Source organism: Grimontia marina, from assembly GCF_900060185.1.
Lineage (GTDB): Bacteria > Pseudomonadota > Gammaproteobacteria > Enterobacterales > Vibrionaceae > Enterovibrio > Enterovibrio marinus.
Window position 1 is genome coordinate 1 of the sequence record NZ_FIZY01000002.1, and the last position, 57,671, is coordinate 57,671.

42 protein-coding genes, 1 other RNA gene and 2 pseudogenes (1 of these 45 running past the window's edge) are annotated in these 57,671 nt (G+C 47.0%); 31 read left to right on the forward strand and 14 right to left on the reverse strand.

All coding sequences use genetic code 11. The features are described 5' to 3' along the window. Positions 1-539, forward strand: a 539-nt coding sequence (locus tag GMA8713_RS01595; RefSeq protein ID WP_062705098.1) for an IS3 family transposase, incomplete at its 5' end; no start/stop codon positions are given. A 6-nt stretch (positions 540-545) separates the two neighbouring features. Here the strand turns inward: GMA8713_RS01595 and GMA8713_RS01600 are convergent. The 5 genes from GMA8713_RS01600 to GMA8713_RS01620 all read right to left on the reverse strand — a co-directional run bounded on the left by GMA8713_RS01600 (position 546) and on the right by GMA8713_RS01620 (position 12,934). After that, positions 546-9,221, reverse strand: a complete 8,676-nt coding sequence (locus GMA8713_RS01600) for a calcium-binding protein (protein ID WP_062705100.1) — start codon at positions 9,219-9,221, stop codon at positions 546-548. Positions 9,222-9,317: 96 nt separating this feature from the next. Next, positions 9,318-10,013, reverse strand: coding sequence for an imm11 family protein (locus GMA8713_RS01605; protein WP_062705102.1), 696 nt, complete (start codon positions 10,011-10,013; stop codon positions 9,318-9,320). Further along, positions 10,013-10,585, reverse strand: coding sequence for a toxin-activating lysine-acyltransferase (locus GMA8713_RS01610; protein WP_062705104.1), 573 nt, complete (start codon positions 10,583-10,585; stop codon positions 10,013-10,015). Before GMA8713_RS01610 ends, GMA8713_RS01605 begins: the two co-directional genes overlap by 1 nt. A 282-nt stretch (positions 10,586-10,867) precedes the next feature. Continuing rightward, entirely contained in the window at positions 10,868-11,848 is a 981-nt protein-coding gene (locus GMA8713_RS01615; RefSeq protein WP_062705107.1) for a S1 family peptidase, read from the reverse strand. A 123-nt stretch (positions 11,849-11,971) separates the two neighbouring features. Next, positions 11,972-12,934 (reverse strand): serine protease, encoded by a 963-nt coding sequence (locus GMA8713_RS01620; RefSeq protein ID WP_062705351.1) that lies wholly within the window; start codon positions 12,932-12,934, stop codon positions 11,972-11,974. Positions 12,935-13,240: 306 nt separating this feature from the next. On the opposite strand from GMA8713_RS01620, the pseudogene GMA8713_RS01625 reads away from it, so the two are divergent. From GMA8713_RS01625 to GMA8713_RS26520, 3 genes and pseudogenes are all read left to right on the forward strand, one after another. Continuing rightward, a pseudogene (locus tag GMA8713_RS01625) lies at positions 13,241-13,438 on the forward strand (helix-turn-helix domain-containing protein); the annotation flags it as partial. Between the two features lie 131 nt (positions 13,439-13,569). After that, a pseudogene (locus tag GMA8713_RS01630) lies at positions 13,570-13,749 on the forward strand (CBS domain-containing protein); the annotation flags it as partial. Between the two features lie 67 nt (positions 13,750-13,816). Then, positions 13,817-14,407, forward strand: coding sequence for an acyl carrier protein phosphodiesterase (locus GMA8713_RS26520; RefSeq protein WP_084387640.1), 591 nt, complete (start codon positions 13,817-13,819; stop codon positions 14,405-14,407). A 165-nt stretch (positions 14,408-14,572) separates the two neighbouring features. Here the strand turns inward: GMA8713_RS26520 and aceA are convergent, their stop codons facing one another. The 3 genes from aceA to GMA8713_RS01650 all read right to left on the reverse strand — a co-directional run bounded on the left by aceA (position 14,573) and on the right by GMA8713_RS01650 (position 19,120). Continuing rightward, the gene (gene aceA, locus GMA8713_RS01640) at positions 14,573-15,877 is read right to left on the reverse strand and encodes an isocitrate lyase (RefSeq protein WP_062705114.1); all 1,305 of its coding nucleotides are present in this window, start codon (positions 15,875-15,877) and stop codon (positions 14,573-14,575) included. 42 nt (positions 15,878-15,919) lie between these two features. Beyond that, positions 15,920-17,527 (reverse strand): malate synthase A, encoded by a 1,608-nt coding sequence (aceB, locus tag GMA8713_RS01645; protein ID WP_062705116.1) that lies wholly within the window; start codon positions 17,525-17,527, stop codon positions 15,920-15,922. Positions 17,528-18,223: 696 nt separating this feature from the next. After that, a complete protein-coding gene (locus GMA8713_RS01650) occupies positions 18,224-19,120 on the reverse strand; it encodes a hydrogen peroxide-inducible genes activator (protein WP_062705118.1) in 897 nt (298 codons plus the stop codon). A 129-nt stretch (positions 19,121-19,249) separates the two neighbouring features. Between GMA8713_RS01650 and GMA8713_RS01655 the strand changes: the two genes are divergently transcribed. From GMA8713_RS01655 to GMA8713_RS01670, 4 genes are all read left to right on the forward strand, one after another. Next, positions 19,250-19,852, forward strand: a complete 603-nt coding sequence (locus GMA8713_RS01655) for a peroxiredoxin C (protein WP_062705119.1) — start codon at positions 19,250-19,252, stop codon at positions 19,850-19,852. Positions 19,853-20,132: 280 nt separating this feature from the next. After that, the gene (locus GMA8713_RS01660; RefSeq protein WP_062705121.1) at positions 20,133-20,867 is read left to right on the forward strand and encodes a copper homeostasis protein CutC; all 735 of its coding nucleotides are present in this window, start codon (positions 20,133-20,135) and stop codon (positions 20,865-20,867) included. A 112-nt stretch (positions 20,868-20,979) separates the two neighbouring features. After that, positions 20,980-21,801: a polyphosphate kinase 2 gene (gene ppk2 / locus GMA8713_RS01665; protein ID WP_062705123.1), complete on the forward strand. Its 822-nt coding sequence runs from the start codon at positions 20,980-20,982 to the stop codon at positions 21,799-21,801. Between the two features lie 270 nt (positions 21,802-22,071). Then, on the forward strand, positions 22,072-25,158 hold the full coding sequence (locus GMA8713_RS01670) for a M66 family metalloprotease (protein WP_062705129.1): 3,087 nt from the start codon (positions 22,072-22,074) through the stop codon (positions 25,156-25,158). Between the two features lie 141 nt (positions 25,159-25,299). On the opposite strand, the gene GMA8713_RS01675 is transcribed toward GMA8713_RS01670, so the two are convergent. Together GMA8713_RS01675 and GMA8713_RS01680 are read right to left on the reverse strand one after the other, a co-directional pair. Then, positions 25,300-25,650, reverse strand: coding sequence for an RnfH family protein (locus GMA8713_RS01675; RefSeq protein ID WP_062705130.1), 351 nt, complete (start codon positions 25,648-25,650; stop codon positions 25,300-25,302). Further along, positions 25,643-26,074, reverse strand: a complete 432-nt coding sequence (locus GMA8713_RS01680; RefSeq protein WP_062705132.1) for an SRPBCC family protein — start codon at positions 26,072-26,074, stop codon at positions 25,643-25,645. Before GMA8713_RS01680 ends, GMA8713_RS01675 begins: the two co-directional genes overlap by 8 nt. 206 nt (positions 26,075-26,280) lie before the next feature. Here GMA8713_RS01680 and smpB point away from each other — a divergent pair, with 206 nt between their 5' ends. From smpB to GMA8713_RS01700, 4 genes are all read left to right on the forward strand, one after another. Further along, positions 26,281-26,766 (forward strand): SsrA-binding protein SmpB, encoded by a 486-nt coding sequence (gene smpB, locus GMA8713_RS01685; RefSeq protein ID WP_002536901.1) that lies wholly within the window; start codon positions 26,281-26,283, stop codon positions 26,764-26,766. 46 nt (positions 26,767-26,812) lie between these two features. Continuing rightward, positions 26,813-27,180, forward strand: a transfer-messenger RNA (tmRNA) gene (ssrA, locus tag GMA8713_RS01690). A 234-nt stretch (positions 27,181-27,414) separates the two neighbouring features. Further along, positions 27,415-27,660 (forward strand): type II toxin-antitoxin system antitoxin HipB, encoded by a 246-nt coding sequence (gene hipB / locus GMA8713_RS01695; RefSeq protein ID WP_062705134.1) that lies wholly within the window; start codon positions 27,415-27,417, stop codon positions 27,658-27,660. Beyond that, positions 27,660-28,967 carry a type II toxin-antitoxin system HipA family toxin gene (locus tag GMA8713_RS01700; RefSeq protein WP_062705135.1) on the forward strand — a complete coding sequence of 436 codons (1,308 nt, stop codon included), beginning with the start codon at positions 27,660-27,662 and terminating at the stop codon, positions 28,965-28,967. Before hipB ends, GMA8713_RS01700 begins: the two co-directional genes overlap by 1 nt. 81 nt (positions 28,968-29,048) lie before the next feature. Here the strand turns inward: GMA8713_RS01700 and GMA8713_RS01705 are convergent, their stop codons facing one another. After that, on the reverse strand, positions 29,049-32,180 hold the full coding sequence (locus tag GMA8713_RS01705; RefSeq protein ID WP_062705137.1) for a DUF3427 domain-containing protein: 3,132 nt from the start codon (positions 32,178-32,180) through the stop codon (positions 29,049-29,051). A 127-nt stretch (positions 32,181-32,307) separates the two neighbouring features. Beyond that, a complete protein-coding gene (locus tag GMA8713_RS01710) occupies positions 32,308-34,029 on the reverse strand; it encodes a class I SAM-dependent methyltransferase (RefSeq protein WP_062705139.1) in 1,722 nt (573 codons plus the stop codon). 277 nt (positions 34,030-34,306) lie between these two features. Here GMA8713_RS01710 and GMA8713_RS01715 point away from each other — a divergent pair, with 277 nt between their 5' ends. The 6 genes from GMA8713_RS01715 to GMA8713_RS01740 all read left to right on the forward strand — a co-directional run bounded on the left by GMA8713_RS01715 (position 34,307) and on the right by GMA8713_RS01740 (position 44,116). Continuing rightward, positions 34,307-36,052 (forward strand): S41 family peptidase, encoded by a 1,746-nt coding sequence (locus GMA8713_RS01715; protein ID WP_062705143.1) that lies wholly within the window; start codon positions 34,307-34,309, stop codon positions 36,050-36,052. A gap of 447 nt (positions 36,053-36,499) precedes the next feature. Then, complete coding sequence (locus GMA8713_RS01720) at positions 36,500-37,018, forward strand: Hcp family type VI secretion system effector (protein ID WP_062705145.1); 519 nt, start codon at positions 36,500-36,502, stop codon at positions 37,016-37,018. 156 nt (positions 37,019-37,174) lie between these two features. Continuing rightward, entirely contained in the window at positions 37,175-39,241 is a 2,067-nt protein-coding gene (locus tag GMA8713_RS01725) for a type VI secretion system Vgr family protein (protein WP_062705147.1), read from the forward strand. Next, positions 39,229-40,038, forward strand: a complete 810-nt coding sequence (locus tag GMA8713_RS01730; RefSeq protein WP_062705149.1) for a DUF4123 domain-containing protein — start codon at positions 39,229-39,231, stop codon at positions 40,036-40,038. Before GMA8713_RS01725 ends, GMA8713_RS01730 begins: the two co-directional genes overlap by 13 nt. Positions 40,039-40,041: 3 nt before the next feature. Beyond that, positions 40,042-43,044, forward strand: a complete 3,003-nt coding sequence (locus tag GMA8713_RS01735; RefSeq protein ID WP_062705150.1) for a hypothetical protein — start codon at positions 40,042-40,044, stop codon at positions 43,042-43,044. Next, complete coding sequence (locus GMA8713_RS01740; RefSeq protein ID WP_062705152.1) at positions 43,025-44,116, forward strand: SEL1-like repeat protein; 1,092 nt, start codon at positions 43,025-43,027, stop codon at positions 44,114-44,116. The genes GMA8713_RS01735 and GMA8713_RS01740 overlap by 20 nt, the downstream gene beginning before the upstream one ends. 228 nt (positions 44,117-44,344) lie before the next feature. Here the strand turns inward: GMA8713_RS01740 and GMA8713_RS01745 are convergent, their stop codons facing one another. Both GMA8713_RS01745 and GMA8713_RS01750 read right to left on the reverse strand, forming a co-directional pair. Next, complete coding sequence (locus GMA8713_RS01745; RefSeq protein ID WP_062705154.1) at positions 44,345-45,601, reverse strand: type II toxin-antitoxin system HipA family toxin; 1,257 nt, start codon at positions 45,599-45,601, stop codon at positions 44,345-44,347. Further along, entirely contained in the window at positions 45,598-45,927 is a 330-nt protein-coding gene (locus GMA8713_RS01750; RefSeq protein WP_062705353.1) for a helix-turn-helix domain-containing protein, read from the reverse strand. Before GMA8713_RS01750 ends, GMA8713_RS01745 begins: the two co-directional genes overlap by 4 nt. Positions 45,928-46,069: 142 nt before the next feature. Here GMA8713_RS01750 and GMA8713_RS27215 point away from each other — a divergent pair, with 142 nt between their 5' ends. From GMA8713_RS27215 to GMA8713_RS01815, 13 genes are all read left to right on the forward strand, one after another. Continuing rightward, positions 46,070-46,357, forward strand: coding sequence for a hypothetical protein (locus GMA8713_RS27215; RefSeq protein WP_062705156.1), 288 nt, complete (start codon positions 46,070-46,072; stop codon positions 46,355-46,357). Between the two features lie 378 nt (positions 46,358-46,735). Then, positions 46,736-48,100 (forward strand): type II toxin-antitoxin system HipA family toxin, encoded by a 1,365-nt coding sequence (locus GMA8713_RS01760; protein ID WP_062705355.1) that lies wholly within the window; start codon positions 46,736-46,738, stop codon positions 48,098-48,100. Further along, on the forward strand, positions 48,097-48,570 hold the full coding sequence (locus GMA8713_RS01765; RefSeq protein ID WP_062705158.1) for a helix-turn-helix transcriptional regulator: 474 nt from the start codon (positions 48,097-48,099) through the stop codon (positions 48,568-48,570). Before GMA8713_RS01760 ends, GMA8713_RS01765 begins: the two co-directional genes overlap by 4 nt. 172 nt (positions 48,571-48,742) lie before the next feature. Next, positions 48,743-48,985 (forward strand): type II toxin-antitoxin system Phd/YefM family antitoxin, encoded by a 243-nt coding sequence (locus GMA8713_RS01770; RefSeq protein WP_062705160.1) that lies wholly within the window; start codon positions 48,743-48,745, stop codon positions 48,983-48,985. Positions 48,986-48,989: 4 nt separating this feature from the next. Next, positions 48,990-49,289, forward strand: a complete 300-nt coding sequence (locus GMA8713_RS01775) for a type II toxin-antitoxin system RelE/ParE family toxin (RefSeq protein WP_062705162.1) — start codon at positions 48,990-48,992, stop codon at positions 49,287-49,289. A 228-nt stretch (positions 49,290-49,517) separates the two neighbouring features. Further along, the gene (locus GMA8713_RS01780) at positions 49,518-50,279 is read left to right on the forward strand and encodes a DUF2927 domain-containing protein (protein ID WP_062705163.1); all 762 of its coding nucleotides are present in this window, start codon (positions 49,518-49,520) and stop codon (positions 50,277-50,279) included. A gap of 368 nt (positions 50,280-50,647) precedes the next feature. Next, positions 50,648-52,246 (forward strand): S8 family peptidase, encoded by a 1,599-nt coding sequence (locus GMA8713_RS01785; RefSeq protein ID WP_062705165.1) that lies wholly within the window; start codon positions 50,648-50,650, stop codon positions 52,244-52,246. 333 nt (positions 52,247-52,579) lie between these two features. Continuing rightward, positions 52,580-54,877: a hypothetical protein gene (locus tag GMA8713_RS01790; RefSeq protein ID WP_062705167.1), complete on the forward strand. Its 2,298-nt coding sequence runs from the start codon at positions 52,580-52,582 to the stop codon at positions 54,875-54,877. Further along, positions 54,877-55,236 carry a hypothetical protein gene (locus GMA8713_RS01795; RefSeq protein ID WP_062705169.1) on the forward strand — a complete coding sequence of 120 codons (360 nt, stop codon included), beginning with the start codon at positions 54,877-54,879 and terminating at the stop codon, positions 55,234-55,236. Before GMA8713_RS01790 ends, GMA8713_RS01795 begins: the two co-directional genes overlap by 1 nt. A 191-nt stretch (positions 55,237-55,427) precedes the next feature. Further along, a complete protein-coding gene (locus tag GMA8713_RS01800) occupies positions 55,428-55,727 on the forward strand; it encodes a hypothetical protein (RefSeq protein WP_062705170.1) in 300 nt (99 codons plus the stop codon). A 251-nt stretch (positions 55,728-55,978) separates the two neighbouring features. Further along, positions 55,979-56,665 carry a CDP-alcohol phosphatidyltransferase family protein gene (locus GMA8713_RS01805; protein ID WP_062705172.1) on the forward strand — a complete coding sequence of 229 codons (687 nt, stop codon included), beginning with the start codon at positions 55,979-55,981 and terminating at the stop codon, positions 56,663-56,665. Beyond that, positions 56,658-57,590 carry a phosphatidate cytidylyltransferase gene (locus tag GMA8713_RS01810; protein ID WP_062705174.1) on the forward strand — a complete coding sequence of 311 codons (933 nt, stop codon included), beginning with the start codon at positions 56,658-56,660 and terminating at the stop codon, positions 57,588-57,590. The genes GMA8713_RS01805 and GMA8713_RS01810 overlap by 8 nt, the downstream gene beginning before the upstream one ends. A gap of 2 nt (positions 57,591-57,592) precedes the next feature. Then, positions 57,593-57,671, forward strand: the 5' portion of a protein-coding gene (locus GMA8713_RS01815; RefSeq protein WP_062705176.1) for a lysophospholipid acyltransferase family protein. The gene runs 569 nt beyond the window's last position; only the first 79 of its 648 coding nucleotides appear in the window; the start codon lies at positions 57,593-57,595; the stop codon falls past the right edge of the window.

Here is a 57,671-nt window from a genome sequence, read left to right on the forward strand (position 1 = left end):
ACAAAGCACACAAGGTTTATCCCTACCTGCTGCGTGATATCGATGTCACTTATCCAAACCAAGCTTGGGCGATTGACATCACGTACATCCCCATGGCGAAGGGGTTCCTGTATCTGGTGGCCATTATCGACTGGTATAGCCGCAAAGTACTGGCTTGGCGCTTGTCGAATACGATGGATACAAGCTTTTGCATTGAGGCTCTCGAAGACGCACTGCAACACTACGGGCCGCCCGATATCTTCAATTCAGATCAAGGCAGCCAGTTTACTAGCGCTGAGTTTACTCAGAGATTAATCGACCATGATGTACGGATAAGCATGGATGGGAAAGGACGCTGGGTCGACAACGTGTTCATCGAGCGATTATGGCGTAGCTTGAAATATGAGGAGGTTTACTTAAAAGCCTATACCACCCCCCGAGAAGCTGAACTTGAAATCGGCCACTACATGGTGTTCTATAACGAAGAGCGTAACCATCAGGGACTCAATGACCTTACTCCTGATGAAGCCTACTTCGGCAGGCAAAGATACGCAGCATGAGCGGGATCAAACACTTAAAAAATTAGCTTGTGTGTCCAACCAATGGGGTCCACTTCTCTTACCATCTAAGTAGTCATCACCTTCAAAGCCAATAATGACATCATCATTTGAGCTCCCCTTAATTTTATCATTATATTTTGTCCCTTTCCCGATAACACTTTCAAATAAGAACGCTTTATCCCAAACTGTTCCATCACTGAAGGCAACTTTATCAATGCCATCTCCGTCTCTATCGTATTGAAGGCTCAAGCTACCTTCTTGAGATGTAAAACTCAGCGTAATATCAGTTCTATCCAAAATCGGTTGGGATATTTCAATCTCATCAGGTGAAAAGCCAAATAGCTCTAATGTATTGATGCCAGCTGTATCTCTGATGATGTCATGGCCGTCCCCCCGACTATAACGATACACATCATTACCGCTACCACCACTTATATCATCATCACCCTTACCACCTTGAATAAGGTCATCAAACCTACTGCCTGTGATATAGTCATCGCTATCACTCGCTTGATTCTCCATTAGCTGTGCAAGCGCTTCTTGTCTTGTCCATTCAACGCCATCAGCAAATTTTAAGATTGTGCCGCTGCCGATATTTTCTATCGTTAATCTGTCTCCAGTACGTGGGAACTCAAAAACTAGGTTAGAAGACGAAAACTGCTCATCGTTTAAATAGGCATAGCGGACGACGACCTCTGTAGAGTTAAGGTCACTAAATGTTATGACATTAGCTTTATAGCTGTATCTAAAAGCAACCGTATCAATTCCATCACCGGCTTGAAAAGCGTATTCAGTATCTGCCGAAAAATAAGACCAATCATTACCTCGTCCTGGAGAAATTTCATAAGGAAGCGTTTGTCCGTCAAGGTTAATTCTGTTTGAAGTAGCCCAATTTTCCTCTCTTAAAATCCTAAACAGTACTTCGTCTAGGCTAAGGGTCTCTCCATCTTCGAATACAAATGATTCAATGCCGTGTTGACCACCATATTCTGCTCCAGACAAAACAGCCAATGTTTCATTGGATTCTTTAAGGGTTATCAGTAGATTCCCTTCAACGGCACTAAAGCTAACATCGTGGCGTCTAATACCCGGTGAGAAGATGACTTGATCAACACCACCGCTATCAAATATTGAGTCATGACCCGAACCATAGCCATAGTGATATTTGTCATTCCCCAAGCCGCCTTCAAGTGTATCGGAACCTGCTCCACCGTTTAACACGTCATCTCTATCATCAAAGCCGCTAATGTTGTCGTGGCCATCGCTTCCTGAAAGCATGCTGAGACGTATATCTTCCAGTGTCGCTGATGTTCCATCTGAAAATTCAAACAGCTCCACTTGTCGTGTACTTAAACCCTCTTTAATAGTGAGAACACTCTCACCATCGCCCAGATCGAGTAATAGGTCGTTGTCGATACGACGGACAATCAAGGAATCAAGCGTAATCCCCTTACCAAATACGATACGGTCAACACTGCCATTGAATGGCGATTCAGATTCAATAACCTCGTCAAAATCATAGCCAATACTAAAAGCATAAATATCAGAGTCGGAACCACCGATTAGCGTATCATCACCCTGTCGACCATCCAGCACGTTCGGTGCATCAACAATCCCTGTAATCGTATTATCACCGCGGTTTCCTCCTACTATTTGTAGAAGTTCTTCCACATCAGCAATAGACAGTGATGTGCCATCAGCAAAAAGGAATTGCTCGATTCCATCTACGGTATCTCGAAATTGATTTCGAATTCTCAGGGAGTCCTCAAAGCCAGAGAGTGTAATAACAAGGTCATCACCATCTTTACTGAAGGAAACAATATCGCGGCTGATTAAGCTACCAAACTGAACTTTGTCATTCTGCTCTCTCTCGAAGCCTTCCCTTCCGTACCACCAAGAGCGTACTTGCGTATCGACAATAACATCGTTGCCATAGCCAACATCAAACACATAAGTATCGCCACCACTTGCACCGATTAACGTATCATCTCCCCCTTTACCATCGATACGCTCTCCAAAATCACTGCCTTCAAGTATTTCAGAGCCAGACGTTCCTATCCGGTCGATGAATTCAGGGTTAAGCTGTTTAAAGTCGAGGCTTACATCACTAAATTCAAAAGTTTCAACAGCAAAAACCTGCCTGTCGCTTCTCACATATTGGTTTTCAAAAGTGATTGATTGACCCGTTTCTCTAACAGTGAAGATAAGATCAAGGGCAGTACGTGACACAACAATGTCACCATTGAATGAAAGCCCATCAAATATGGCTTTATCGGCACTTCCGGAAGCATCAAAGACAACATCCTGCCCATCGCCTCTCTCGAATATGTATGTATCGTTGCCTTCTAATCCCTCTAGTCTGTCATTCCCTTTACCGCCCCTGAGTATTTGTGAAAAATCAAAGCCAACAATACGATCATCACCCGTGGTTTGAGACTGATCGACATAATGTTGCAGAAGTTCAAAATAATCCCATTCCGTGCCATCAGAGAACCGAATTGATTCGATAAGATTAATATGGCCTTGGAAAGCCTGATATTTAGTAAACTCGGAGAGTACAACGCCTTGTGTACCGTCGGAACCGGCTATCGACAGCGTTAGCGTGTCAGAGTAGCCCTCACGCAAAAAGTCTATATCAGCCCAAGTGTGGTCACTAAAACGAAGCTGATCGCCTTTACCTCCCCCAAAAAGCTTGATGCTTAAATCGCCATCCTTAACTTCTTCAAGATCATCGCCTTCATTATAAATATAGGTATCTGCACCAGCCCGCCCAATGAGCAGATCATTACCTTTTCCACCGGTTAAACGGTCATCAATATCAAACCCATAGATAGCATCTTCACCATCCGATACTGCATTAGCCACCACTTCTCGAGCTAACTTTGCGAAATCTATTGAAGAGCCATTTTCAAACAGAATCCGCTCTATCGATGTGGAGCTGACAAAATCAAAATCGAAACTCGCAAACTCATCGATGCCCGCCACAGAACCATAAGACTTAGCAAATTCATCCAGATTTAATCTTGCGCCATCAAATTGGCCTTTGATAACAATGGAATCAGAAGTCAGGTTACCTTCACTGTCCTTTAAAGTGATATGTAAGTCAGTACTTTCACCAAATCGCTCAAGATGCAAATCTCTCCCAGAGATATCACCTTTGAACTGAATAAAATCTAAGCCCGCCTTGAATGGGTTCATTCCTTTTGAATTATCTTCATCGATGACATCTTGGCCATGGCCGCGTTCAAAAAGGTATATATCGCCCCCCGTACCACCTCGCAATACGTCGTTGCCTTTTCCACCGATGAGGACGTCAAGCGCGCCAGAACCAACAATGACATCATCAGTATCTTGTGGATCCGCAGTACGGTAGGCAATGGAAAATGAATCCCATACCACACCATTTGCAAATACAATGGCGGTCGTTTCAGTATCTTGTGTTCTTCGGCCAAAGGACGGATTCAGTTCACCAAGAAAATGGTTCCGGACAGTCAGGCGACTATCTGATACGAGAGATTCTATGATCAGATCTTGCCCATCACGGGATACGGATACTTGACTGGATGTTAGCTCGGTAAAGCGAAGTTCATCAGCCTCACCAAAATCGATATCTTCGATAACGATGTCGTTAAAGGTTTCTCCAACAAAATACACATCCCTGCCGGCACCTCCTTTGAAGCTGGTTCCATCACCAGAAAGAATGATGAAATCAGAACCACTAGTCCCAATAAGTTCGTTTTCACTTTCAGAGAGCGTTGCAATCTGTGTTTCATCAACCTGTAGAGCATTTAAAACAGTTGATAATTCAACGCCTAATGGAACTGCCTCATATACTGGTAACACCATTTGTGTGACCGTACGCTGGTCGATTTCAACACTCCCGTCAGTATGTTCGAAATCCGAATACACCTGCCAAAGAATCTCGTTCCACCCTTGGAGGTATTCGTAAACTTCTTCTTTGTGTTCTGGAGTGCCAAACTCATAATGTTGAGGCGCTTTTTCAAAAATAGCTTCAAACATAGGCGTCAACAGATAATCTGAAGTAGGCTTAAACACATCTTCTTCAGCTATAAATTCAACACCTTCAAAGTATTCTTTTAGCCCTCCTTGAGCCGCTAGACGAACGGCCAATGCACTACCCACCTTCATGTAGGTATCCATCAACTGAGCAAGCGTGTCTAACATCGGTGAAATAGCACTTTGATACTCAGTTTTAGACAAACTCCCACTACCATCGTCAACATCATTAATGGAATAGTTTAAAATGCCGGAAGAACTAATATGGGCGTTCAACATTTCGGTTTGAAAATCAACACCCAACAAAGATGTCGCAAATTGGAATTGGCCAGGAGACAGAAGCTCAACGCGGTAAGAACTATCTAAAGATGAATTGACCTCATCAATCGAGTCAAAATCAATCTCATAATTTCGGAGGTTAAACCCATTACTGTCTCCGTGATAAAACTGAAGCTCTAACGCCCTATCAAGGTGACGAGACCATACGAAGAAAGAGCCGTCTTCATCATTGACTTGAACCGTGTAATCAACAGCAATACCGTCGATAACATAAACACCGATATTTTCTACAGACACACCTGCAAGTGGGTTCACGCCAATCGATTCAAGGTTCCAAGACTGTCCTTCTTCTTTGGGAAGAGCCAAAATATCATCAGTGCTCGGTGATACAATCACTTGACCGTCGTCATCAATGATTGGACGACCGCTTGCTAATACCCAGTGGCCATGCTCGTTTTTATAAGCAAAATCATCCACAACCAAGTGATCATTTACAATCGATGTCAGATAAGGCGCTTCATCCCGATAAGAAAGAACATTGCTACGTGAAACTGGTGACCAAGATAACTCAACACTCCACGACTTATCAGATCCAGTATGTTGTGACAGCACATCTTGAAGTGAGACTCTTTCAATCGCTTGACCTGATTCATTTAGAACTGAACCACCGCTTTCAAGATACCAATACCCCCCCAATTCATCCTCTGTATAAACAGCTCGGTCGAGAAGCTGCGTGCCACTTTTGTCAACCAGCACCGCAACCAGCTCTTTAGAGGTATTCAGCGCTTGTCCCCAATGACTCAATATATCTGCAGATTCATCAAGCAAACCTGATAATGAAGGAGAAGTAATATTAGCGCTTTGAGAAGCAATTAATTGCGAAAGTTCGAAATCATTTTGTGCTGCAATAGCAAGATTCGTGACATTTCCAAAGCCCTTAACATCAATAGACTGAGTTGCCCAAAGCGGTGCTTGTGTGGTGACTGAATACTCAGTGTCAGAATCGTTTACAGCTAAAGAAACCTCAAAGGCGTTTGACGACAACCCATCAACAAAAATAACTTCAGTTACAGAAACAATGTCATTACCTTGAGGCGTTGACTTATTTATATAAGAAGGATTGAGGTTAATAGATACAACACCTAAGGATTCAAGAGTATAGAGTTCTGTAGTATTAGATTTTCCATCTTGATTGATATCTCTCCATATGCGAAGTTCTGCGTAAACACTATCTCTTATATCTATCAGTCCATTTTGATCGTCATCATGATTAGAAAGCTGTTCGAATCCAGATCTTGCCGCTGAGCCAATTATTTCATCTGCATCTTGAATCAATCCATCATTATTTACATCAGTAACAATGATTCCATCATCTGGATCAATCCACGCAACCCTTTCAGAAAAAAGATCTGAATCTATGTCAAAATAAATATCAACATCATTAATTTTACTTGTCTCTAGTCCATCACCATCCAAATCTAAAACAATTGGATTAATGAAATCATCTAAATAGTAAACTTCATTCTCTTCATTTTCAGAGTTATTTCCCTCACTGGATCCCCCACTCTCTCCAGAGTCATCTTGAGACCACTTAGTGCTTTCAAGTAGCTGAAGTGAAGCAGCGATGACTCCAAGAAGCTTGTCTTCAACTGATTTTATAGAAGCTAATCCACCCAAAATTCCTGGTGCAATCATGCTAACAAGAGAGAAATATGGGTTGGCATTTTTAAAGATCATTCCCATATCGCCAATAGCTTCATCACGAATACCGCCAGACTCATCAAAAAATGCGCTAGAAAATACAGCAGCTCCTGGTGATTGGTAGTCTTGTATGACAAGGCTACCCTCATTAGAGTGGCCATTATGAGTATTGGGAATATCTTCATCAATGGCGTCACTGAACAACTGAAGGAGGTTTGTTACATATAGATTTTCACCATCGTATGTATAAGTGATAAAAGGAAGAAAATTATCAAAATATATAGGGCTAGTATATGTAGCTAATGCGGTTGCTCCTCCCAACAAGCTGTTTGCAACAGAGAAACCACCATAGAGCGCAGGAATATCATTTGTCCCCCCAACTAACGGAAAACCAAAAAACTTTAAATGGTCATATTTATCTGCATCCATAATATGGGTATTAGGCCAGTACCAAAAAATATCTGAATGCGCTTCTCCGGATATCTCATTACCATTACTGTCAAGACCATCTATAGTATCGCCATATATTTTCGCACCAGTAGTAGTACTGAAAATCCAGTCTTTACCTTCTCCACCAATAATTTGGACACTATCTTCTTCGCCAAAAAAGGAAAATATAATATCGTTTCCTTTACCACCATCTAGCTTTTGTATAAGATCTTGCTGCGCTACTGCACGGGTATCCTCTTCTAGGTAGCCTCTGATTGGATCGCCACCAATATATTCACCTTGTAACCGTTTTTCAGGCATCCAGCCTAAAATAATATCATCACCACCTGCGCCTTTTATTTCGCCATATCCACTATGAAGAAGTAAGTTGTTTTGCTCATTACCTGTAATCTTTGCCGCATCATATCCCCAGCCCCAGATGGTACCCATCTCTTCAGTTGCAACAATTTCAGCAGCTTGCCCGCCTGTCAATACGGCACCAGGTGCTTCTATCCCAAATAATTTCGTTGGAATGCTTTGGGTAAATCCAACCACCTCTGAGGCAATACTCTCTAGCGGCACATAAACTTCTATCGCATCCAAAAAGCCCAAAATACTTTGATGCGCTGCTAATCCCCAGCTATCTGTTTCATCTCTATGGACTTCAATATAAGTCCTGAGATAATCTTTCAATCCCACATATATTTCAGAAGTACCTAATACTGCAAATGATGCCCAACCTACTGGTCCAGATATAGCACCGATACCAGCCAGTGCTATACCTGTTACCGCTGAAGTCAACATCATATAACCGAAATCGGCACTCAACTTGGCACTATTTTCTTCAACGAAATCTTCGAACTCTACTCCTTCTTCCTTGAGTAATTGGTACTGGAAATAAATAAGATAAGCATCGAAAGCCATAGAGCCCAGTGTGCCACCTTTGGATAAATCGAGGTGGTTAGTAAATCCAAATGATTTGTTAACATCCGCAGTATGTTTTAGGGTTGCTTCATCACCATAATTCAATACAATTTTTGATGTTTCAGAAATGACAATATTAGTATTATTTTTACTATTCTCCAAACCATCCTTTACTACACCATCTGTTCTTATCCTATTAGTAAGATCAGCAATGTTATTGGGTAAAGGCTTTCCACTTGGTATATCAAGTTTTTTTAATGACTCTAGATAACTATCAGAAAGCTTCGAAAAATCACCATTTTTTTTAGCTTCTTGTATGCTTAGATGTAATTCATCAGGATCAGATATAATTGACCGAAAAGTATTCAATGCCATAATATCAGCTTGGTACTTAATCCGGTAATCTTCATCTGGTGATGAAATAAAGTCACTATCCTCTGGCCTAGCTTTATATCCATAAGAACTACCATCAGAGTCAATAGCGTCATTAAAAAACAGCTTATCATTGGGAAGCTCTTTTTTATTAACGCCAGCTTGAAAAGAAAGTAGCGCATTATCAAAATTTAAACGATAACTTCCATTATCTTCTATGGTGAAGTCAGCTCCACCATCAATTTTATTTATAGTCCAAGTAGAGTTAACACTGTTATAATATTCAGAAATTGACTCCCCCTCTAATCGAGGATCATCCTTCCTTAAGAGCAACAATGACTTGGTACTATCACCTTCAATAACTCCTCCATCTTGGAGCGCCATATATGCAAATTTATTAATACCTAATTGTGCTTTCGCCCAATATTCTATTTTTAATTTTTCGCCATTTCTCTCAATTTCTTCCGCTTGTTCAAAAGTAATAATGCCATTATTTTCATAGCGAATTTTTCTCTCCATAAAGTCAATATATTCGCTCTCAAAACGTATACCTTTCTCCTCTATTTCACTGACCAATTCATTCATGTATTGATTATATTGATCATGCTGTCCTGAGTGTGCTGCCGCTTGAACAAGAAGAGAGTCTTTATATTGTGACGCTAATGCTGCGCCGTTTATACGAAAGTCGGCATGATCATATCGATAGGCCGAATCGACATCCTCCGACATGATGTATTTATAGAAACTATCATAATGGTCTAAAAATACTTCATTTGGTGTTAGGTGATGCAGTTGAACGACGAAATCCCTTCCAGTAGTTTTTTCACCAGAAAGAGTAAAATATTCCTCAGCACTAATCTCTTTTTGCCCAGTCATGATCATGCTGTGCTTGGGAAGCTTTGAACTATGAATAGTACTCTTGTTAAATTCAAGGAGTTTTTTTATCTCTTCATCAGTCATTTTTTAATTCCTGAAAACATCAATTTTGAACGTAGGAATTCTCACCTATTTAAAGATGTAACTCCAATGAAATGTATTAAAAGCTTGGTGAGAGAGCTATACTTCTTTTAAAGTAAACCTTGTCGAAAAATCATCAATTTGTCTGCTGGAAAGTATTTCAAGAAATGCATCTGAAATGAATATATTTGAACGAAACCTTGCATCAGCCCATGCCAGATGGCCCTTAATCACATCTTTTTTGACGGCATTTCCATCGCCAGGCTCCAACATTAGCGTAGAATTTTCCGGGTCTGCTTTTTTCATAAAAACGATCCGTGTCGAGTTTAAGTCAATCGCATCCAATATCACCATAGGCCACCAAAAGTAAGCCTGGCCCACCACATCTCCTTTTTCGTCTACAACAACCAAAGGAGAAAGTTGATGTTTTTCAGGCTCCAGTTCCATCAAACACGCCGCAAATCGCTCACTGATAATCGCTGAGGGGAAATCAGCGAAATTATGTGGGGTGAAATCATAGGGGGGAGCCCCCTCTCTGGAAATGACCTTCTGAGGTAATTTACTCTCAGGAATCTCTTTTGCAAAAGCATTGATATGTGCGTCAATACGTGTCAGCTTGGCATTCGTTTTTTCTCCCCCTAACTGTTGCGCGGTATGATAAATTGCGCGGGCTTCTCTCGATGCTTCTTTGCCAAACGCCTTCAACGTCGCCTCGTCGTGTTCTAGGAACCTAGGAATAAATGAGGGGGTAGATTTATCAAGCCAGCGATCAGACTTGTAAAGGGTGGCAGCCATTAATGTAATTCCTTCTCTTTTCTCTTGGTTGGCATTGCGCCCATACCTTCAAGTACAGACGGTTCAACCAATTTTGCCACTAATGGATGAATTTTTAGATCCCCTTCTTTCACTACTTGCTTAAAGTTGCGGATCACCTTCGCTGTTGCGTCCTTGTTGGGCGCGATAACATCGAATAGCCAGTTAATCTCTCCGCTGTTCCAGTCTTCCGACTTTAGTCGAACGGGGTAAGTACCACCCTTGATTTGGTCACGGATTTTGGCATCGACCTCTTCAGACACACTGGCCCAAATCGCCATGCCGACCAAGTCCTGCAGTTCGTCTTCTTTTTTCTCACCGGGGTAAGCAAGAGCGATACGGTTTTGAACGAGAGGGTCTAATACTAGGTGCTGGAGATCTGCAATGGTTTGGTGACGGTAGCGAGGCAACATCATCATGGTCATTGCAATCTTGCCAAATGATTCGCGGATTTTCGTTCGCATTTCCTCAACAGCAGCGAGGACTTCGGGGGAAGGCTTTTCTTGATTTTCGGCATTCAGGGAGGCTTCGTTTTTATTCTCAATATCGCTCATAACTACATCCTTATACATCGAGCATGGCATAATGAATCCAATTGAATACCTATGCCTTTATTTCTAACCAACATGTATAAGTTCGTTCATTTTCCTGTATAAAACAAACACTAGTTAGTTTCACCTGCTCTCTCTGTGATCTTAACATTAGTTTATTATTGATAAGACAAGACCTTAAAAAACAAGTTGAATATAATGCTTTATTTCAATAACAAGAATTGTCTTATTCAATAAACAAAAAAGCCAACCCGAATAGGTTGGCTTATTCAAATAACAATTACACTATCTTTTTTTAAAAATACGAAATAGAAACACTAAGCAAAGTAGAAGAGGATTTACTCCACCCCCTCCCCCTCCAGAATTGTTTTCAGCAGTGGCGAGCGCGAAGATATCTTCGGCGAAGCTAACACTTGGTGCACTGTAGCCTCCGTCCATGTTGGCATCAATCCAAGAGAAATAGGTACTCACCTGTGTAAAACCATCCTCCGCATTTGGACTTGCACAGCCATCATCTCTGCTTGAGAAACTAACAAGTCCTGCGAGTCGATATCCGCGGTCTGCATCCGACGCGTTGCTTGGATTTTGCCATACAAGCGGGCCTCCGGAGTCCCCAGAACAAATACCTTCAGTGGTAGTATTGTTTGCACAGACATACGCGTCTGAGAATGCTTGCGACACACTCCCATTACTAAACGTTGTCCAAGAGCAACTACTGTCAGGGACACCTGTTAACGCCACCATCTTAAGAGACTGGCTTCCTGCCCCCCCTGTTCTTGTTGCACCCCATCCCGAGGAAACAAGGTTATCCAGTTTAGGTACTTGAAACTCGTTATCCATCTCACTTTGATTTTCTGCCATCAAAAGAGGAATAGATTTGGCGTTAGAGGGAAGCGATCCAGCAAGTTTCAAAATAGCAATGTCAGCGGTTAAATTCGCATTGTTGTAGTCAGGATGCACCTGAATATTAGCAACCGGAATAGGACTTCGCGGAGAGCTTAAATCCGTAAAGCCCGCAAGTACAGATATGTCGGACGCAAAAAGTCCTTCAACGCAATGCGCGGCCGTTAAGACATAGTCATTCGAAATGATAACGCCCCCACATCCACTTGAGGGAATATCAATATATACCTGCCAAGGTAACGCACTAATATTGGCATTGTTGCCACCTACTATGTGTGGCTGCCTTACGTTTTCTTCAGATGCATGACTAAAATTAGACAACGCCGCCAAGGCAAAAACTGCGAATCCCTGCTTTAATTTCATCCTATTCACTTCAAGATAAATATAAACACAGGTTACACAATAACGTATTGGTTTGTAGATTTCGGCTAAAAGCTAATACAGTGGCATTAGTATTCTCAAATATGAATCAAAATGGCCTTATATTTACTTTGCTCGTCTAAAGAGACAAAGAGCCATACTTATTATAAAAAATATTGGAACACTCCCTCCCCCGCCAGAGCTTTCAGTCGCTGTCGGAGACTGACTCGCACAGCTCCCTCCCTGACAACTAGAAATCCAGTCAGTGTAACTAGCAACCTGGGTGAATACGTCTGGAGCAATTAGAGATGCGCACTGTGAAGCGACACCAAAGCTCACCACACCAACCAAGGTGGCTCCACCATCAGCATCACCCGCGCGGGATGGGTCATACCAAATCAATGGGCCGCCGGAATCCCCGTTACAGGACCCGACGCCATTTGCCTGAGCACAAAAGAATTTGGACTGGTAATCAGAAATACCGGTCAGAGTAGAGCCCCAAGCTGAAGCGCAACTAGCGTCAGTTACGGCAGAGACTGTCGCTTTTTGGAGCCTATTTGTACTTTGAGAGCGGCCTTTGTCGGTAAAACCCCACCCCGTTAACTGCATATCATTGTTGTTGAGGTTCCCCGTGGCATCGACGGCAGCTTGAACTGTGTGATTCGGTAACATAACGCTTGACGCGTTTGGGTGAATATCAGAAGAAAGTTTGATCAATGCAATGTCATTTTGGAGCGTTTTTTTGTCGTAGCCGATGTTGACATAGATAGATTCAACAGAAGATTGGAAGCTGGAGAAGTCTGCTCCGTTGATTTCCGCTGTGCCTGTGTAGACCGTGACCGAGCTGGCTGATACCAAAGAAAACGGGTCATCATCGCCGTTAGTATCAAGGCAATGCGCTGCCGTCAGAATCCACCGACTGGAAATGACAACACCACCACATGTGTATTTACTTGTCCTAATAAATGCCTGCCATGGCGCATCACTAATGGAAGCATCTGCCCCACCAACTACACGGGGTTCAGGTTCTAAGGCGTACCCCGAAAAAGAGATCAGAAATACCAGTGTCGCTATCAGTTTCATTCGCATTATCTTCACCCCTACAAACAAAAAGGTATTGCTGGACGCCATTGCGCCCCGGTGCGTTGCTACTGCTTGAAACAACCTTGGTATCATTCAGAAGTTCCGGGTGGAAGCTTGAATGTCGTCGCCTACACTCCCTGCCTTTTTAGCTATATTTGACATATAGGCTTACTTTAGTGTGTATATGGAGGCAGAATATTTATCGTATATGACATGATGAGTAGCGACCTCATCACTCTCACTTCTAAGAATAAGACACTTCCAGCAATTTGAAAAAACGAAATAAACAGATTAATACAATCGGAAAGATCGATGAATGAATTCCCTTCTCTCAAACAGCTCCACTACTTGGTCACACTGCATGAGACGCGCCATTTCGGAGAGGCGGCCAAACAGTGTTTCGTCAGTCAGTCTGCACTACGTTCCGGCATTCAGAACCTTGAAGATGTGGTGCCTCGAAGTCGTGAAATCTTGGCACGTAGTCAGGATTTAATGGAGCTGGCGCAAGTCAGTTAAGGCCCGATGCAAGGCAAGCTGCGCGTGCAGTTAGCCAACTATTACAGGTCGTCAGTGTGCTTGGACAGGAAGGATGCAACACCTTCTGGAGACGCTTGCATGCCAGCCTTACCTTTTTCCACTGTGCCGGTCTCAAAGAGGCTGCGCTATATATGCAGAAGCGCAAGATTGGATGCTTGCCTGTCGTAGAGGACGACAAACTGGTTGGTATTATCACAGACAGCGATTTCGTCGCCATCGCCATCAACCTTCTGGAGATCCAGGAAGAGACTGAGCCAATGGAAGAAGAGGGAGAAACGGTCTGATAACGACAAACACGTATCACTTAAGATAGGCTAAGCCTTCCGTTTCAAGGAAAGATCCCGAGGGCGCGTGAATTATCTGGCACATTTACACATTGCCAAACACTGCAACAGCCAGTTGATGGGAAACCTGATGGCAGATTTTGTTCGCGGCAAGCCCGACGGTAAATTTCTGCCAGAGACAACGCAGGCTATCTATCTTCACCGGTTTGTGGATCGCTACATCGATAGCCATGAGGCCATCAAGCCCTGTCGTGCGCTCTTTCCCAAACACCTTTACCGCTTCAGTGCCATCGCCCTCGATATGTTCTGGGATCATGCGCTCGTCCATCATTGGGATGCCTTCAATAACGTCGGTTTCGATGAGTTTGTCGCCTGCGCCGAGAAAGACTGCCGTACCGCGACTCAGCAAGAACCCAATCCACTGCCGGAAAGGTATCTTTTTCTCTCAGATAAAATCTGGCGCGAAGGTTGGCTCCCTTCTTACGAGGACATCAACACCCTACCCTTTGCTTTAAAGCGAATGTCAGCCCGAAGCCCTCGGATGGGGCCGTTGGCTGAAACGGCAGAGACCTTAGTCGCTCATCGACAAATATTGCTGAATGCTTTTCCCTCTCTATACAGAGATGTGCTGAGCGCTGCGCATCATTTTCACCACTAAGGTCTGTTGACCAAATCACAGGCACAAAAAAGCGACCCGAAGGTCGCTCAAAGCGTGGATATTGAAGCTCTAACGGCTCCTGAACTGCTAGGTTCATTGCATGTTATAAAAAAACAATCGGGCTAACAGGTATGGCTGGATTATCAGCCCGATTGGGATAACGCTTTAGAACTGGTCTTCTTCGGTAGAACCTGTCAGAGCTGTCACAGAAGAGTTACCGCCCTGAATAGTGTTGGTCATCTTATCGAAGTAACCGGTACCCACTTCCTGCTGGTGAGCAACAAAGGTGTAACCACGCTCAGCCGCTTCAAACTCAGGACGCTGTACTTTCTCCACGTAGTGACGCATGCCTTCACCTTGCGCATAAGCGTGCGCCAGATCGAACATGTTGTACCACATGTTGTGGATACCCGCGAGAGTGATGAACTGGTACTTGTAGCCCATGTCAGACAGCGCCTGCTGGAACTTCGCGATGGTTGGCGCGTCCAGGTTTTTCTCCCAGTTGAACGATGGCGAACAGTTGTAAGCCAGCAGTTGATCTGGGTACTGAGCGTGAATAGCTTCAGCAAACTGACGCGCTTCTTCCAGATCCGGCGTCGCCGTTTCACACCAGATAAGGTCAGCGTATGGTGCGTAAGCCAGACCACGAGAAATCGCCTGTTCGATACCTGCACGAACCTTATAGAAACCTTCTGAAGTGCGTTCACCTTCGATGAAGTCTTTATCGTAAGGGTCACAATCTGAAGTCAGCAAGTCTGCTGCATTCGCATCAGTACGTGCAATCACAAGGGTGGTGGTGCCTGCAACGTCGGCAGCAAGACGCGCTGCAACCAGTTTTTGGACGGCTTCTTGGGTAGGAACCAGCACCTTACCACCCATGTGACCACATTTCTTCACTGATGCCAGCTGGTCTTCAAAGTGAACACCTGCTGCACCCGCTTCAATCATCGAACGCATCAGCTCGTAAGCATTCAGAACACCACCGAAGCCCGCTTCTGCATCGGCAACGATTGGCAGAAAGTAGTCGGTACCTTCTTCCGGTGTGCCACCTTTAGACCACTGGATTTGGTCTGCACGGCGGAAAGAGTTATTGATACGCTTAACCACTGCCGGTACTGAATCTACCGGGTACAGTGACTGATCAGGGTACATAGAAGATGCGGTGTTGTTGTCCGCAGCCACCTGCCAACCTGACAGATAAATCGCCTCGATACCCGCTTTTGCTTGCTGGACCGCCTGACCACCGGTCAGTGCGCCAAGACAGTTCACATAGCCTTTTTTCGCACTGCCGTTGACCAGTTCCCAAAGCTTGTCAGCGCCGCGCTGGGCAATAGTCTGCTCTGGTACGAATGAACCACGTAGGGCAACCACTTCTTCCGCCGTGTAAGTACGCTTCACGTTCTTCCAACGCGGGTTTTCAGCCCAGTCTTTTTCCAATGCTTCAATTTGCTGCTGTCTTGTCAGAGTCATTGTGCTTCCCTCTCTCAATGTTCAAGTTTGTAAAATCAGTGGTTAGTCCAGCAATTCGTATCCAGATAACGTCAGGAAATCTGCCAGCTCATCACTGGTGGTCAGTTGTTCCATCAAACTGGCCGCCTGCTGGTATTTCCCGCCGTTGAATACGGTTTCACCTAGTTCTTGCTTCAGCACCTCCATCTCTTCGGCCAAACAGGCGCGGAAGAAATCTGCGGTCACGGTCTTGCCGTTGCTTAGCGATTTTTCATGTTTAATCCATTGCCAGATAGAAGCGCGGGAGATTTCCGCCGTCGCCGCATCCTCCATCAGGCCATAGATAGGCACACATCCATTTCCCGAAATCCAAGCTTCGATGTATTGCACCGCCACGCGAATATTGTGTCGCATGCCTTCCTCAGTGCGGTCGCCTTCACACGGCTCTGTGAGCTCTTTGGCTGTGATAGGTGCGTCTTGCTCGCGCATCACATCGAGTTGGTTTTTACGCTCACCGAGCGCCGCATCGAAAACTGCTTTCGCCGTGTCTGCCAGTCCAGGGTGAGCCACCCAGGTACCGTCGTGACCGTTATTGGCTTCCAGCGATTTGTCTGCATTGATCTTGTCCAGAACCAACGCATTCTTCTCCGGGTCTTTTGACGGGATAAACGCCGCCATACCACCCATTGCCATCGCACCACGGCGGTGACAGGTTTTCACCAGAAGGCGCGAATACGCGTTCAGGAAAGGTTTTTCCATCGTCACCACCTGACGATCCGGCAATACGCGGTCTGGGTGGTGACGGAATGTTTTGATATAGCTGAAGATGTAATCCCAGCGGCCGCAGTTCAGCGCCACAATATGGTCTTTCAGCGCGTGCAGGATTTCGTCCATCTCAAACACAGCGGGCAGCGTTTCGATAAGCACGGTTGCCTTGATGGTACCGCGTGGCAAATTGAACTCGTCTTCAGTGAAACAGAACACATCGTTCCACCATGCAGCCTCTTGATGCGCCTGCAGTTTTGGCAAGTAAAAATAAGGGCCTGAGCCGTTTTCCAGCAAGGTTTTGTGATTGCGTAAGAAATACAGACCGAAGTCCAACAGCGCACCTGGAATCGGCGTGCCATTCAGCAACACGTGCTTTTCTTTCAAATGAAGGCCGCGAACACGGCAAATCAGCACCGCTGGGTCTTCGCCCAATGCGTAGTGTTTGCCTGTCGCCGGGTTGTTGTAAGAAATGGTGCGGTTAATCGCGTCAGTCAGGTTGCGCTGACCTTGCAAAACGGGTCCCCATACCGGCGAGAATGAATCCTCAAAGTCCGCCATGAACACTTTTACGTTGGCATTCAGGGCATTAATCACCATTTTTCGCTCTGGCGGACCAGTAATTTCCAGGCGGCGGTCCTGTAAGTCTTCAGGGATCCCGCGAATACGCCAGTCACCCTTTCGGATTTCCGCCGTATCAGGCAGAAAATCAGGAGTGGCACCCGCATCAAATTGCGCCTGACGTGCTTCTCGGGCTTCCAGTAGTTCTGGTACACGGTGTGCAAAGCGGGTGGCAAGTTTCAGGATGAAGGAGAGCGCTTCATCAGTCAGTACATCAGATTCCATCTCAGTGATCGGCGGAACAAACGACAATTCCTTTAAAGCTTGTTGTGCTTGTGATTCCATAAAACGCCCTCCATTTCCATTTGTAACTAAATCACAACAATATCAATTAATCCCTTACTGCTTCGATTGCTTTCTTATCGCCGAAACACCTTTCTAAACTGGCGTATTTATTTTCGCCAGTCAACACTACCAAAGGGGTTGGACTTAAGTGTAGATTCTTTTAAATATATAAATATCAATTACTTATGAAATATAGAGTTTTAACTCAAAACACTGAATTAAAACGATTCTCAGATTGTTGTTCCGTTTGTGACTTTCTCATCCCTTAGTGCGATTTTTGTAAGCACTTACGAAATTAAATTACTTCAAGAGCAAACCAGTTGAATATCATGCAGGTCTATTTTAAACGTAGCAGCCAATGGCAATTTCTGCAGAAAATCTTTCCATAACAAAAACTTAACAATGGTTATATGTAATTATGGCTAACGGGCAAGCAACTTAAGTGCTTAATAATTGACGAGAAATATGTAGGGATACCGACAGAATTTAATTTCAGAAACGCAGGACAGTTACTAAAGTGTAAAAAGACAATAGCTCTATTTCAAGAGAGAATATCAGCACAAAAAACCAAAGTTATTAGTAAACCTAATAAGAGCTAAAGAATCTTGAAAAAGCAGAGGAAATTTCATCGTTTTATGCACTGTAAAGCTTATGTAAACGATTAAACTTCCCCGGATTTTAGTTCCAGAATGGTGCTTAAAGGAGAGTTTCAACCAGATCTGCGAGTGCTTCAAAGGTCGGTTTGCGGCTCGAAGTAGGACGCCAGACCAGACCAATTTCGCGGTAAGCCTCCCTCCCTGGTGGCTCCATAACCACCAAATCGAGATTATCGATGAGGCCGTGATTGATCGCCATTTGAGGAAGAAACGTCGTACCGAGGCCATTCGCCACCATCTGCACCAGCGTGTGAAGACTGGTCGCGGTAAAAGGATTGATTTTCTCTGTGCTTGCCAACTGGCAGGCCGAGACTGCGTGGTCTGTCAGGCAATGTTCCCGCTCCAACAGAAATACTGACTCATCCGGCAGGTCAGAATAGTGAATAGGGACAGGTATCCCTTCCGCCTGAGCACTGTTCAGCACCATCTTGAAAGCGTCTTTCCCGACGATACGGCTTTGCATGCTGCCAATTTCGACTGGCAGCGCCAAAATAAGCACATCCATCTCACCACTTTTCAGTGCCATCAACAGGTTTGCAGTGGTGTCTTCGCGCAGCAGCAAATCGAGTTCAGGAAAACGCTGATTCACTGCCTGTACCAAGTCACAGAGAAGAAAGGGCGCTATGGTCGGAATACAGCCTACACGCAGCTTGCCCTGCATCGGGCCTTCACTGACTTGGGTCAGCTCCATTAAATCCTGACTACGGGCCAAGATTTCCCGACTTCGAGATACCACATCTTCACCAATAGCCGAAAATACCAGAGTTTTGTTATCTCGCTCAATAAGCTGAGAGCCAATCAGATCTTCAAGGTTCTGAATGCCGGAACTTAGTGTAGACTGACTGACGAAACACTGTTTAGCCGCCTCACCGAAATGGCGCGTCTCATACAGTGTGACCAAGTAGTGGAGCTGTTTGAGAGAAGGGAATTTATTCATCTACTTTTCCGATTACATTAATCTGTTTATTTTGCTTTTTCCAATTTATCACTTCCACTATAGTTTGTCCCGTTCATTAATGAATCAAGGCATTAATGCCTGAAAATTAGACATTTTAGGAGCTGAGAAATGGTACTATTAGGCCGCCACGCCCCAGATTTCACTGCAGCAGCAGTACTTGGCAATGGCGAAATCGTAGATAACTTCAACCTGAAAGAATTCACCAAAGGTAAGAAAGCGGTTGTGTTCTTCTACCCACTGGACTTCACTTTCGTATGTCCATCTGAGCTGATCGCTTTTGACAAGCGTTACTCGGACTTTAAAGAGAAAGGCGTTGAAGTTATTGGCGTTTCCATCGACTCTCAGTTTACTCATAACGCATGGCGCAACACGTCTGTTAAAGACGGCGGCATCGGACCTGTTAAATACCCACTGGTCGCAGACGTTAAGCACGAAATCTGTAATGCTTACGGCGTTGAGCACCCAGAAGCTGGTGTTGCTTTCCGTGCTTCTTTCCTGATTGACGAAGAAGGTGTGGTACGTCACCAGGTTATTAACGATCTGCCACTGGGCCGTAACGTCGACGAGATGCTGCGCATGGTTGACGCACTGAACTTCCACCTAATGAACGGTGAAGTTTGTCCAGCACAGTGGAAAAAAGGTAAGGCTGGCATGCAAGCGTCTCCAGACGGTGTTGCATCTTTCCTGGCTAACCACACTGACGACCTGTAATAGTTGACAGCTGCGCGCGCAGTTTCCCCCTAAACGCGTAAGCGTAAAGCCAAAGTCAGCGATAAAATAGAATGAGGCCCGGACCACCGGGCCCTTTTTGTATTTAAGCCTCAGTGGTTGGTGATGTAATCACCTCTCGAAAAAGCCCGCACTTTTGAGTTCCAAAAGGACTTTATAGGGCCTGCTCTTAACCAACTTTTACCAAACTTTTACACCCTCCCATCTTCTATTCCAACAGCAACTCATTGATGATGAATGCACGAAATTCAGGGAGTGTTGTATGTCTGTTTTGGTTGAAGTGTGCATTGATAGTATTGAATCCCTTTCTATTGCCGAGCGAGCAGGCGCAAAGCGTATTGAGCTTTGTAGTTCGCTGGCGACAGGTGGCCTGACAGCAAGTGCGGGTTACATGAAAGCCGCGATGCGTGTGGCGGGCATTCCGGTTTACGGCATTATCCGACCCCGTGAAGGCGACTTCCTTTATTCGGGTGATGATGTAGAAATCATGCTCGAAGACATTCACACCGCTAAACAGGCAGGCCTTAACGGCGTGGTGATCGGTGCGCTGCAGGCTGACGGAAAAATTGATGAGACCATCGTCGGCGACATGATTAAAGCTGCCTCCGGCATAGGCATCACTTTCCACCGCGCGATTGACCACTGCTCAGCCCCGTTCGATGCCCTGGAGTTTCTGATAGCGCACAAAGTAGAACGCATCCTCACTTCCGGTCTTGCCAAGCGCGCAGAAGACGGCATAGATAAGCTGAAAGACATGGTGGCCTTCACCCAAGGTCGACTCTCTATCATGCCGGGCGCCGGTGTCTCGCCGGATAACGCAAAACGCATTGTCCAAGCCACAGGCGTCAGCGAAATTCACCTCTCCGGTAAAACCACCCGCCAATCCCATATGGCTTTCCAGAACGAAAACGCCACCATGGGTAACGGTGACGATTTCGCTATCACAGTCACCAACCCGGACACCATCAAAGCGACACTGGCTGCGCTCTCTTCTTAAGCCTGATTTCCCAAGCCTGATCGAGCCTCGCACTTTTCCGAAAGGGGGATTGAAATCATCCTCCTTTCTTTTTTAGGGTGGCAGGACAAACCCGAGGAAAAGGACGTGGCACATGGCGAGCGAAGATAAAAACCAGCCAACGAAAAAGAAGAAAGGGAAACTCAGCAGCGAAGCCTACGAAAACAAACTCGCTGAGCTACAGACGGAACTCGTCAAACTTCAGGAATGGGTCAAACTCAAAGGCCTGAAAGTGGTCGTCGTCTTCGAAGGGCGCGATGCCGCGGGAAAAGGCGGCGTGATAAAGCGCATTACCGAAAAGCTCAACCCGCGTGTCTGCCGCATTGTCGCGCTGGATAAACCCACCGAACGCGAACGCACCCAATGGTATTTCCAACGCTACGTTTCGCATCTTCCTGCTGCAGGCGAAATCGTCCTGTTTGACCGGAGTTGGTATAACCGTGCGGGCGTAGAGCGCGTGATGGGCTTTTGCAGCGACGAGCAATACGACGAGTTCATGCGCACCTGCCCCGAATTCGAGCGTATGCTGCAACGCTCCGGTATTATCCTGTTGAAATACTGGTTCTCAGTGTCTGATGAAGTGCAGGAAAAACGCTTTAAAGAACGCATCGATACCCCGATCAAACGCTGGAAGTTCAGCCCGATGGATTTGGAGTCCCGAAGCCGCTGGAAAGAATACAGCGAAGCGAAAGACAAAATGTTCTCCTACACAGACACCAAAGAATCTCCATGGTGGGTGGTGGAAGCCGACAACAAAAAGCGGGCGCGCCTGAACTGTATTTCCCATCTTCTCTCCAGCATTCCGTATGAAGCGATCAGCTATGACACCATCGAACTGCCCGAGATCAACAAAGAGGGCTATGTCCGTGTGCCGCTCGAAAGCCAAAGCTTTGTGCCGGATGTGACCGACGAGTGATAAGCCAATAAACGCATCACCCCAAAAGCGCAGCCGATAAAAGCTGCGCTTTCTGTCTTGAAAATACACCTCATAGACCGCCTTTCCAGACAGCGTCAAAACTTCGTAAACCCCTGTAATAACGCCATAGAAACGTCATCACTGTGCATTCACTACCAATTCGTTCTGATGAACTGAGGGGCTGCTTCAAATAACGGATTTTCTCGCTCACTCACCCGATAACTCCCTCTATATATTCCGCCCCCAGTTTCAACAACCACAACGACGACAATGATCAAGAAACAATTAGCCTGCCTTATTCCGGCATTGCTCGCTGGGGCAAGCTGCTCAACAGCCTTCGCCAGCACACCAAGCTCTCAAACCGTTTACTTCAACCAGAAATCCCTGCCTTCAGATACCCAAGGCTCACTGGCTGCCAGCGTCAGCATGGCGCAGAGCGTGATCATGCCAACCCTCCACGGCATCGAAGGCGATCGCCAGCCACATCTGGTCGCACTGCGTAAAGCACTGTTGATCGTTGAGCCTCACGCCACTGGAGCGCTTCAAAACAGCGACATCGCCGTGGTGGTGAAAAACAGCCAGGGCGAAGAAGTGCACCGCACCACCCTGCTGCCACCTTCGGCCCAACCAAAGCCTACGGGTCAGATTGATATCGACATCGACATTGTCGTGCCGGAAACCTACGCCCACCGCATCTCGTCACAACAGGCGATTGATGCCATCGCCTATGAGTCCGGCAAGGACGCTTTCAAAGCGCTGCTGACTGAGCATGACACCCTTGAAATCGCCACCAGCAACGGCAACTTTGCCTACGACTTTATGCTGCCGGAAGGCGCAGAACTCGACGGCAAGATCGTCACCTTCTCCTCACAGGCCGGATACAATTCACGCATTCACTACACCCACGGCTCAGACACGCTCTCAAACGGTAACCGCTTTACCTACAACAACGTCGGCGGAAAATGGTTTGCCCAGTCTGACGCGGATTACGGCAAGCTCGCCTACAGCGACAACGCCTACACGGCGGTTTTGCCCGCAGAAGTGATTGAGCCGGGTTTCAGCCTTACATTCAGCAATGGCCATCAGGAAGGTGTAGTTGAAGGTATTAAAGTCGGCGCCAATACCACACTGATCCTTAACGCTATCGATGTGGGTCTGCTGACGCCACCACGCGGTGAATTCCGCTTTATGACCGATGAGAACCTGCACCGCGACTACTTCCAGTCTGTGCAGATCAGCAAGCTTATCGTGAACCCCTATGCGCCTATCCATCTCGAAGAGATCATGCTGCCGGATGGCCGCCTTCTGGTCGACGTTGACCCAAGCAAAGCAGACGCTTACGGCAGTGATTCCCACTACCGTATTGCCCGAGAATTGATTTCCGCTGGCATCAACAGCGCCAACTACGGCGTGAACAGCCATGACGTAATGAACGGCTCTCAATGGAACATCAGCGCGCCTTACCACGCAGCCCAAGTGACGGTGAACAACTCACGGGGCAACTACAGCGATGGCATTATCAATCACGGCTTGCTCGGCTCTTATGCCGGTGTCGCGTCAGTGGTCAGCTCAACAGGCAATGAATTCAGCCACGAAGTCGGCCATGAGTTTGGGGCTGGCACCCATGCAGAAGCTCACTATCTGGGCGGATTCAAAGGCTCGGTGCATAACAGCTCAACCAATATAAACTCTACCTGGGGCTGGGATCTGTTTGAAAACCGCTTCCTGCCGAACCTCAGCAAAGCGCGAACCAATGGCTCGTCTTGCTACGAAGGCGAATGCGCAGAACCATTCAACGGACACAGTTTCGGTTGGGGCACCATGGCAGGTGGCTGGCCGCTGCACCCGGCAGGCAATGAATACACGCTGCACACCCCATACGAGCTGAACGTGTTCCAGCATTTTATGGAAGGGAAAGCGAGCTTTGACCCCGCCTCCCCAACCGGATTCAGCAAATGGGATGCAGAAAGCCAGACCATGCAGCCATGGGACAACAGCGTGAAGGACGATCTCGCCTTTAACATTGTCACCATCAGCGACAACAACACCCTGAACGAGTTTGGCGCGGAAAGCCGCAAGTTCCACGAACTATTCGAGAACGCAGACGCCGTTCGCATCAACACAGGAAACGGCTACTGGGCGCGGGATTTCTACCTGCCGACTGACCAAAGCTTCGAAGGCAAAGTGGTGGTGTTCCGCTCATCAGCAGGCTACAACTCCCACATTCACCTTAACGGTAGCTCCCAGCTTCTGGTGAACGGCACCCAATACGCTTACCGTTTTGAAGCGGGCCTATGGGCAGAAGTCGAAAAAGACATCATCGACAAAACCGTGCCGCGCATTCCTGAAAAACAGGGCGTAGCCGTGACCACACTGGTGGGTTACTACGACCCAAGCAACACGCTGCCAAGTTACATCTACCCTGCCCTGCATGGTGCGCATGGCGCTGTGTATGCCGATAACTTTACTGCATCATCGTGCCAGTTGGACGTGCTCACCCAGCAAGGCGGCACCCAACGCTTCAACCTGCACAACCGACGCTTTAAAGAAGGCTTGATGAACCGCTTCCACGTGAATGTGAAAACCGCGCTTAACCCTTACCGCGCCGAGCTTTACTGCAACGATAAACTGCTTGCCGATATCGCGATTAACGCGCCGACAGTAGAACTTAAAGCTGGCATTGTTACCACAGAGCTTGGCGAAGCGCCGACCCTGTCAGGAGTGACAGACGTGACCCTGCAACAGGGCGATAGCTTCGATGCACTGCAAGGCGTGAGCGCGTTTGATAAGGAAGATGGCGACATCACCGCTAACATCCGCGTTTCTGGTGATATCGAGACCCAAACACCGGGTGATTACCTGCTGAGCTACAAAGTCACCGACAGCGAAGGCCAGACAGCATCAGCCACCCGCACCATCACGGTCGAAGCCAGCGCCACATGTATTGCCAGCTGGGAGAAAAACCGCGTGTATGTGGGCGGCGATAAAGTCTCGCACCACGGCGTAGTATGGTTGGCCGCCTGGTGGACCAAAGGCGAAGAGCCGGGCAACACCGGCGAATGGGGCGTTTGGAAACAAACCGACGACAAGAGCTGTGGCTGCACTAACCCAGAACCAAACCCAGAGCCAACACCCGAACCGGACCCAGAAGTGACACCGCCACCACCGGGTGAATACCCAAATTACACACCGGGCGCAGCCTATCAGGAAGGTGCCATTGTAAAAGGTCAGGACGGCAAGCTATACCAATGCAAGCCATGGCCAAACTCAGGCTGGTGCTCTAACCCAAGCTACGCGCCAGGTAAAACACCGTTCTGGCAAGATGCCTGGAACCTGCTGAAGTCATACCAATCGTAGTCAATATCCGCTCATCCTAGCTTGTGCGTGCTTCAAGACACAAAAAAGCGGTGGCCAATGACCACCGCTTTTCTCTTTGTTCTTATCTGCGTTCTAATCCGCATTCTTCTTCACTTTCTTATACGAAAGCGAAGCGCTGATTTATTCGCCTTTGCGCAGCGGGTTCACCTTACCACCTGTCACCGGGTCAGATTTCCCTTCCGCTTTCATGCGCTCTGCGCGGCGGCGGCGGATTTCTTTCGGGTCAGCCACCAACGGGCGATAGATTTCAATGCGGTCGCCGTCATGCACTGTCGCATCCAGTTTCACCAGACGACTGAACACACCGACTTTATTCTTCTTCAGGTCGATTTCAGGGTACGCATCCAAAATACCCGAGTGGCTGATGATCGCCTCCACCGGCGTATCTGGCGTCACAATCGCCTTAAAAACACGTTGCTCATCCGGCAACCCATACATTACTTCAATATGCAGTAACTTACCGTCACTCATAAATGTCTCTCGCCCTGTCGGTGAAAGCCTTCACCATATTCACCGCCAGCTCGTTAAAGACTTTTCCGAACGCCATTTCTACCAAACCATTGGTGAACTCAAAATCCAAATTCAGCTCAATTTTGCACGCATCCGTATCCAAAGACGTAAAATGCCAGCCACCCACCAGTTTTCGGAAAGGGCCATCAACCAGTTCCATTTTGATTTGCTGACCGTTTACCAGTAGATTGCGCGTGGTAAACGTTTTGCGGATACCGGCTTTAGACACATCCACCGACGCGGTCATCGCACTGTCATTGGCTTCCAGCACGCGCGAACCGGCACACCCCGGCAAAAAAGAAGGGTAAGCTTCAACATCATTAACAAGTTCAAACATCTGCTCTGCACTATACGGCACCAACGCAGAACGGGTAATACGCGGCATAGCGTCTCCTCTCAGGTCGATTCCGGCATCATATCACCAGACCGTATTTTTCCCCAAATTCCTTCAACATGCCTCCAAACCGCACAAACGGCAACGAACAGGTACACCCAGAAACACCGCCATCGACGGTTTATGGGGACGGGCGCCTGAAAATCCGATAAAAACTTGTTTCGCCCACCATAACCACTACGTATAATGCCGCCATTATGGTAAAGAAAAACGCAAAGAATAAGGCGGGCAGCAACACGATTGCTCAGAACCGCCAGGCTCGCCACGAATACTTCATCGAAGACGATATTGAGGTAGGGCTAGAGCTACAAGGCTGGGAAGTGAAATCACTCCGTGCAGGCAAAGCCAACATCAGTGAGAGCTACGTGTTCTTCCGTAATGGTGAAGCTTTCATGTCTGGCGCGACCATCACTCCGCTGAACGTTGCTTCTACACACGTAGTGGCAGACCCAACACGCGTGCGAAAACTGCTGCTCAAGCGTCGTGAACTCGACAATTTGATTGGTAAAGTGAACCGCGAAGGTTACACAGTTATCGCGCTTTCCATGTACTGGAAACAGTCGTGGGCTAAACTTAAGATTGGTCTGGCGAAGGGTAAAAAACTTCATGACAAACGTGATGCTTCCAAAGATCGCGATTGGCAGCGCGACAAAGCGCGAATCATGAAGCACTCAACCAGATAATCGTTGACGCAGCAGCATGTTATGCTAGTATCTGCGTCCACATTCCGGGGCTGATTCAGGATTCGACAGGATCAAGAAGGCTCGTGGAGCATGCCGAGGGGCGGTTTGCCTCGTAAAAAGCCGCAAAAAAATAGTCGCAAACGACGAAAACTACGCACTAGCAGCTTAATAACCTGCTCAGAGCCTGCCCTCCCTAGCCTCCGCCTGTAGGACGGGGAATCAGGGCAGTCAAACCCAATCAGGATAGCGAGGGAAGCTTTGACCGAAGAGCTGAACCGCGAAATAGAATTTCGGTATGTCTTTTTGTAGCGTGTCTATTCGCAGCACACTGACGAGATTAAAGATAGACTAAGCATGTAGCGCCATTAGTTAGACTGATTTTGGACGCGGGTTCAACTCCCGCCAGCTCCACCAAACGTTTGGAAAGCGCCAACTCGAAAGGGTTGGCGCTTTTTTAATATCTAAACCCCTGAGCCAGCGCATATTTATGACAAACTGCTCACACTTACATTGATTAATATCCCTTTAAGGGGATATTGGTTTGCATATACCCAGTAAGGGATATAAGTTTAAATATAACGTGTAGGGGATAAGAAATAATATATCTGCAGTAAAGGATATATTATTTCACGTAAATGGAGCGTTGTGATGATTTACAGTCCGCAGCAATTGGCGAATCACTTAAAGTTACTTCGAACCAAGCATAAGCTTACACAAGCCGAGCTCGCTCAGCGCGTCGGTCTAAAACAAGCCACCCTTTCTAACTTTGAGAACCACCCAGACACTACACAGCTCAAAACTGTTTTCAAGATCATCCAAGCATTGGGTGTAAAAATGGAAATCAGCACTGAAGTGAAGCCTGTGCAAAATCACTCCGATGAAGAGGTGTGGTGATGGAAAAGCTTGTGACATATATGAATGGAGAGCGTGTTGGCGAGTTCATTAAACTGACCAACGGCGCACACGAATTCCAATATTGTGCGCAGTGGCTTGAAAATCCAAAAGGGAGGCCACTTTCCCTTTCATTGCCCCTTCAGTTTAAAAAACATACCTCCAGCCACGTTATCAATTACTTTGATAATCTGCTGCCTGATCTCAACGAAATCCGTGACCGCATTTTAGCGAGATATAAAGCCGACTCACGTCAAGCGTTCGACCTTTTAAAACAAGTTGGCAAAGACAGCGTAGGCGCAATATCTCTGCACACAGCAGACGATAAACCTCATGTTCAGCAACTTGATTATGAGCCGCTCAGCAAGTCGCGATTAAAGAAAGTGCTCAGTGCATATCAGTCCAAGATCCCGCTTGGCATGTTAGACGACGAAGACGATTTTCGTATCTCCATCGCGGGCGCGCAGGAAAAAACAGCACTACTCAAAATAGGTAACGACTGGTGTATACCGAAAGGTTCAACGCCTACTTCACACATCATCAAGCTGCCTATTGGCGAAATTCAACAACCCAACGCAACACTGGACATGACCGACAGCGTTGAGAACGAGTTTCTCTGTTTGAAGCTGGCAAAGGCGCTTGATTTTGCGGTTCCTGATACTGAAATCATTCACTGCAACGGCATTAAAGCACTGGCCGTTGAGCGTTTCGACAGGCGCTGGTCAAAAGACAACACGTGGCTTTTGCGTTTACCGCAGGAAGACATGTGCCAAGCGTTCGGCAAACCTTCTGCGATTAAATACGAAAGTGATGGCGGTATTGGCGTAAAAGAGATCATGCAGCTGCTATTAGGTTCAAGTAACGCACTGGCCGACCGCGCTGCGTTTATGCGTTTTTTAGTCTTCCAATGGCTGATAGGCGCAACCGATGGACATGCCAAAAACTTCTCTATCTTTATTGGTGCTGGCGGCACATACCAGCTTACTCCCTTCTACGACATTATCTCCGCCTACCCCATTGTTGGCGGAAAAGGGCTTCACATCAAATCACTAAAACTCGCCATGGGCCTGAAAGCAAGCAAAGGGAAAAAGTACAAGCTAGACAAAATCTACCCTCGCCATTTCCTCGCAACAGCCAAGGAGGTAGGGTTTAGCCAAATCCAGATGCAAGAAATCATGGATGGGCTGGCTGAGGCGTTACCCAAAGCGATCGAGCAGGTAAAACAACAGCTGCCCCCCGAATTTCCAGCGCATATTGCAGATGCGATATTTGAGGGGGCTTTGAAGATGGTGGGGCGATTGAGTCATTAATACAAATTACGAAGCAGAAAGCCTCCAGCTATTCGCTAGAGCGTTCCTGCTCATTATACATTCAACGACTGTTTACCCAACTCAAGCCACCGCAAGTTTGGCAGCCTGTTGCCACATGAAATTAGGCATTGGCGTTTTCAGTTTCCAAGTGATATTTAAAGGTTGCGAGCCAGTGTGGTTCAAATACTCCACTTCCCCGTAATTCACAAACCCCATGGTTCGGCCGTATTTGTCTTTGGTTTGTTCTCGTACAAAAAGAAACAAGCGTTTACCAATTTCACGATGTTCAATGTAATCTTTGCCACGACCGCGATCTGGTCTCGCGCTGTTTTGTGATTGCCAGTGAAAGAGATTTTCATTGATCGCGTAATCGTAATACATCGTGGTTGGGGAAAACTGCTTTTCATTTTTGTCTAAGGTGACGAAAAGTAACTCAATGTTTTGATCTTTAATATTGAAGAGACCTTCTCGGGAAGGTGGCTGATGCTCAAAAGTGGTTGCTCCAAAACCAACTAAAATTTGCTCACGCGAGTAGCGAGCATGTAGGCGGAGTGGAACGTTAGGTAAATTAGGCATCGCTGGTTGATCGTGTTTAGTCTGTGCTAACTTCAACTCGATCACATCGGCTAACTCTTGATTGAATCCCAGCTGATGCAGTTTATCAAAGCTTTCGGACAGTGTTCGGAAACCCAAATCAGGCCCCGTTTTTTGCCAAAAATCGAAGTGGCACATTAGCTTCCGTGGCTCTTCTCTTTCGACACAGGTAAATCCACTCAAACAAAGCTGCTGTAAGAACAACAAGTAGTAATGATCGTCACAGGTCAAAATGCGGTTATGTATCGCTTTTTTGATAAGCTTGATTGTTGATTCATCAGAGCTTGTTTTGTCATTCGCTAAATTAACCAGCTCAGTCCAACTGCCGCGTTTATACAGCTCGTTTAGATCAATGTATGGGTGATGAGATAAGAAGTTTTTCAGCGTTAATGGTAGCTGAGAGTGTTGCGGGAACTGACGGATAAGCCCAACCAACCTTTTGAGGTTTAGTGTGGCTTTACGGATGTTATCCAACACCATTTCTTGCGTTCGTTTGGTCAGCTCTATACGACAACCGATAGGGGCATGCGGGAATCCTTGCTTCACTTCATCTGAAATAGCTTTCTCTGTTTTCCCTATCAACGCTCTAAACTTGTTCGCAAAGTCATATTCAGGGCGTGAGTTACCCACAAAGTCCAGTACGGTGCAGCACTCCTTCCCTTCTGATAAGCGAAGTCCGCGACCGAGTTGTTGCAGAAAAATCGTTAAACTTTCCGTCGGGCGCAGAAACAGCAAAGTATCAACTTCGGGAATATCAACACCTTCATTAAAGATATCGACCACGCACAAAACGTTAATTTGCCCAGAGCGAATCGCTTGCTGTTTTTGCTGTCGCTCATGACTGTTATCACTGGTCAACACATCCGCTTTAATTCCTTTCAATAGGAACTGTTGCGCCATGTAGTTCGCATGTTCTCGACTAACACAGAATGCCAACGCTTTAATATTGCCTATATCAGTAATAATTTCCTGCAAACTGCGGAGAATCTTATCTACACGATTCTGGTTGTGCGTGTAAAGGTTGGTTAGCTGCGCGATATCGTACCGACCGCGACTCCAAGAAATGTCTCGTAGATCCGTGTCATCATCAATGCCAAAGTATTGGAATGGGCAAAGATGTCGGCGATTAATGGCTTCAGGCAAACGAATTTCAGCCGCGATCACCCCTCCAAAATCAGTGAGAACATCTCCACCATCATGGCGCTCAGGTGTTGCCGTAAGACCCAACAGAATCGAAGGTGAGAAATAATCAAGCACAGCTCGATAACTTACTGCCGCAATATGATGCACCTCATCAATCACGATATAGTCATAGTAGCCCGGCGTCAGTTTAAGGTGTTGCAACTGATTATTCAGTGTCTGGATGGAAACAAACAGCTGACGATAATGCTCTGGTGTATGTCCACCAACCCATAGCTCGCCAAATGCACTGTTTTTCAACACACCGCGATACGCTTCCCTAGCTTGTCGCAATATCTCTTCTCGGTGGGCGACAAATAAAAACGTGGCATTGGGTTTGTCTTTTAAATAACGGGCAAAATCTAAAGCTGATATTAGGGTTTTTCCCGTACCTGTTGCCGCTACCACAAGGTTGCGATAGCGTTGGTGTACTTCGCGCTCAACCAATAGCTGTTCAAGAATGTCTTTTTGGTGCGGAAAAGGGGTAATATCAAAAAAGTGCTGTGTGCTTTTATCATTGCCAAATTTTTGCTGTTTCAGTGCCCGCTTTAACTTTTCTTTGCTGTCTGCTTTACCATCAAAAAGCTCAAACTCGTTTGACGCCCAATAGGTTTCAAACGTACTTAGGGACTTCTTGATGATATGTGGAATTTCCTTCGAGGTGATCTTCAGGTTCCATTCAAGCCCATTGGTGAGCGCCGAATGAGACAAGTTAGACGAGCCAATGTAGCCTGTGTGGTACTCACTATCACGCAAGAACAAATAGCTCTTTGCATGGAGCCGTTCTCGCTCTGTGTTGTAGCTCAGTTTGACTTGAGTATTGGGAAGAGTTGCCAAATACTCAACGGCTTTGGCATCAGTCGCCCCCATGTATGAAGTAGTGATGATTTTCAGTTCACGTCCACTGGTGGTAAACGCTTCTAACTCTTTCCGGAAGATTCGAATACCTGTCCATTTGATAAAGGACACCAGCCAATAAATCCTATCTGCCGACAAAATCTCTCGTTTAAGCTCCGATTCCAATGACAAGCCTGCATTACTACCACAGAACAACTCGCTCTGCGTCAAGCCAGTAAGCGGAAAGATATTTTCAACATATTGTTTCAGATTGGCAGAAATGGGGTTTTCTAGCTCATACAGTGCAGTGAGTATTTTCCCTTGGCTATCCAATAAGTTTTCTTCGATAAATTCTTTATCTTGGATTTGGTCTTTTAACCACATCAACAGATCATTAGAAAGCGCGATCTGCTTTTGTAACTGGTCAGCCCCTGAAGGCACTGAGCTAATCGCATAATCCAAAATATGGGTCAAGAAACGAGAAAGCCAAATAGATGCTTCATTGACATTAAGTTCACGCTCTCCCACATAGAATCGGTCTCGATCCAGACGGCTATTAATGAGTTGTGTGATGAGCTGCTCGTAGATACCGTTTTGCTTCATAATCCGCCTTTCACGTAGGCCAAAACACACTGAGCGTGTCGACCCTAACTAAAAATCTTTATTTCATATGGCTATTAATGGCTTACACAAAACACTTTATGCTTTGTTGCAAAAGTAAAAGATTCCATCACCACTCCCCCACCAGCAAGCGGCTCTTAACCCCCGCCACCTGCAACTGCATGGCTTCAAACACCGCCCCGAACTCTCTTTCTTTATTGTGAACATTGGGCAGAGAAAGCGACGCTTCAGTGAAAAATCGCGTTTTGTCTTGTTCGCTGTCCCACGCCAGTTGCCAAAAGTCGAGAATGTGTGGTTTGGCCGTTTTCAGTCTTTGCTTGGATGGCACTTTGTCCCGCTTGGTGTTGTTCTCTTTTGAGGATGCGGGAAACAGGTTCCATCTGTCGTTATTCGGCCAATAGGCAAAGGGTAAGCAGTGGTCTACCTGATAGCTGTGTTGAAGGGGTTTATTGCTCCAAACACTCACCAGCTTGTGCTTGTCTGCCCGCAGGCTGTCGATGCGTTTTCTTACATCGCGGGTGTCGTGCTTGGCATCTATCCAAGCCAGACAGTCGTGATAGGTTTGCAGAGAAATGTTGCGCCGCTCGTTGTGCTTGTAGCGCTTCATCTCTGCTATCCATTGATTCACGATCAGAGGCTCTATCCAACTGGAATACAGTCGCAGGCAATCCCACAGACTTTCTTCCAGGGTAAACACGCCAAAGCTTTGCAGGAATTCGCTGTCGAGCACAAAGCTTGAAACGTTTTTTCGCCTGCCGCTTTTTTGTATATCAAACAGACGTTTGTTTTTGTCGCCTCGGTAAGTAAAGGTAACTGGTCCTTCATCAATGGTTTTAATGGCATCTTTCAGCGCTTTTTGTAGCGCGGTTGCCTCTTCCCCGATAAACAGGGCACCAATGGCAAAGTCGTCCGGCGCGAGGTGTTTAAGCTCGCCCCAGCCATCGGCTTTCACAAAACCCAGCCCTTTATTGGTGTTGCTGTTTTGCTGAATGCCTAGCCCTTCTCCGGCGTCTGTGTCTATCAGGCGTTTGTATTGACGAATCCAGTAAAGCGCCACCAGCCCGAGTGGGATGGCAACGCGTCCGTCGTGCTTATCTGTGACGGCGCCGGGGTGGGCGTCTGCAATGCGGAGCAAGGTTCTGAGCAGCGCCAGTTTGTAGGTCGCGGATTTGTTGTCATTCACAATAACATGGCGGACGGTGATTAAATCGCCGGAACCGTCATCCGGCAAGGTGAGCACGACGGTCTGCCATTTGACGTTGTCACGCCCAAGGGAATCATCGGTCAAATCGGTTTTCAGTCTGATTTGTAACGCATGATCTTTGGCGAGCTGTTCAATCTCTTCCACTGAGACAGGGTGCGCCGTTCTGGCATCGTCAAACGTGCCGTGGCGCAAGGTGATCACCAATCTGCCATTAGGTGCTAGCAGGTTGGCAAGTTTGCGAAATGCCCGTGGGCGATCCGTTGGGGCTATGTGCATCCAAACCGCTGAAAGCAAGATGCAATCAAAGCGCACACTCAGCTGATTGACCACGTTCAGTTCCGGCAAGGTATCAGAAAGCCAGGTCACAGGAAGCGCCTCGGTTCTTGCCTCACCAAGTGCGCGAAAAGCATCAGCAGGCTCAACTGCGTAGACTGTGCAGCCTTGCCCGGCAAACCTTGCAGCATCTTGCCCATTACCCGCACCGACATCCAGCACGTTGCAGTTTTGGTCATGCCCTGTGGGCCAATACGCTTTCCAGCTTTCATGAACCTGTTCAAAGGTCACCTGCTGATACTGCGTATTAAGCTGCTCTGCGTTTTTATCGTAAAACTGGATGTTCCGGTTCATGGAAATGGCAGTTATGAGTGGTCTGTCAATTGTACTGTGTATGGCTTTTTATGCACGGTAAATTAGATGAAAACGCGATGGGGATTTAAGCGTGCTTTCAGGCTGATGAAGCCTTAAAGCGATCAGATTCACCACTCCCCCACCAGCTAGGAATTCTTAGCCCCGCCTCCAATCTGATACAAACCAACGAATTAGCAGTGCGCAAAAACATAGATCACGGCAACGCGCTCAAAGATAAGCTAGCTTTCACAAAGTGGTAATGACAGGGATGATGCCGATGAAAGTGCTGTTTGGAAAAGTCGTGTGTAAACCGTTTTGGGTGTTTGGCTTATTTTGCGCCTCTTTACTTGTTGGCTGTCAGTCAACGGGAAGCGCTAACTCCCCGAAAGAGAGTGCTCCTAAAGCATATGCTCCCTCCACGCCTGCCAGTGCAGAACAAGGCTATAACGATGCGCTGAATGCTATGGTTAATCGGTTTATCCGACGCTATTACAAGTCATCACTCGATACGCTCACTCCCCTGGCTAACAACCGCGAAAGTGTTGGGCAGGCTTTTTCTCGGCTTCTCTTCAATCTCGACCCCATCGGTGTGGTGTTAACGGACGAAGAGAAAAAGGCGTTTGAGGAGCGCTATCGCGATCTGTTCGTTTATCCCCTAAACCTTTCCACCAAAGAGGCTCAGGACTTTTACACCGACTATCGTGAAAAGGAAAACCTCGCCATTAGCGAGATGGAAAACTGGCTGGCCGAAAACGGGGCTGAGGTTTTAAAAAATGCACCAGACAATGCGCTGAGTTTTATCTCAGCAGACGATGGCGATCTGATAAACGACAGAAGAGCAGCGTTCCTGACGTATAAGCTGGTCGCTATCAACGGGTTTACTGACAACCCGGCAGAGACGCTGCGCATTATTGAAGGGCAATTGGACTACCTTCAGTCGAAAACTGACCGCGTCGACTTTTCCAACATCGGGCTGTTTATTGGCGCCCTGCTTCCTCATTCAGTGACAGGTGTTCACTATATTTCTGATAAAGAGTATGAACAAACGACGCTTCCTCCCGTCCCGCACATTGGCGCGACGTTGGCACAAAAACCTGCGTGTTACTCCGTCACGGGGATTACCAACACATCCACCCTTAATGCAGGTTTAAGGCCGCTGGATTGTATTGTCGGTGTGACAAGATCCGGGGAGTTTTCAGCACTCACAGACAGCCATGCTGACAAGCTCCAAGATTTGCTCACGGGAATCAGCGGTGAAATGGTCACGCTCCATGTTCTGCGCAATAACGGGGAAAATATTACCTTCCTTGATATTTCTGTCCCGTTGCAGTTGGACACACCGGCGGATTTCACCTCCAGTGAAAATGGCATCCAAACACAGGGCGTGGATTTCTCGCTGCTAAACATCGACGGCAAGCGTGTCGCTTACATTTGGATGGCTTACTTTTACGATGGTATCGCTGAAGCAACCGGAGAGTTTCTAGAAGCCAATAATCCCGAGCTTGTTGTATTCGATCTAAGAGGAAGCCAAGGCGGCGCTCTGCCAGAGATGACAGGTTTAGCGGGCCTGTTTCTTGGGGATGAAGATTTCGGAGTCTATTACGATGCCTTTGGCAGAAGTAAGCGTGTATCCTCCGAGGCCAGCAAGGTATTCGACGGGAAAGTGTTGGTGCTAACCGATGCACAGACAAATTCCGGCGGGGAAATATTGGCGGCTGGGATTCAAAGTTCACCTGAATCGACGGTGATTGGCAAGCCAACTGCGGGCTCTCCCTTGGTGATTCAGTTCCGTTCACTTCACCATATCTATGACTTGTATGATGAGAAATTTGGATACATCAGTTATCCCGTTATGGAGTTTCGTCGGTTAGATGGCTCAAGGTTGAATGAGGGCGTAGTGCCAGATATTTCGTGGGAGTCTGAGTTACTCAAACAGAGCCCTTACACGCTGCCATACAAAAACGCGGCAGATTTGGAGAATGAGCTTCGTGAAGCCATCCGTATCAGTGGCTTCTCTCAATGAATATGGGTTAAAGGGGATTTAAGGGATCAGTAACATGGCGGACAGCCATTAAATCGCCGGAGCCGTCATCCGGCAGTAACCTATTGGTATTGCGAATTAAGCTGCTCGCGTTTTGATCGTAAAACTGGATGTTCCGGTTCATGGAAATGGCAGTTTTGGGTGGTTTATCAATTGCACTGTGTATGGCCTTTTATGCACGATGAATTGGGTCGAATCGCGATGAGGGGTTAGAAATGACAAAAGTGAACCAATAAACATTGATATCTAAGCAACTTTTCGCCCACTGGGCCATTTCTTACCCAAGTCTCGGGTAAACTTTCGCCCCACTTACTGAAAATTAAATATAAGTATTTGTATTTATTAACAATTAAGAATGGCATGAATTGTGTTTATTCATATGTTCTTTTATCGCAATCTACTTCTATCGCAATCTAAAAGGACATTACGATGCCAACTCCTTGCTATATCGCCATCGAAGGTAAAACTCAGGGCAACATCACTGCTGGTGCGTTCACTGCAGACTCTGTCGGTAACATCTATGTGGAAGGCCACGAAGATGAAATGCTGGTTCAGGCGTTTGACCACATTGTGACTGTACCGACTGACCCACAAAGCGGTCAGCCTTCAGGCCAACGTGTCCACAAGCCGTTTAAGTTCACTGTGGCGCTGAACAAAGCGGTTCCTTTGATGTACAACGCACTGGCATCAGGCGAAATGCTGCCGAAGATTGAGCTTAAGTGGTACCGTACCTCAGTAGAAGGTAAGCAGGAGCACTTCTTCTCGACCATTCTGACTGACGGCACCATCATCGATATCGATTGCAACATGCCTCATTGTCAGGACGCAGCAAAGAAAGAGTTCACCCAGCTGGTGACTGTTTCTGTGGCGTATCGCAAGATTGACTGGGAACACACAGTGGCGGGTACTTCAGGTGCCGATGACTGGCGTGCACCGATTGAAGCATAACGCTTCACTGCATAAAGCTGGGGGCGGTTGTCTCTCGGCTTTTTGACGTCACCCGCCCTTTGGCGGGTTTTGTCGTCAATCTATAAAGAACAATACTGCGATGCCCCTGAAGGGTTATCGATAGACCTGGTTAACAGGCTCTGATTGGGAAGATGTATGGCTACGGAAAGCGGTCTCCAATTTACTCTCACCGTCGAAGGCTTGCCCGATGACACCTTTGCTGTGCTTGAATTCTCGGGAGAGTCAGCGCTCTCTACACCCTATTTATATAAGGTCAAGCTAGCCAGCCGTCAGGATACCGTCTCCAAAGAGTCAGTCGTTGACCGCAATGTCACCCTGATGCTCTGGCGTGATGGGGAGCTGGTCCAGCTTATTCATGGCATTGCCCGCCGCTTCACTCGGGGAGATACCGGTTTTAGCCATACGTTCTACGGGTTAGAAATCGTCCCGGCTTTGTCGCGGTTATCCCTTCGTCAAAACAGCCGCATTTTTCAGCAACAATCCGCGCCCGAAATCATCAGTATCCTGCTTCAGGAAATGGGCATTGATGACTATGCCTTTTCATTGTCTGCCACGCCTGAAGTGCGTGAATACTGTGTTCAGTACCGTGAGACGGATTTAGCGTTTCTCCAGCGTCTTGCCGCGGAAGAAGGCATTTTCTATTGTTTTTTGTACGCCAAAGGCAAGCATACGGTGTTGTTCTCCGACGACACCCAGACCTTGCCTTCATCGGGGCAGGCTTTCCTCTACAACGCCAATGTGGGTGGTATCAGTGACCAGCCCTTTGTGAAAGGCTGGCAGTATACGGCGCAAGCCCGCCCGTCTTCCGTCACGCTCAAAGATTACAGTTTCAAAAAGCCTACCTACAGTTTTCTACAAAACAAGGCCGGCACAGAAATGAGTTTCCAGCGCGGTACGTACGAACATTATGACTACCCCGGCCGCTTTAAAAGTGACAGCTCGGGAAAGCCGTTCACCCAATACCGCTTAGAGCATTTACGCAGCGATGCACTGACTGCCACGGCATCAAGTAACATCATGCAGGTCGATGCCGGTCAGGTCTTTGAGCTGGAAGAACACCCTGATGGCGCCAATAACCGTGACTGGGTTGTAGTCAGCATGAAGTGTGAGGGCACGCAACCGCAGGCACTGGAAGAGCATGGCGGTGAAGGCATGACCACCTTCCACAATACCTTTTCGGTGATCCCCGGCCATCGCCCCTGGCGACCCAAACCACAGCCAAGACCTTGTGTTCATGGTCCTCAAGTTGCCATTGTCACCGGCCCTGAAGGAGAAGAGATTTTCTGTGATGAACACGGACGCGTTAAAGTCCAGTTTCCGTGGGACCGCTACGGCAACAGTGATGAAAACTCCAGCTGCTGGGTTCGTGTCTCACAAAGCTGGGCGGGGGCGCAATACGGCATGATGGCGATCCCACGTATCGGCCATGAAGTGATTGTGTCTTTCCTTGAAGGCGATCCTGACCAACCGATCATCACCGGCCGCACCTATCACGCGACCAATGTGCCACCCTACCCGTTGCCTGCCAACAAAACCCGCACCGTGCTCAGAACGGAAACCCATCAGGGTGAAGGCTTCAATGAACTGCGCTTTGAAGATCAGGCGGGACAGGAAGAAATCTATGTGCATGCCCAGAAGGACATGAACCTGCTGGTGGAAAACGATCGCAAAGACAACATCAAGCATGATCTCCATGTCGATGTTGAAAACGAGCGTTTTTCTCATATCAAAGTGGATGACCATCTGACCGTCGACGGACAAAGCAAGACGCATGTCAAAGGCGACAAAACCGTGGTCACCGACCAGTCTTTCCACATTAAGGCCGGCACCGCGGTGCTGAGTGAAGCTGGCGTAGAAATCCACCATAAAGCCGGTCAGAAAGTAGTCATGGAAGCCGGCACGGAAATCACCCTGAAAGTAGGCGGTAACTTCGTCAAAATCGACCCTGCTGGCGTGCATATTGTCGGCACTGCCGTAAACCTGAACTCGGGCGGCGCTGCCGGATCAGGCTCTGGGTTTGGTGGGGCGATGCCGGTTATGCCGAATGGGGTGACTGCGCCGAAAGCGCCTGAGGAAATACAGCCAAATTTTGCCACTGCGCTGCTTTATGCCGCAGAAGCTCATGTACCTATTTTGCCACTTTGTGGCCAACAAAGTGATGGCACCTGCACACTGGGGAATGATTGTCGATGCAAACCGTAACCTCAGGAGACTTGGTTGAGGAAACAAGCAAAACGTCCCGCTTGGTATTGTTGTTGGACACGCCCTGTTTTGACGAGAACGAGTGTTACCAACTGTTAGAAAGTACAACCAATTATCCACTGTTCAAGGGTACACCCTTTGCGTCGATGCTCCATGTGTCACCTCATCTCATCGAATTGGGCGAAGAACATCAAGCTCTGCTTGAAGCCTGTCTGGAAAAACGTTCGGGTTGCATTGTTGTCAGTGATGAACCACTGAAAGACATGCAACAAGCACTTGCAAAGCAGCTGGTGGTGAAAAGTGCTGTCCATGGTGTCAGTTATCTGCGGTTTTATACCCCAATGGTCACCCGTGCCATGATTGACGATAGTATCAACCCTGATCCAACCTGGCCCATCGGGGAGGGAGTCTACCTTCCTGATCTAAAAGGAAAGAAATGGCAACCCATTGATTTATCAAACGTCCGCTCAAGCATCACCGAACAAACTACGACGTTAGTGGAGGAGCAAATTCAAATATTTCGAATGGCATACTCTTTAGGCGAAACGCCGGAATGTCAGGCCCTAACAGACGGTGAGCTACATCGCTTAGCCACTGCTATCGTCTATTTTCAGCAGTTACCTGATTTCTCGTTCAAAGCACTGGTGACGTGGCAAGCTTATTTGATGGACCATTATCATGGTTTTGCTGATATTTGTTGGCACTCCTTTTTTAGAACAACCAAAAATATCCCCGAGGCAATGGAAGCTGCCAAGCAAGTTGTCATAAATAAAAACACGCCAGCGTTGGGAGAATAATAAATGGACAAGCCCACGGTCATCGAACTGCCTGAGTCGCCCTCTATCCCTACAAGGGGAGCGTGCCCCATTGCGCCGCTTCCGCCGAAAGTGTGCGAGCCCGATAAAACGCCGGTTCAATACCACGACATTATCTACATCGTGAACAGCCACACATTCTATTTGCTGACCGAAGAAGCGAGCAGCTACATTCAAACCGCAGAAGATAAACTGGCAGGCGTGAAAGGAAGCGATCACAAGGCAAAAGCGCTTTCAGGGATTTCTCAAGGGTTTACCATCGCCGCGATTCCCGAGTTTCTCTCTAAGCAAGATAAAGCGCGCTACGACGAGATCCTCTCCTTGCTGGAGCAACCATTGCCTAGAGGAAGGGCAGAGTTGCTTACTGAATCCCGTAAACGTCACGGGTATTACATCGAGCAAAGAGCTTTAGAAGACAAAGCCATCGATATCGCCACCGACAAGAAGCATGGCTACACCTACAACAAAGGGCAGTTGTTTACACCGAGAGAAAGCAAAATTCAGTCTCTGCTAAAAGCCTATGACGCTGCTAAGAAAGCTTTTGCAAAAAACAAAGATATACCGCCAGATGACCAAGTAGCCGCGCTTAAAAAAGCACTGGAAGCGCACAAAGCATTCATCACCCAGTACGCACCCCATATGCTCTGGCCGGACCCCATGAACTACATCGAGGCCGAAAAACAACTGGCTGAAAAAAGTAGTTCGCTGCACAGGCTTTCAAATTGCATCACCGACCTTCAAGCCTTAGGCGTGGCCGTCCCCGAGTGCGCATTATCACTGAGTGGTGGAGACGGCATGGCCCTGTTAGCGCAATACTTTGCCCTGAGAAAGGAAGAAGAAACGCTGGAAGATGCATTACGCCAGCGTCTGAAAACCTTGGCAAAAGCAGCGGATTACCGGAACATCCCCCCCTCGTCCATCTTGAAAGACGAATATGAAAAACTGAAAGTTCTGCAAAAAGAGGCCAACCGTCTTTATAACCTGGCGCATCAGTTGGCGTCACAGCATCAGCTCTTACTTGTCTGGGATGTGACCGATTACAAAGAAAAGCCTGTACAACAACTGGTGAAAGATGACTTTCCCCTGCGCGAGTTTCTACTCGGCGCGCCAAAACCGGGGGCAGAGACAGCGCCCTCCGCACAGCTTCGCTACATGAGCTTGGCCGATATCCCACACCAGAGCGAGGCCGGTCAGCCAGTGAATGTCAGCTTCACCTCCCGACAAGACAGCGACAGCGCTTTTCAGCGCATTCTCAACCAAGGGCTGGCTACTCCGCTTAAGATTGAAAGTAAGTGGTTTGACGAGCATGGCCTGTTTCACCCTGATGCCTTCCATGCCGCCCTTGCAAAGCAAAACATCGAAGTCGCGAGCCTTCAGGCAGATCCCAGTGTATGGAATGATGCCGTGAGAGGCGTGGTGTATCGAGACTTTATCAAAAAACGGCTAGACCCTTTTGATAGCAGTTATCAGGCGCAATACTTCAGGTTCAGTACTCAACAGGGCAAAGGTGAAATTGGCCGGGTCTCGAATTATACCTATGAGAAAATAATCGATTACACCGGTACAACCAAGACAGGTGAACAATCTGATGAATCACTCAAAAGTGTCCACAAGGTTGAAGCCAAATACACACTGGCGGCTGCACGGGGAGAGCTGAACCTGATAGGTGCCGCTACCGGGAAGCCTTATCTCTCCTTCCCGGAAGAGTCAGAAATAAAACAGAATAAAGAGCTCGTGCTGACACTGGAAGCGCACGACAAAAGCGCAGGTAAAACCTTTTCTTTTCCCTTTAAACCCGGCTTACTACGAACGCGGCTTTACCTCAAGGCTTACGGATTTGCAGGTGCAAGCTTGGCCAGCGAGCAAAACATATCGTTGACCCCGGAAGGGCTAAGACCTTTCACTACCTTAAAAGACAAAGAGGTCAAACTCAGCTTAGAAGCCAATGTCGGGGTAGAAATGGCCTGTTATCTGGATTGGTTTTTGCCAAGCAGTGTCGATGACGGTATCGGCGTGCCGGATTTCATTGTGCCCAAAGATGTAAAAATGCTGACCACCCTCAAGGGCAGTCTCGGGGCCGAGGTGGGTGCTGAGGTCAGCCACTTGGTGCCGCTCTCCCTGCGCTATGTGAAAGAAAAGCTTTATCTGCGCTTTCAGGTGGGCCATGCAGCCAAACTGGTGATAGACGGGGAAATCATGCCAGAGGCAATAGGCGCATGGGTGTGGCAATTCCAGCGTATATTGCGTCAGGCTAACTACCACCCCGTGAACATTGCGGATGATGAAACTTTTCAGGCACTCTCCACCTTCAGCCGCGCCTGTTTGCTTTCTCAAATGCAGGTGGGTTTGTTCCTGGCCAAAGGCAAAGACAGCTGGGACAAAATCATGACGATATTCCAAAGCAGCCCCGCGCCTATCGTGGCCCATGTCTTCACCATTGGCAATGAAGACGCAATGAAACCCTGGATACAGATGATGGTGCCGGAAGGGCTCGCCCCTTTGATTGAGACGCTGCTGACAGAGCCAGAGGCGTTTGGCATAAATGAAAATATTGACGGGCAAGAGATAACGAAATTCGAAAAGGATGACGTTCTCGCCATGCAACAAATTGCGCTGATGAAAATTTTTATGTGGCTGCATGACATCTGGGCAAGATACCCAACACAACGCCAGCCGGTATTGCGGCAAGTGGAAGAGGCGCTAAGCCGCATGCAGGGCAACCATGAACTGAAAGCGCAGCGGGAGCTTGATTTTATGGTTAATTGTGACCGAGTGGAAGCGATGCTAAATCAGCGCGTTATGATTACTGGCGAGGGCAAAGAGGGCTTAGCAAGAGAATATAGAAGACTCACTTTTGGATATAGCCCCTATCATTTTCGCGATTTGACTATCGCCCAATACGAAAGCATTAAACTGCGTGAAGGTGAACTCCGAAATGAAGTATTTGCCGACCTGCAACGACAATTTGATGGCAAAATACGCATTTAGCCTTAACCATTGTCTGAAAAAGAGGACGCCATTTGCTATGCCCGAGTTTGCTAAACCTGTAATAAGAAATATTTGGGTACTCTTGATGCTGATGTTAACAGCGTTATCTCCAGCTAACGCCGAGACGCTCACCCCCGCCCAAGCCTATGAAAAAGGTAAAATTCTCCATTTCCAGGACAAATTTGAGGAAGCCGAGCCTTATTTGCTGCAAGCCGGGGAAAGTGGGTATTCGGCCGCGTACTATCTGATTGCAAATGCGGGGCACTTAAATCGCTACCTAATGAGTGATAAAGAGTACAAATTTAAAAAACTCGCTGCAGAAAATGGTCACCTAATGGCAATGATTGGGTTAACAATGCCTCGTAGCATTAGTCCGCAAAAAAAATATTGGCGAAACACCATTCAAAATATTCTTTCTCCGCACGCTGACAAGAATAACCCCCTTGCATTGCAGATGCAGGGGTATGCAACCCCTATCGAAGAATACGACGAAATGAGCCTACTTAAGACAGCGGCTTATGCCGGATATCCAAAAGCCCAATGGAAGTTAGCACGTCGTTATGAAAGCGGCGAAAGCTGGTTTTTCCTTCCCGGTAGCCGAGAAAAAGAAGTCGCGAAGCTTTACGAGGCCGCTGCGCGTGGGGGGTATCACGAGGCCATTTGGTATAAAGGTGTGAGGGCAGTAAAAAGTGGAGACATCGAAGGTGGAATGGGCATATTGCAGACACTGATTGACAAAGGTGATGCTTCAAAGGTTTCAAGTTTGGGCTTCATGCTTTCAGAACTGCCAGACATTGATGATGCATGGAGCTATGACGACAAAATGCTCGGCTCGACCTATTTGAGAGCAACAGCCACTGCAATGTCAGACTTTGATGACACTTTCGAGGTGTTTGACAAAGAAGCCGCCAAATTACTCACCGATGAAGAAAAAGTACAGGTCGACAAACTCGCAGAGGAATACCTCAGCAATCACACCGTCTATAAACAAGACGGTCTTGATGAATATGAGTATACGGTTGATAACCTTCACACTGCCCTTGAGCGCTGGGGCGGCAATGCGATTGAGTAGCTATGGGTCAAGAGACCTGACAGAGCTCAAGCCCAAAGCGGGGATACCCGCAAATTTTTAATGCCGATATCATCAAGTGATTGCAATAGTTCAACAGTTATATTTCCCATCATAATGTCAGTGACTCTCTAGCCACTGGCATTCTTTCTGCTTAAAGCAGTGTCATGAACCCCTTAACCTAAATAAATCACTGATTGAATCCGGTCATTCGAACAGTAGAGGATTCGCTTATGCGAACTTGAAGTCGATACCCAATCGTTTCCAATGCTTCTTCAAAGCGTCTTTATGCTCAGTATCCATGGGGAGTTTTTGAAGCATTTCAGGCCAGTCTTTCCGAGCTAAGTTCATCACATCAATCAGGTGTGGCTTAATCGCAACCCATGGCACTCCTGCTTTCTTGGCCCAAAATTCAAAATGCTCCATGGTGATTTCAAACCAATTTCTGGTACCTACCATGTTCAACGCAAGGCTGTCATTTTCAATATACGGAGAGGTGAATACCACGTCATAAAGGGGCGATAAGCGCGGAGAGTAAGCATCGCTATAAATCAACGTCCAGTTTTTAAGGTGTGCATCGCCGTTTCCTAGCAAGATGTTAATCAGTAGCCTTCTTGCCATCTGCTGAATGTCTTTCAATCGTTCAGAGCTGGATTGATAGAGCACGCTGCCTAGTTGCTCATAGTTAACCCTTTGATATTTATCCGATGGATAAAGGCCAAACACTTGAGCAAAATCTTCCGTATGTATTCGCCCCTTCTCGTTACGGTCGAACCGCTTTATGCCATAGGCATGTTGCTCATCCGGCAGTTTAATACTAGGCAGCCCCTCAAGTTCATTCAGTTTGATTAGCCGAATTTCCGGAATATCTGCCCCCGCCGCTTCAGCTAACCTCATGCAGGTATATTCATTGACAGGAACACCTTTGTGGACAGTAGAAGGGGTTTTTATAATCCACATATCATCAGAAATTTCCTGATCGATATGGTATCGGCCATCTAGGTGTGATGAGGAAAACTTCATCTGAACGCCAGCTAATGAAAACTTGGTATCCGCGTGTTTCACATTGATTTGCTGCGGCTCTGTCGATAATCGCTGCTCCAGTGCCCAGGCAGGTAAACCTCCTGCTTTTATTGGCTTAGCGATGATTGCGCCTGGCAAGTTAGCGCCTAAATAAGCAAGGATTGAGAATTCATTGTTTACGTGGCATTGGAGCGCTTTGGCTGTCAGTTCTCTCAATGCTCCTTCTGGCAGCAGGTTGGACAATACAGGTGGGATTTTGTCGGTCCGGATCTGAGGCTTACTTAAATAACCAGGATCGCGCAGTTGCCTCAAGGTAAAAACAGGTCGTTTATCCGCTGGCATCGAGGCAAATTCAGGATTGAAGGTCAGTATATTTTTCCCACCGGCATAATGCGTAATCACAGCCACATCGATACCGTGTAGTTGAATGTTTAAACCTTCAACTTTTTCGGTTTGCCTGCTCATGATCCATTCCCTGAACCAAACCAAAAATTCAGGTCATCTGAGTCATCCGCTAGCTCATTTTTGCCTTTACCAAGTGCGCTTTGACTATCTGCTGCCGTTTCGACTGAGGTAGATGCTGCTTTTCTTCCCTTAGGCACTATCGAGAGTTCCAAATCCAACCCTTCCAGCACTCTGAGTAAGGTCGAAAGTTTCACGTCATTGCCGGCTTCAATGCGTTGATACTGTTGCTGCTTCATGCCAATTCGCATGTACATATCTTTTTGCTCGATACCCAGCTTTTTACGTTGCTCAATGAGCAACGCTGCAATTTCATTAATATTCTTCACCACACACCTCAAACAACTCTATCGTTGTACCAGCTGTAATAAACAACACATTAGTTGTAAAATGCTCAGATAACAACTTTAATGTTGTACATCATGTTACGAACAACTTAGAAGTTGTGGCTACCAGCCTCTCTCGAGTTTCATGAAAAGCGTCCCTGCTGTCGACCAAAATGACATTATCAATACTCCGGGTAGCGCGGATTGGCGGGTAGCCATGAATACCGTAAAGCACCACATCACGGGCGGTGGTTCCGACAATGAAATAAGGTACGCCAAGCCCGTTGATGATCCGCACCAGGCCATAAAGCGCATGCTCAAACTGCGGGTTAAGGGAGTGAGTGAATGTATAGGTATGGGTTATTTAAGATCTCTGCACAAACCAAAACCCGGAGGCAGCAGCACTGGGAGCTGGAAAGAGGCAACCCCGTGAAAGTCTTCAAAGGGCCCGGTTTTACGCCCTCTTAATTCGGAAATACAAAGGATTATCTTCATTATCCCTTACCGGGGATAAATCTTCATTTATACCCACTAGGGGATAAGAGCTGATGTTGGTCGCTCAAACATCACCCAAATCGCTCGATTTAATGAAATCACTGATTAAAGAGTAATTAATCACTCATTAAATGTTTATTGCTAATATTACGAGTAACTATCTACTCGTTTTTTTGCGCATCGTCTTTTTCTCTGAGAGCTTTTCACTACAATCTAAGTCAGGCATCTACTTTTGAGTAGATAAATACTCATTAATTGAGTTTTGGTGAGTTTATGCGTAAATTAACACCCATTAGTGAACTCCGGGGTAATGATGATGGAACAACTGACGATTCAGGCATTTATCAATGAACAATGGCTCGATATCGCCATCATTTCATTCCCTGAAAGTGACCAACACAACTACAAAGTCACCGCTGTTGACTATTTGCAGGACTATGCGATTGATCATTTTGAAAAAGATGACCTGCACGCAGTTTCCATCAATCATCCAGTCGCTTTTTTCTTTGATGATAAGGGAGAGTCCGGTTGGTTGAAGTTTCTCGACGACATCATGCCCAGTGGTGCCAGCAGGCAATACTGGGTTAAGCAATTAGACATTGAAGATCTTCCCCCTGCCGAGCAAGACTACGTCTTGTTGAGGTATGGCACCATGTGTCCTGTTGGCAACCTTAGAGTCAAAGACTCTCTCCCAGATCGTTTTGATCTTGCCGATAATCTGTTCTTCTCGGTGGAAGATGTGAAAAGCCGCGCCAGTGACTTTCTAGATTACGCCCAACAGAGAGGTGCTGCGGCAGGCGGTGCAACAGGTGCAGGGGGAGAAGCGCCCAAGCTCCTTCTTCGCGCGGCTATCGAAGATAATCCAATTCACTGGAAAATATGGATAGACCCTTATCAGGACAACAACAGCAATCGGGATTTGCACTATTTGGTTAAATACCCTCGTGGCTCAAGAAGTATCATAGACTGCGATATTCTCCGCGCAGAGTTTCATTACTATCATGAACTGACAGAAATGGGGTTTGACACTATCCCAGTCGAGCACATGCGCCTGGAAGAAGGATCGCACTACCCCTCATTGTGGCTGCCTCGCTTTGACATTCGCTATAACTCTGAAGGGCAAATCGAAAGATTTGGCATGGAATCGCTCTATTCCATCTTGGGTAAAAGTGCTGGTGTTACCATTTACCATGAAGAAACCATCAGAGCACTCATCGATAAAATCACTCAGAGTCATATGGTGACGAACCAAGGATATCACTTTGATATTCAGGCATTCGTTATCGAATGGGTTAAAAGAGATCTTCTCAATATCCTCTTCGGAAACAGCGATAACCATGGGCGTAATACTTCATTTCTCAAAGGAAATGGTTACATCAAACTCGCGCCCATTTACGACTTTGCGCCAATGAAAGCAGACCCATCGGGTATACCAAGAACAACCAAATGGAAGGCACCGCTAGAGGTTGGTGGAACCTATGATTTTGTTGGAATAGCAAACACTTTGTCTGACCTGGTACCTAGCGAAAACTTGCTTCAAGCACTGCGTGATACGGCGGCCCAATGTATGGGTTTAAAGCAAAGACTGGCAGCAAAAGGGGTACCTGAAAAAATTCTCGAACTACCGGGTATTGGGTTCAACCATATCTCTGACAAACTGGCTAAGTGGGGGCTTCGATGAGCACAAACAAACCGTTACTTAACGAATCAGCTAGAGCGACCGTCGCTCGCCTGAAAGCCAACCGATCACAGCTTTCACAAGTTCAATCAGATATCAATGAAGCCACACAAAAGACCGTTTCAAACTCTCGGGCGACTCAAAGGGTGTCAAAGAACAAGACACCGGTTAATGCAGCTGAGCGCAAAAATGTTGCCAACCGAATCATCAAGCAATTGCTGTTCGGGGAATTAACCCAAGGGCAAGCCTTAAAGGCGCTTAGGATAGATGTGCTGGGATTAAAGCAAGATGTGTTCGCCAAACTGGTCGACATTTCTCGAAAAACGCTTTCGGACATTGAGAACGATAGGGGCAGTTATAAGACGGACATATTGAACAAAGCATTTAAGCCATTTGGCTTGAAAGTGGGCTTGCTCCCAACCTCAGTCAGTACCTTGAACTCTTTATTGCAGAGTGAAAGAGCAACGGATTAATACAGATTTATGGCTTAGATTTAGTTACCACGTATAAACCTTCTTCTATACCCACTTGGAAAAAAGCCAATGGATAACGCTTAAATATCACCCAGATCGCACGATTTAATCAAATTGCACATTTAGTGCGACAAGTTATACTCTGACTGTACTTTCAAATTGGAGCTCGATCATGCAGACACTAACAGCAAATGACGCCAAGCGTAATTTTGGAGAGTTACTTCTGAGCGCTCAGCGGGAACCAGTGAAAATCAGTAAAAACAGTAAAGACGCTGTTGTCGTCATGTCTATCAGGGACTTTGAAGAGCTTGAAGCTATGAAAGTCGAATACCTCAAGCACTGCTTTCATTCAGCCAAAGAAGAGCTCAACAGCGGTAAAACTGTCGACGGGGAAAGCTTTCTAAGTTCACTGTAATTATATGATAAATAATAAATATAAGTTAAGTCAGTTAGCTCAATCCCATTTACTCAAAATAAAAAGCTACACCGTCGAAAACTTTTCTGAACTGCAGTGGCACAATTACAGAGAAATACTGCTTTCTGGGTTTCAGATGTTAGCTGACAACCCAGATATGGGAAGAAGCTGCAGCGAAATTTACCAGAATGGCTTCTATTTCCACATTGGCAAACATACTGCTTACTACACCAAGGAAAACGGCTTCATTCTCGTTGTTGCAGTGCTGGGCCAATCACAGCTGTCCCAAAACCACCTGAAATAGTTTGCGTTGAGCGCAATATCGCTTCAGTAGATTCGGCTCCAAGAGTGACGCAAAGTTTACTCATACGGGCTCCTCTTGCGCTACCCGCACCTCCCAAACAAATATGTTTTGGACGATGGAATCTGGACATCTTACCTTCCAACTGGAAACTTTACCCACTGATTGTCATTATTCATATTATGCCGTCGTTATAACGCCGACGTTTCTGACTGGGCCATGGAGAGCCAAATGCGAATTGTTATCTGGGGGCTGATGCTGTCTCTGCTGTCTGCCCCTGCTCTGGCGAAATGGGATGACCCAGAGTATGTCAAAAGGGCGTTTAAACTGATTGCCCTCAGCAATGAATATGACAGTGACGAGCACCCTGTCCGTAAGTGGCAAAAACCGATCCGTATCTATATTGACCACCGTGTGGGCGATAAGGAACTTCATGGCATGCTGGCCAACAACCAGATTGACGATTTGGTGAGGGCAACAGGGCATGACATCAAGGTGGTGAATTCTCCGGAAAATGCCAACATCCGCATGGTGTTTACCCGCCAGAGCCGCTGGCAGAATGAAACCCGTGAATTGTGGCCGACACAGGAAAACTTTCCTTTTCATGGTGCCATCTGCATGGCGCATCTTTCCGTCTCGCCCAAGACGGAAATCAAAGAAGCACTGATTGTCATTCCTGTCGATCTCGCCCGCGAACGCGGTAAGCTCTTCGCCTGTGTGGTGGAGGAGCTGACTCAGGTGATGGGCCTGCCGAATGACTCTGACAAAGTCTTCCCTTCCATTTTTAACGATGGCTCTAAAAACAATGTGATGACAACGCTGGATATCACTTTGCTCCGCTTGCTCTATTCGTCAGACGTTCATGCGGGCATGACAGAGCAGCAGGTGATGCCGCTTCTAGATAGCTGGTTCAAGCAAAACCCCAACTGGTTGAAGCAATCGACCGATATGTATCTTAAGAGCAAGTTCGTGTCTGATTTTGGGTTGAATTAGCCCAGTCTCGGCAGGGAACGGTCAGCGCTGACTGACACCGACTAACAAATCAAATCCAGCACTTTATATGCAACAAAAGCAAAAAAGATGAAATTTAATAGCACACATTCATCATTTGGATAGTTAATAATTTCTATTTTAGACATGGTAGTCATTAGAAAAGAAAGAAAAAGAAACGCCTTAACAGAATGTTCCGCAGTCACCTCAAATGTGCTTTTCTCTCCCCAAACAAATTATGCAATGAGATGCATTATCATATAGATATTTTTATTGATAACCGAAGCCAGTTTGCTCCTGGGCTTCGGAGACAAGAGGCTGTTGATTGTCACCAGCCATCTTGATCACTAAAATAAAATAGGAATATCAATATGTTAATAAACAAACTCAGTTGGTATATCACTGTTTCACTCGCGGTTATCTCTACGTCGGGTTTTGCACAAAGCAAAGAAGATCTGGGCATTGAGAAAGATCTTGGGATGACGATAGAAACGCAGAAACTGGCCCCCTTAGTGGTGGCCTCAGACGATCAGGCGATAAAAGACAGATACATCGTGATCCTCAAACAGCCGTTTTTCCAAACGGGGAGCGTGGAAGAGATTCAGTCTTTCACGGAGCAAGCTGTCGCCAGTATTGAAACAGAGCAAGCGCTGACCATCGATCAGGTCTTTGATCGCTCTATCAGTGGCTTTGTGGCTGAATTGTCACCCGAGCAACTCCACGCGTTACGACAAGATCAGAGAGTGGAGCTGATTGAACAGGACCGTATTATCTCGGTCGATCCCCTTGAAGGAGAAGACACCAACCAAAGCAATGCGATTTGGGGTTTGGATCGTATCGATCAGCGCGACCTGCCGCTGGATGGCAATTACAGCACTGACTTTGATGGTAGCGGCGTCACCGCTTACGTGATTGATACCGGTGTGACGATTACGCATCCTGAATTCGGTGGCCGGGCGGTATCAGGCTATGACTTCGTGGATAACGACGATGATTCAACAGACTGTAACGGGCACGGTACGCACGTTGCGGGCACCATTGGGGGTACAAAATATGGTGTCGCCAAGAACGTGAATATTGTCGGTGTCCGTGTCTTGAGCTGTTCAGGCTCTGGTTCTACGTCGGGTGTGATTGCGGGCGTTGACTGGGTTGCCGCGAATGCATCTGGCCCTTCTGTTGCGAACATGAGCTTGGGCGGTGGGGTCTCTATCGCGCTTGACCGCGCTGTTGCAAACGCTGTAGAGAAAGGAGTGAGCTTCATGCTCGCTGCGGGTAACTCTGATGCTGACGCGTGTAACGCTTCACCGGCAAGGGAGCCAAGTGGCGTCACTGTGGGTTCTACGATGAGCAGTGACAAGCGCTCGAGTTTTTCAAACTGGGGAAGCTGTGTCGATGTCTTTGCTCCGGGCTCCTCGATTAAATCCGCCTGGTATGACGGCAGTTATAAAACAATCAGCGGAACCTCAATGGCAACCCCGCATGTAGCTGGTGTCGCCGCTCTGTATCTGCAGGAAAACAATACCCTGTCTCCGGCCGAGTTATCGGCGCTTATCAGCCAACGTGCGAGCGTAGGTAAAGTCAAAGATCCGAGAGGAACAGTCAACAAACTGGCTTACAGTCTGACAGACGGTGGCTGTGGTGATGATTGTCCACCTCCGGTAGAAGGCATTGAGCTCAATAACGGGGAAGCTGTTACCGGTATTGACGTGGCTGCCGGAGAAGAAGTGGATTTCTTCATTGATGTGCCTGCGGGCAAAAGCCTCTCTATCATGATGAGCGGTGGTACGGGCGATGCCGATTTGTACACCCGTTTTGGCGAACAGCCCACCACCACAGAATGGGACTGCCGACCATATGCTTGGCGTAACAATGAAAACTGCGAGGTTTACAGCACCCAAGAAGGCCGTTATCACATTATGGTCAGAGGATATGTAGCCTCTGGCGGCATCAGTTTAGAAGCGAGATACTGAGCAAAGGGGAAGATTTAACACTTTGCTGAGGAAGCTTTCACGCTTTACAAAAAAGGATGACTTGCCGTGTAAGTCATCCTTATTGCCGATGATTAGTAGGAGAGAGGTGCTCACGACAAACATTATGTGAGAGAGGCAACTTAACAAGGCCACCAGTGTATTCTTCTCCAGATATAACCTTTTTGTTTCCCTCGTTTTCGAGCAAGAAATTGCCCCTGTTTGATCTGCCTTTCGGTTTTGGTTTCAACCCGTTGTACTGCCCCCGTTTGTTCGGTATCTAACCAAAAACAAAAGCACATCAGGGAAGGGTCAGTGGCGTACAGGGTTATAAAAATGACCGAACTTGCATCGTACGAGTTCGGCAAAGTCGAAGGGGGATTTTCGACGCTGGGTGAACGAGCATTGGAAGCCGTTTTACCTCAAGGCATCACCATACAAAAGTTTCAATCTCAGTTAGCAACTGGCGAATATGTATTACTGAATGATTCGCCGGTCACCCCAGCACTGAAATCAACAACCAACTCAATGGGTGATAAGGTTTGGCAGGTCAATCCGGCTGCTGAATCCAGCTTTTCTCCTGAAGCCAAATCTGCGCTGACTTCACGGACGAAAGCCAAAGGATTTACCTCACGCTCGGGTTCTGAATCTAAAGCCCCTGCTGAGGCGCCTTACACGCCTGAAGCCAAAGTTGAGGAGAAACAGGAAAAGCCGCCCCAAGATTACGAATACCTGTTCGAAGTCGCCTGCTCGGAAGAGGTTCTTGCCAGCGAAGTAGGCTGTCAGTTTGCGCTGGGTAAAACGCCAAAGGAAGCCAGTATTGTCAGTTGGGAAACCAAGCTTTCTGAAACGGGCACCATTTTCTCAGCCAAAACAACTGACGACACGCCCCGCAAGCTTATCGCTAAAGTCGCTAGCGCGGAAAAAGGCGTGAGTAACCAGCCTCCTGTAAAGCTAAAACCCAAAGGCACAGACGCCGTTCGGGAAGCGTTTATTCCGGTGATCCCTGCCCTTCAGCTAGGCGACCGTTTGGGCTTTCCGACGGAAGGTTATTTCTACCATTTCCACGAAAAGAAGCTGGTTCAGGAATACAAAATCCTCGGTGAAGGCCGCTGGGCATTTCAGGCCACACGTTCAACGCCGTTTAGCCTAAACAGTGAGCAAGGGCTGAATAAATATCAGGGCGCGATTCTGCTTTACTGGAAAATCAACAGTAAAGTCGTTATTGACCAGCACCTTATCTATCTCGACAGCCCAATCACGATTGAACAACTGGGTAATGTGAACGATCAATGGCTGAGCGAGCATGGCGTGATGATAGACATCCCGACCCTGCTGAATGCCAAGAAAGCCACAACGGCCGCCAAGAAGCCCTACAAACCGAAAACCTACAATGCGCCTGTTGATGTCGTCTACGACCATAAAGAACGCCTGTTAACCGGCTCGACACTCAAAGCCATCAACAATGAACGATTGGTGGAGAGTGGGTTGCCAGTTGTGAATGTTAAAACATGGGGAGAAGCCAAGTTGGCGTTCGATTTGGGCTATTGTCAGATTGAAGAAACCCAACCATTGGAACAGTTCTGGGGCAACCTGTTTTCAGACGAAACACCTACCGACATTCAGGAACTTATCAAGAAATACAATGAGCATTTGAACAACCCCGCCAGACAGGGAGAGATTGTTGTCCTGCCCACTGCAGAGCCAGAGACCGAGGAAGAAAAAAGCCGTCTTGATGCACTGATTGAAGAAGCGAAAGCGGCAAGTAAAGAGCTCGGAAAACTGACGGATGACGCAGTGGCTACCGTAAACCGTCACTTTGAGCTCTTGGACTACTATGCGTCGGAAACATTAAAAACTGTTAAAGAGGATGGACTTCCCTCTGATGTTTACGCGCATGCTTCATTGGGTGTTGGGGCTGTGGCTTCTGGGGTTGGAAAACATCTACAAAACATCAATGGAATACTGCTGGAGGTTAACGACCTATACGTTTCTCAAGTCGCTATTGCGAGCCGCACTGGGGGAGTTAACTACGGGCCTTTCATTGCGGAACGAGCGGCATTATTAAGAAAGCTGGACGGTTCTTTCTCCGCACTATCAAAACGTAATGTGAAGGTGCCAGCTTATGTTCAGGTCAAAAAGAACTTAAGGCTCTCCACCAAATCTATCATCCACAATGCAGATGAAATTATCGCTAAAGGTATTGTTCCCAACCTTGGTAAACGTATGGCGAATATTTCAAAAGGGGTTTCTGCATCCAGAGGGCTAGGTTATGTTGGATTAGCTCTTGGAGCTGCAAGCGGTGCTAACAACATATACGACGCTTGTTCGGTTAACTCCCAAGGCGAATGTGGGAAAGTTGCAACGAGAGAAGTCTTCGGTTTTGCAGGTGGATGGGGTGGCGGAGCGCTTGGTAGCAGTGTAGCAACAGGAGGCGTTCTTCTCTTACTCGGCGTTGCTGGAGTGACAGCTGCTCCTGTCGTGGCAGTTGCTGCAGTTGGAGCTTTCGTTGTTGGTGGTGCGGCTGGAGGTATCGCCGGAACAGCTGCTGGGAAAACTGTCGGTGATGTTTTGTATGAGGCTGTAGTTGACGTTGGGGATTGGGCTGGTGACGTCATTGAGGATATATTCTAATGGAACATTTCGAGAGCTTGAGAATTGTTGTTACTGGCTTACTGGCAATCTACGCCATATTGTGGGCCCTTCCCGGAACCATCATGAATGCAGTTGTTGCTTTAGGTAATCCTCAACGCATTGTTTTCATCGATAAACAGTTATCAAAAGACGTCGAGAAGCTTCATGCCAATGGGGCGAGTATGCTTTTCACCAACATAGCGACACGTCTGTATGGATATTGGATTTCCTATCCATTTATCCGTAAAAGAGTCTCTACGACATCAAAAAAATTCTCTTTATTTATGTGGTTCAACTGTCTGGGAATGTGGAGCGTGATTGGTGCGCTGTTGCTCTCCATGATATCTAAGACAGCTTGACGCTCTTACCCAGTCATCCCCTTTAACCACTTTGACAAAGTGACAGACACGTTAAACCGAAGTGGCTTTTCTATTCATGGTGGAGAGACTCCTGATTCAGCAGGATACATCGATCTAACAGACCATATGGGGGACTTTTCAAAATCATTTTTATTTTATGGTGCAGATCTTAAATTAACGGTGGAGTATTAATGAATAAGCTCTTGCTTATATTGAATTATGTGTCTCTCTTTCTGGGAGGATGCATCATTGTCATCGATGGATTTTCTCTATTAGATTATGCTATCAGCACCTCCCATTATCATTTTGGTACCGAAGTAGGGACATATAGATATTTAAGCCTCTACCATTATGTTGCTCTTGGGCTTGCCACAATCAGCATTGTAATTGTCTCGAATACTATTGCTTACAAGAAAGATTCGACCAAAAGCCAGTTACTGACCCGCATGTTAGGCCTAAGCATTTCCGCTTTCTTGTTCCTTGTTGCCTGAAGGTGAAGAAAGAGTTCCAGTTGAGTAGCGATTTGAACTCTTCATCAGACAATGAAAAGACAATCCAAGCCTACCGCAGAGCCACAAAACCGCTGGCGCTACTTTGATGAACTTGGTCGTTATGCCGTTGTATTGTTTACAGGAAAAAGCGACCAAGTCCCCAGAGAGTAAGATCAAAATCAGGCATAATTCTGAGGGATAAACGAAACAAGAATATATACTCCCAAGATCTTCACTCTTAGAGGTTTGGCATGGATTTCAAAGCAGAAGAAGCCAATCGACGCGAATTGGCGGTACGCCACTCCCGGGTGGTGCAAAAAGTCGCGGCGTGGCTCAATCGTAAAAACATCACCCCGAACCAAATTTCGGTCATGAGCGTTGTTTTTGGCTTACTGGGCTTTTCCGCCATGCTCGCCAACCATTACTGGGAAGGCGATGTGCTGCTTTTGGTCACTGCGCTTTGTATTCAGTGCCGCCTGCTTTGTAATCTTTTTGATGGCATGGTCGCTATTGAAGGCGGTAAAAAAACACCCGCCGGCGAACTTTTCAACGATGTCCCAGACAGGATTACTGATCCCCTTTTCCTCATTGCTGCTGGCTTCGCTACCTATCTTGAGTGGGGAATGTATCTGGCATGGGCCTGCGCATTAGTGGCTGTTTTAACCGCTTACGTGCGTGTGTTGGGTAACAGCATGGGATGTAAACCTGACTTTGGTGGCCCAATGGCAAAGCAACACAGAATGGCACTGCTAACAGCGGGCTTTAGTATCCTTTTCCTCCAGAATCTCACTGATAGTTTCCTCGATGCGCCCGTTAATGCTATTGATGTCACGCTTATCATCATTTTGTTAGGCAGTATCATCACCTTCTGGAGAAGGCTTTTGACCATCTACAAGACAAAGGAAAATGAAGGGAGTGAAGGAGAAAACCATGACTGAAATACTCCCTCACTCTCTCCATGCAATGTATGCAGTTTTGCTGGCGTTGGTCTTGGGCACACTCATTTACCTGTGGAAGTCACGCACTAATCCAAACGCTGATTTTCTGGAGTTGAAGCTGAGGATCCGCTCGTGGTGGTGGATGGTGGGGCTGGTCTTTGTTGCTCTGTTTCTTCCGCTGCAATATACCTTGGTGTTCTTTGCTTTTCTGAGCTTTATGGCACTGAAAGAATTTCTCTCTATTGTGCCTATTCGACTTGCCGACCGACGAATTGTGTTCTGGGCGTACCTTTCTATCCCGTTAAATTACTATTGGCTGGGGAGCGGATGGTATGGCATGTACATCATTTTCATCCCTGTATATATGTTTCTTTATCTACCAATGGTTGCAGTGCTGATTGGAGATACGAAGGGCTTTATCCGCTCTGCAGGCGTGATTCATTGGTCTTTGATGCTCACCGTTTTCTGCCTGAGCCATATGGCATACCTCTTGGTACTTCCTTCTAAAAACCCTGATGCCGGTGCATTGGGAATGTTGCTGTTCCTCCTGATCTTCACCCAGTTAAATGATGTTTGCCAATACATCAGCGGAAAGTGTTTTGGGAAGCGCAAAATCGTTCCCAAAGTCAGTCCAAACAAAACGTGGGAAGGATTTATTGGTGGGGGGATCACCATCATTACCCTCTCATATTTCATTGCCCCTTATCTGACACCACTCACGCCATTGCAGGGTGTCGTGGCAGGACTGATTATTTCGATCAGCGGATTCATTGGTGATTTGGTGATTTCTTCGGTTAAGCGTGATTTACAAATCAAAGACACCAGCCAGTTGATTCCAGGTCACGGCGGTATTCTCGATAGGGTAGATAGCCTTATGTTCACCGCCCCATTGTTTTTCCACTACCTATATTATTTGTATTACTGATTATGCTATCTAAAGCACTGAAAATAATGTTTATTTTTCTGGTGGTAAAACCGCTGGTCTTTGTTGCGCTTGGTTTAAATG

Bases quoted from the DNA above. Each gene is read 5' to 3' on its own strand.
- GMA8713_RS01700 (WP_062705135.1), top strand. From the start codon at position 27,660: ATGGAAAAGCTTGTGACATATATGAATGGAGAGCGTGTTGGCGAGTTC.
- GMA8713_RS01675 (WP_062705130.1), bottom strand. From the start codon at position 25,650: ATGAGTGACGGTAAGTTACTGCATATTGAAGTAATGTATGGGTTGCCG.
- GMA8713_RS01810 (WP_062705174.1), top strand. From the start codon at position 56,658: ATGACTGAAATACTCCCTCACTCTCTCCATGCAATGTATGCAGTTTTG.
- GMA8713_RS01600 (WP_062705100.1), bottom strand. From the start codon at position 9,221: ATGACTGATGAAGAGATAAAAAAACTCCTTGAATTTAACAAGAGTACT.
- GMA8713_RS01680 (WP_062705132.1), bottom strand. From the start codon at position 26,074: ATGCCGCGTATTACCCGTTCTGCGTTGGTGCCGTATAGTGCAGAGCAG.
- GMA8713_RS01605 (WP_062705102.1), bottom strand. From the start codon at position 10,013: ATGGCTGCCACCCTTTACAAGTCTGATCGCTGGCTTGATAAATCTACC.
- aceB (WP_062705116.1), bottom strand. From the start codon at position 17,527: ATGGAATCACAAGCACAACAAGCTTTAAAGGAATTGTCGTTTGTTCCG.
- GMA8713_RS01740 (WP_062705152.1), top strand. From the start codon at position 43,025: ATGGCAAAATACGCATTTAGCCTTAACCATTGTCTGAAAAAGAGGACG.
- GMA8713_RS01765 (WP_062705158.1), top strand. From the start codon at position 48,097: ATGAGCACAAACAAACCGTTACTTAACGAATCAGCTAGAGCGACCGTC.
- GMA8713_RS01775 (WP_062705162.1), top strand. From the start codon at position 48,990: ATGATAAATAATAAATATAAGTTAAGTCAGTTAGCTCAATCCCATTTA.
- GMA8713_RS01670 (WP_062705129.1), top strand. From the start codon at position 22,072: ATGATCAAGAAACAATTAGCCTGCCTTATTCCGGCATTGCTCGCTGGG.
- GMA8713_RS01720 (WP_062705145.1), top strand. From the start codon at position 36,500: ATGCCAACTCCTTGCTATATCGCCATCGAAGGTAAAACTCAGGGCAAC.
- GMA8713_RS01655 (WP_062705119.1), top strand. From the start codon at position 19,250: ATGGTACTATTAGGCCGCCACGCCCCAGATTTCACTGCAGCAGCAGTA.
- GMA8713_RS27215 (WP_062705156.1), top strand. From the start codon at position 46,070: ATGAAAAGCGTCCCTGCTGTCGACCAAAATGACATTATCAATACTCCG.
- GMA8713_RS01725 (WP_062705147.1), top strand. From the start codon at position 37,175: ATGGCTACGGAAAGCGGTCTCCAATTTACTCTCACCGTCGAAGGCTTG.
- GMA8713_RS01620 (WP_062705351.1), bottom strand. From the start codon at position 12,934: ATGCGAATGAAACTGATAGCGACACTGGTATTTCTGATCTCTTTTTCG.
- GMA8713_RS01745 (WP_062705154.1), bottom strand. From the start codon at position 45,601: ATGAGCAGGCAAACCGAAAAAGTTGAAGGTTTAAACATTCAACTACAC.
- GMA8713_RS01785 (WP_062705165.1), top strand. From the start codon at position 50,648: ATGTTAATAAACAAACTCAGTTGGTATATCACTGTTTCACTCGCGGTT.
- GMA8713_RS01730 (WP_062705149.1), top strand. From the start codon at position 39,229: ATGCAAACCGTAACCTCAGGAGACTTGGTTGAGGAAACAAGCAAAACG.
- GMA8713_RS01770 (WP_062705160.1), top strand. From the start codon at position 48,743: ATGCAGACACTAACAGCAAATGACGCCAAGCGTAATTTTGGAGAGTTA.
- GMA8713_RS01760 (WP_062705355.1), top strand. From the start codon at position 46,736: ATGGAACAACTGACGATTCAGGCATTTATCAATGAACAATGGCTCGAT.
- smpB (WP_002536901.1), top strand. From the start codon at position 26,281: ATGGTAAAGAAAAACGCAAAGAATAAGGCGGGCAGCAACACGATTGCT.
- GMA8713_RS01660 (WP_062705121.1), top strand. From the start codon at position 20,133: ATGTCTGTTTTGGTTGAAGTGTGCATTGATAGTATTGAATCCCTTTCT.
- GMA8713_RS01805 (WP_062705172.1), top strand. From the start codon at position 55,979: ATGGATTTCAAAGCAGAAGAAGCCAATCGACGCGAATTGGCGGTACGC.
- GMA8713_RS01705 (WP_062705137.1), bottom strand. From the start codon at position 32,180: ATGAAGCAAAACGGTATCTACGAGCAGCTCATCACACAACTCATTAAT.
- GMA8713_RS01735 (WP_062705150.1), top strand. From the start codon at position 40,042: ATGGACAAGCCCACGGTCATCGAACTGCCTGAGTCGCCCTCTATCCCT.
- ppk2 (WP_062705123.1), top strand. From the start codon at position 20,980: ATGGCGAGCGAAGATAAAAACCAGCCAACGAAAAAGAAGAAAGGGAAA.
- GMA8713_RS01790 (WP_062705167.1), top strand. From the start codon at position 52,580: ATGACCGAACTTGCATCGTACGAGTTCGGCAAAGTCGAAGGGGGATTT.
- GMA8713_RS01610 (WP_062705104.1), bottom strand. From the start codon at position 10,585: ATGAGCGATATTGAGAATAAAAACGAAGCCTCCCTGAATGCCGAAAAT.
- GMA8713_RS01710 (WP_062705139.1), bottom strand. From the start codon at position 34,029: ATGAACCGGAACATCCAGTTTTACGATAAAAACGCAGAGCAGCTTAAT.
- GMA8713_RS01715 (WP_062705143.1), top strand. From the start codon at position 34,307: ATGAAAGTGCTGTTTGGAAAAGTCGTGTGTAAACCGTTTTGGGTGTTT.
- hipB (WP_062705134.1), top strand. From the start codon at position 27,415: ATGATTTACAGTCCGCAGCAATTGGCGAATCACTTAAAGTTACTTCGA.
- GMA8713_RS01615 (WP_062705107.1), bottom strand. From the start codon at position 11,848: ATGAAATTAAAGCAGGGATTCGCAGTTTTTGCCTTGGCGGCGTTGTCT.
- GMA8713_RS01795 (WP_062705169.1), top strand. From the start codon at position 54,877: ATGGAACATTTCGAGAGCTTGAGAATTGTTGTTACTGGCTTACTGGCA.
- aceA (WP_062705114.1), bottom strand. From the start codon at position 15,877: ATGACTCTGACAAGACAGCAGCAAATTGAAGCATTGGAAAAAGACTGG.
- GMA8713_RS01800 (WP_062705170.1), top strand. From the start codon at position 55,428: ATGAATAAGCTCTTGCTTATATTGAATTATGTGTCTCTCTTTCTGGGA.
- GMA8713_RS01650 (WP_062705118.1), bottom strand. From the start codon at position 19,120: ATGAATAAATTCCCTTCTCTCAAACAGCTCCACTACTTGGTCACACTG.
- GMA8713_RS01780 (WP_062705163.1), top strand. From the start codon at position 49,518: ATGCGAATTGTTATCTGGGGGCTGATGCTGTCTCTGCTGTCTGCCCCT.